45 protein-coding genes and 1 tRNA gene (1 of these 46 running past the window's edge) are annotated in these 57,671 nt (G+C 39.4%); 26 read left to right on the top strand and 20 right to left on the bottom strand.

The window, feature by feature from the left end:
- Positions 1-360: the beginning of an NAD(P)/FAD-dependent oxidoreductase gene (locus AN486_RS04900; protein WP_053538558.1), read on the bottom strand. The gene continues 1,683 nt to the left of window position 1, outside the view; 360 of the gene's 2,043 nt are visible here — the first part of the coding sequence; the start codon lies at positions 358-360; its stop codon lies beyond the left edge, outside the window.
- Between the two features lie 809 nt (positions 361-1,169).
- On the opposite strand from AN486_RS04900, the gene AN486_RS04895 reads away from it, so the two are divergent.
- The 3 genes from AN486_RS04895 to AN486_RS04885 all read left to right on the top strand — a co-directional run bounded on the left by AN486_RS04895 (position 1,170) and on the right by AN486_RS04885 (position 10,191).
- Entirely contained in the window at positions 1,170-1,403 is a 234-nt protein-coding gene (locus AN486_RS04895; RefSeq protein ID WP_039200269.1) for a hypothetical protein, read from the top strand.
- 713 nt (positions 1,404-2,116) lie between these two features.
- Positions 2,117-9,388 (top strand): choice-of-anchor I family protein, encoded by a 7,272-nt coding sequence (locus AN486_RS04890; protein WP_290599473.1) that lies wholly within the window; start codon positions 2,117-2,119, stop codon positions 9,386-9,388.
- Positions 9,389-9,780: 392 nt separating this feature from the next.
- Complete coding sequence (locus AN486_RS04885) at positions 9,781-10,191, top strand: hypothetical protein (RefSeq protein ID WP_053538561.1); 411 nt, start codon at positions 9,781-9,783, stop codon at positions 10,189-10,191.
- A gap of 258 nt (positions 10,192-10,449) precedes the next feature.
- Here the strand turns inward: AN486_RS04885 and rsmI are convergent, their stop codons facing one another.
- Positions 10,450-11,304 carry a 16S rRNA (cytidine(1402)-2'-O)-methyltransferase gene (gene rsmI / locus AN486_RS04880; protein WP_053538562.1) on the bottom strand — a complete coding sequence of 285 codons (855 nt, stop codon included), beginning with the start codon at positions 11,302-11,304 and terminating at the stop codon, positions 10,450-10,452.
- A 372-nt stretch (positions 11,305-11,676) separates the two neighbouring features.
- On the opposite strand from rsmI, the gene AN486_RS04875 reads away from it, so the two are divergent.
- The 3 genes from AN486_RS04875 to rpsU all read left to right on the top strand — a co-directional run bounded on the left by AN486_RS04875 (position 11,677) and on the right by rpsU (position 14,835).
- Positions 11,677-12,525 (top strand): sugar kinase, encoded by an 849-nt coding sequence (locus tag AN486_RS04875; protein ID WP_290599472.1) that lies wholly within the window; start codon positions 11,677-11,679, stop codon positions 12,523-12,525.
- 720 nt (positions 12,526-13,245) lie between these two features.
- On the top strand, positions 13,246-14,097 hold the full coding sequence (locus AN486_RS04870; RefSeq protein WP_053538564.1) for an inositol monophosphatase family protein: 852 nt from the start codon (positions 13,246-13,248) through the stop codon (positions 14,095-14,097).
- Between the two features lie 540 nt (positions 14,098-14,637).
- Positions 14,638-14,835 (top strand): 30S ribosomal protein S21, encoded by a 198-nt coding sequence (gene rpsU, locus AN486_RS04865; RefSeq protein WP_015078697.1) that lies wholly within the window; start codon positions 14,638-14,640, stop codon positions 14,833-14,835.
- 665 nt (positions 14,836-15,500) lie between these two features.
- On the opposite strand, the gene AN486_RS04860 is transcribed toward rpsU, so the two are convergent.
- The gene (locus AN486_RS04860) at positions 15,501-18,188 is read right to left on the bottom strand and encodes a DNA methyltransferase (RefSeq protein ID WP_290599471.1); all 2,688 of its coding nucleotides are present in this window, start codon (positions 18,186-18,188) and stop codon (positions 15,501-15,503) included.
- A gap of 380 nt (positions 18,189-18,568) precedes the next feature.
- Between AN486_RS04860 and AN486_RS04855 the strand changes: the two genes are divergently transcribed.
- Positions 18,569-19,309: an SIMPL domain-containing protein gene (locus AN486_RS04855; RefSeq protein ID WP_053538565.1), complete on the top strand. Its 741-nt coding sequence runs from the start codon at positions 18,569-18,571 to the stop codon at positions 19,307-19,309.
- 146 nt (positions 19,310-19,455) lie between these two features.
- Here AN486_RS04855 and AN486_RS04850 read toward each other — a convergent pair whose 3' ends face one another.
- On the bottom strand, positions 19,456-19,818 hold the full coding sequence (locus tag AN486_RS04850; protein ID WP_039200306.1) for a single-stranded DNA-binding protein: 363 nt from the start codon (positions 19,816-19,818) through the stop codon (positions 19,456-19,458).
- Positions 19,819-20,280: 462 nt separating this feature from the next.
- Between AN486_RS04850 and AN486_RS04845 the strand changes: the two genes are divergently transcribed.
- Complete coding sequence (locus AN486_RS04845; protein WP_027402272.1) at positions 20,281-21,288, top strand: rod shape-determining protein; 1,008 nt, start codon at positions 20,281-20,283, stop codon at positions 21,286-21,288.
- Between the two features lie 494 nt (positions 21,289-21,782).
- Here AN486_RS04845 and AN486_RS04840 read toward each other — a convergent pair whose 3' ends face one another.
- Positions 21,783-21,938 carry a hypothetical protein gene (locus tag AN486_RS04840; RefSeq protein ID WP_168634844.1) on the bottom strand — a complete coding sequence of 52 codons (156 nt, stop codon included), beginning with the start codon at positions 21,936-21,938 and terminating at the stop codon, positions 21,783-21,785.
- A gap of 10 nt (positions 21,939-21,948) precedes the next feature.
- On the opposite strand from AN486_RS04840, the gene mreC reads away from it, so the two are divergent.
- From mreC to AN486_RS04825, 3 genes are all read left to right on the top strand, one after another.
- On the top strand, positions 21,949-22,737 hold the full coding sequence (gene mreC, locus AN486_RS04835) for a rod shape-determining protein MreC (protein ID WP_053538566.1): 789 nt from the start codon (positions 21,949-21,951) through the stop codon (positions 22,735-22,737).
- A gap of 832 nt (positions 22,738-23,569) precedes the next feature.
- Positions 23,570-24,091: an NYN domain-containing protein gene (locus tag AN486_RS04830; protein ID WP_027402274.1), complete on the top strand. Its 522-nt coding sequence runs from the start codon at positions 23,570-23,572 to the stop codon at positions 24,089-24,091.
- 212 nt (positions 24,092-24,303) lie between these two features.
- Entirely contained in the window at positions 24,304-25,896 is a 1,593-nt protein-coding gene (locus tag AN486_RS04825; RefSeq protein WP_027402275.1) for a 2-isopropylmalate synthase, read from the top strand.
- A gap of 233 nt (positions 25,897-26,129) precedes the next feature.
- On the opposite strand, the gene AN486_RS04820 is transcribed toward AN486_RS04825, so the two are convergent.
- The gene (locus tag AN486_RS04820) at positions 26,130-26,552 is read right to left on the bottom strand and encodes a DUF29 family protein (RefSeq protein WP_027402276.1); all 423 of its coding nucleotides are present in this window, start codon (positions 26,550-26,552) and stop codon (positions 26,130-26,132) included.
- 174 nt (positions 26,553-26,726) lie between these two features.
- Here AN486_RS04820 and AN486_RS04815 point away from each other — a divergent pair, with 174 nt between their 5' ends.
- Positions 26,727-28,139, top strand: a complete 1,413-nt coding sequence (locus AN486_RS04815; RefSeq protein ID WP_290599470.1) for a cation:proton antiporter — start codon at positions 26,727-26,729, stop codon at positions 28,137-28,139.
- Between the two features lie 239 nt (positions 28,140-28,378).
- On the opposite strand, the gene AN486_RS04810 is transcribed toward AN486_RS04815, so the two are convergent.
- Complete coding sequence (locus AN486_RS04810) at positions 28,379-28,525, bottom strand: hypothetical protein (protein WP_199924399.1); 147 nt, start codon at positions 28,523-28,525, stop codon at positions 28,379-28,381.
- A gap of 34 nt (positions 28,526-28,559) precedes the next feature.
- Between AN486_RS04810 and AN486_RS04805 the strand changes: the two genes are divergently transcribed.
- From AN486_RS04805 to murI, 3 genes are all read left to right on the top strand, one after another.
- Positions 28,560-30,398, top strand: a complete 1,839-nt coding sequence (locus AN486_RS04805) for an N-acetylmuramoyl-L-alanine amidase (protein ID WP_290599469.1) — start codon at positions 28,560-28,562, stop codon at positions 30,396-30,398.
- Between the two features lie 241 nt (positions 30,399-30,639).
- Positions 30,640-32,505, top strand: coding sequence for an N-acetylmuramoyl-L-alanine amidase (locus AN486_RS04800; RefSeq protein WP_053538568.1), 1,866 nt, complete (start codon positions 30,640-30,642; stop codon positions 32,503-32,505).
- A 396-nt stretch (positions 32,506-32,901) separates the two neighbouring features.
- Positions 32,902-33,747, top strand: a complete 846-nt coding sequence (gene murI / locus AN486_RS04795; protein ID WP_053538569.1) for a glutamate racemase — start codon at positions 32,902-32,904, stop codon at positions 33,745-33,747.
- 357 nt (positions 33,748-34,104) lie between these two features.
- On the opposite strand, the gene AN486_RS04790 is transcribed toward murI, so the two are convergent.
- Positions 34,105-34,302 carry a hypothetical protein gene (locus AN486_RS04790; RefSeq protein ID WP_053538570.1) on the bottom strand — a complete coding sequence of 66 codons (198 nt, stop codon included), beginning with the start codon at positions 34,300-34,302 and terminating at the stop codon, positions 34,105-34,107.
- Between the two features lie 834 nt (positions 34,303-35,136).
- Here AN486_RS04790 and sds point away from each other — a divergent pair.
- Complete coding sequence (gene sds / locus AN486_RS04785; RefSeq protein WP_053538571.1) at positions 35,137-36,108, top strand: solanesyl diphosphate synthase; 972 nt, start codon at positions 35,137-35,139, stop codon at positions 36,106-36,108.
- Positions 36,109-36,294: 186 nt separating this feature from the next.
- Here the strand turns inward: sds and AN486_RS04780 are convergent, their stop codons facing one another.
- Positions 36,295-36,768 carry a hypothetical protein gene (locus tag AN486_RS04780; protein WP_053538572.1) on the bottom strand — a complete coding sequence of 158 codons (474 nt, stop codon included), beginning with the start codon at positions 36,766-36,768 and terminating at the stop codon, positions 36,295-36,297.
- A gap of 213 nt (positions 36,769-36,981) precedes the next feature.
- Here AN486_RS04780 and hetZ point away from each other — a divergent pair, with 213 nt between their 5' ends.
- The 5 genes from hetZ to gmk all read left to right on the top strand — a co-directional run bounded on the left by hetZ (position 36,982) and on the right by gmk (position 43,478).
- A complete protein-coding gene (hetZ, locus tag AN486_RS04775; RefSeq protein ID WP_053538573.1) occupies positions 36,982-38,169 on the top strand; it encodes a heterocyst differentiation protein HetZ in 1,188 nt (395 codons plus the stop codon).
- Positions 38,170-38,363: 194 nt separating this feature from the next.
- Positions 38,364-39,140 carry a PatU gene (locus AN486_RS04770; protein WP_234413338.1) on the top strand — a complete coding sequence of 259 codons (777 nt, stop codon included), beginning with the start codon at positions 38,364-38,366 and terminating at the stop codon, positions 39,138-39,140.
- A 345-nt stretch (positions 39,141-39,485) separates the two neighbouring features.
- Positions 39,486-41,807, top strand: a complete 2,322-nt coding sequence (locus AN486_RS04765; protein WP_199924400.1) for a DUF3488 and DUF4129 domain-containing transglutaminase family protein — start codon at positions 39,486-39,488, stop codon at positions 41,805-41,807.
- Between the two features lie 542 nt (positions 41,808-42,349).
- The gene (gene remA / locus AN486_RS04760; RefSeq protein WP_015080662.1) at positions 42,350-42,616 is read left to right on the top strand and encodes an extracellular matrix/biofilm regulator RemA; all 267 of its coding nucleotides are present in this window, start codon (positions 42,350-42,352) and stop codon (positions 42,614-42,616) included.
- 265 nt (positions 42,617-42,881) lie between these two features.
- Entirely contained in the window at positions 42,882-43,478 is a 597-nt protein-coding gene (gmk, locus tag AN486_RS04755; protein WP_053538575.1) for a guanylate kinase, read from the top strand.
- Between the two features lie 138 nt (positions 43,479-43,616).
- Here gmk and AN486_RS04750 read toward each other — a convergent pair whose 3' ends face one another.
- The 3 genes from AN486_RS04750 to AN486_RS04740 form a co-directional block, all read right to left on the bottom strand.
- A complete protein-coding gene (locus AN486_RS04750; RefSeq protein WP_039203683.1) occupies positions 43,617-44,081 on the bottom strand; it encodes a photosystem I reaction center subunit XI in 465 nt (154 codons plus the stop codon).
- A 166-nt stretch (positions 44,082-44,247) separates the two neighbouring features.
- A complete protein-coding gene (gene psaJ / locus AN486_RS04745; protein ID WP_039203682.1) occupies positions 44,248-44,394 on the bottom strand; it encodes a photosystem I reaction center subunit IX in 147 nt (48 codons plus the stop codon).
- Between the two features lie 39 nt (positions 44,395-44,433).
- On the bottom strand, positions 44,434-44,928 hold the full coding sequence (locus tag AN486_RS04740) for a Photosystem I reaction center subunit III (protein WP_053538576.1): 495 nt from the start codon (positions 44,926-44,928) through the stop codon (positions 44,434-44,436).
- Positions 44,929-45,361: 433 nt separating this feature from the next.
- On the opposite strand from AN486_RS04740, the gene tsaD reads away from it, so the two are divergent.
- Positions 45,362-46,405 carry a tRNA (adenosine(37)-N6)-threonylcarbamoyltransferase complex transferase subunit TsaD gene (gene tsaD, locus AN486_RS04735; RefSeq protein WP_053538577.1) on the top strand — a complete coding sequence of 348 codons (1,044 nt, stop codon included), beginning with the start codon at positions 45,362-45,364 and terminating at the stop codon, positions 46,403-46,405.
- Between the two features lie 62 nt (positions 46,406-46,467).
- Here tsaD and AN486_RS04730 read toward each other — a convergent pair whose 3' ends face one another.
- Both AN486_RS04730 and AN486_RS04725 read right to left on the bottom strand, forming a co-directional pair.
- A complete protein-coding gene (locus AN486_RS04730) occupies positions 46,468-47,358 on the bottom strand; it encodes an alpha/beta hydrolase (protein ID WP_039203158.1) in 891 nt (296 codons plus the stop codon).
- 199 nt (positions 47,359-47,557) lie between these two features.
- Positions 47,558-48,277 (bottom strand): hypothetical protein, encoded by a 720-nt coding sequence (locus AN486_RS04725; protein ID WP_027402292.1) that lies wholly within the window; start codon positions 48,275-48,277, stop codon positions 47,558-47,560.
- Between the two features lie 385 nt (positions 48,278-48,662).
- Between AN486_RS04725 and AN486_RS04720 the strand changes: the two genes are divergently transcribed.
- The 3 genes from AN486_RS04720 (at position 48,663) to AN486_RS04710 (ending at position 50,500) form a co-directional block, all read left to right on the top strand.
- On the top strand, positions 48,663-49,190 hold the full coding sequence (locus tag AN486_RS04720) for a GNAT family N-acetyltransferase (protein WP_039203157.1): 528 nt from the start codon (positions 48,663-48,665) through the stop codon (positions 49,188-49,190).
- 164 nt (positions 49,191-49,354) lie between these two features.
- A tRNA-Pro gene (locus tag AN486_RS04715) sits at positions 49,355-49,428 on the top strand.
- A gap of 622 nt (positions 49,429-50,050) precedes the next feature.
- Positions 50,051-50,500 carry a thioesterase family protein gene (locus AN486_RS04710; RefSeq protein WP_168634842.1) on the top strand — a complete coding sequence of 150 codons (450 nt, stop codon included), beginning with the start codon at positions 50,051-50,053 and terminating at the stop codon, positions 50,498-50,500.
- A gap of 7 nt (positions 50,501-50,507) precedes the next feature.
- Here AN486_RS04710 and AN486_RS04705 read toward each other — a convergent pair whose 3' ends face one another.
- The 3 genes from AN486_RS04705 to menA form a co-directional block, all read right to left on the bottom strand.
- On the bottom strand, positions 50,508-51,833 hold the full coding sequence (locus tag AN486_RS04705) for a 2-succinylbenzoate--CoA ligase (RefSeq protein ID WP_168634841.1): 1,326 nt from the start codon (positions 51,831-51,833) through the stop codon (positions 50,508-50,510).
- Positions 51,818-52,762: an o-succinylbenzoate synthase gene (locus tag AN486_RS04700; RefSeq protein WP_168634840.1), complete on the bottom strand. Its 945-nt coding sequence runs from the start codon at positions 52,760-52,762 to the stop codon at positions 51,818-51,820. The genes AN486_RS04705 and AN486_RS04700 overlap by 16 nt, the downstream gene beginning before the upstream one ends.
- An 84-nt stretch (positions 52,763-52,846) precedes the next feature.
- Positions 52,847-53,746 (bottom strand): 2-carboxy-1,4-naphthoquinone phytyltransferase, encoded by a 900-nt coding sequence (menA, locus tag AN486_RS04695; protein WP_290599468.1) that lies wholly within the window; start codon positions 53,744-53,746, stop codon positions 52,847-52,849.
- Positions 53,747-54,070: 324 nt separating this feature from the next.
- On the opposite strand from menA, the gene AN486_RS04690 reads away from it, so the two are divergent.
- Complete coding sequence (locus AN486_RS04690) at positions 54,071-55,486, top strand: isochorismate synthase MenF (RefSeq protein WP_053538583.1); 1,416 nt, start codon at positions 54,071-54,073, stop codon at positions 55,484-55,486.
- Between the two features lie 123 nt (positions 55,487-55,609).
- Here AN486_RS04690 and AN486_RS04685 read toward each other — a convergent pair whose 3' ends face one another.
- The 3 genes from AN486_RS04685 to AN486_RS04675 form a co-directional block, all read right to left on the bottom strand.
- On the bottom strand, positions 55,610-56,938 hold the full coding sequence (locus AN486_RS04685; RefSeq protein ID WP_053538584.1) for a glutamate-5-semialdehyde dehydrogenase: 1,329 nt from the start codon (positions 56,936-56,938) through the stop codon (positions 55,610-55,612).
- A 100-nt stretch (positions 56,939-57,038) separates the two neighbouring features.
- The gene (locus tag AN486_RS04680) at positions 57,039-57,305 is read right to left on the bottom strand and encodes a hypothetical protein (protein WP_015080750.1); all 267 of its coding nucleotides are present in this window, start codon (positions 57,303-57,305) and stop codon (positions 57,039-57,041) included.
- 137 nt (positions 57,306-57,442) lie between these two features.
- A partial coding sequence (locus tag AN486_RS04675) for a hypothetical protein (protein ID WP_290599467.1) occupies positions 57,443-57,671 on the bottom strand: 229 nt, incomplete at its 5' end.

Below are 57,671 nucleotides of genomic sequence, written 5' to 3'. Positions count from 1 at the left end.
ATAATAAGGTTCTAGCTCTGCGAAAATTGAATTTTGGGCATCAATGACAGGTAGTTCCGGGTAGCAATTAGGAAAGCGACCTCTAATTTCCTGTGTCAGAGATTGGAGAATACCTCTCTCCCCTGGAAAAGGTTCATCTCCCCAACGGAATACCTTGAGATAAGTTGTTCGCTGCACCGACCACACAAATATAGACAGTTCTACATCACCAGAAGTGGTACTTTGAACCGCGCCTCTCAACCGCAAACCATCTGGGGTAATTAATTTTTGCCCATTTTCAACAACAAAATCTGTTTGTAGCCATTTGCTAACGGATACTGTATCGGGCGTAGGAATTTCTAAATAAAGAAGTTCTTGCATATTTTTCTGATATCTCCTATCAATCTACTCAGTTAGACAGATTAAAAAAAGGCAGAAACTAGGTTAGAATCTGCGCTGATTAACTTCATAAAGATCCCATAAAGAATTTTAGTCAGTAACCCAGCCCTAAAGGGACTGGGCTTGTAAGAGAAATCAAGCAAGCCGTACTGACCAGACCACCCTGAGTTTACTCTCATGGTAGCCGTTATTTGAGTCACGACACCCACCGAATGCGTTGCCCCTTCGGGGTTCAGCAGTCGCTCATGGGGGAAACCCCCAAGACCGCGCTGCTTCACTAGTTCCCTGCTCTGTCATTTGCAATTAAACAGTTTTAAGGTCACTGAAACAGTGTTGCAAGTCTAAAAAGCTCTTATAACAGGTCGTTCGCGCCAGCGTGCCGGAGGCATCTAGCTAACATTACCCCAGAAATGGGAGTTGGTTTCCAGATTCCAATCAAAAATCTGGTTTCAATTTTAATATCCACAGCGGTTAAAATCGCTCGTGTCGCTTCCCTCTCAGCCCTAAAAGGACTGAGTTTCCCACTTACCGCGAGATCTTATAATTTATCAAGTATAAGGACTCAGGATACATAAGGTTTGAGATGGAAGGAAACAGGGAACAGGGAACAGGGGAGAAATTCCATTCTCTATTCTTCAATTTCTTTCTCCTAAACTCCTGATAGCGTGGCGTGGCGTTAGCCATACTCCTGACTCCTGACTGGGCGCAAGCCCTGCGCCCCTACATCCTGACTCCTGACCCCTGAATTCTTATGTTTATTGTTCATATTGTAAATTTCCTAAACCCACGCCATGAATTATCCTATCCCAGACAGTCCCCAAGAAATATCTGCACTCAGAAAACAGCCAGTTGATGAAGAACTAGTTGCTGCGGTAATTGCTGGTGTAGTTAGAGTTGTTCGCGCCCAGGGTCAGTCCTTAGATCAATTAACGACCCAAGTATTAGCGGATGATCAAATGTTAGATAGACAACAAAGACGCTGGTTAAGTCAGTTGGTTACTCAAGCATGGGAAAACTTTCCTTAATACCTACAATATATACTTGAGAAGGTCATAACTAATTGGTTGCTTGCTCCAGTATTAATACTTATTTTTTAGCGCTTTCTACAGAATGCTACGCAAACAAGTTACGTAAAGGTAAGCTATCGTTCCACCTTCAGATATGATCTATTGTGGGAATCAATACCTTGTCCATTTCCTGCTTTGTTGGGTTAAGCGACAGCGCAACCCAACGCATTTGTTGGGTTTTATGCTAATTGCTCCGCGAACGTTTACGTTCCACAACCCAACCTACAAATCAAGGCTTTTTCTAATTTGGACAAGGTATTAGGGAATAAGACCAAATTGATAGAACAAAAATTACTGAAAGTTAGAAAACACGGCTCTTGCGTCTCTTTTATGGTGATTGAGGATTGATGATAACAAAACCCTTACGGGACAAGGGTTATAAACAATTATTTCCATATTTTCAATGAAATGCCTACACAATAGGGCTTTCAATGATTTTGAACCAGGGTTTCCATAAAAATAACCGAAGAACCGAAAACACAGGGTTAACACATAAGCTGTTATTCTAGTTTTTTAAATTTTCCTTAACCTTTAATTATTTATTCCTTAAATAAATTGGGATAGATTCTCTTTATAGTCAAAAACTTACCCATTTTTTTAGAGATCAAAAAGACTAAAATCTCCGTTGCAGACTAAGTAACAACAAACCTCTAATTGTCAATACAAAAATTATGAATTCAATTCAACTTAACCATATCGGTACTATTAAATTAAGCGGCGCAGAAATTTCTGATTTTGACCCCATATCTCAACGCCTGTTTGTGACTGGAGAATCTGCGAATAAACCTGTTCTCCAAGTAGTGGATGTTTCTGATGCAAATAACCCCACTCAAGTTACTAACATTGATCTTTCTAGCTTAGGTGCAGGAATTCAAAGTGTAGCCGTCAGAAAAGGCATAGGAACTGGAAATAGCATTGTGGCGATCGCTATTTCTGCAAATATAAGTACCGACCCTGGTAAAATTGCTTTTTATGACGCTGTAACTCTCACTAAAATTTCCGAAGTAACAGTAGGTGCTTTACCTGACATGATCACTTTCACTGCGGATGGTAGCAAATTACTTGTCACCAACGAAGGAGAACCCAGTGAAAATTATGCCATTGATCCAGAAGGTTCAATTAGTATTATTGATGTTTCTGGAAACATTGCCAGTTTAGATAACAGTAAAGTTACAACTGCAAATTTCACGGCATTTAATGGGCAAAAAGAAACTTTAACAGCCGCCAGAGTCAGACTTTTTGGGCTTAATGCCACCGTTGCTCAAGATTTAGAACCAGAGTATATTGCAGTTTCTCCCGATGGCAAAACTGCATTTGTTACCCTACAAGAAAATAATGCCTTTGCAGTTCTAGACATTGCTACTGCTAGTATTACTAAAATTGTTCCATTAGGTTTTAAAGATCATAATTTACCAGGAAATGGTCTTGATGCTAGTGATAGAGATGTTAATGGTACTTCTAGTGGTGGAGGTAAAATTAATATTCAAAATTGGCCAATTTTCGGGATGTATCAACCCGATGCAATTAGCTCTTTTCAAATTGCTGATAAGACCTATTATATCACAGCCAATGAAGGAGATGCGCGGATTCGTCCTACAGCAAATGGTACTTTTGGTAATGAAGGATCACTATTTAATGAAGAAGCAAGAGTTTCTAGTTTAAATCTTGATCCTACAGCTTTTCCTAATGCTACTGAGTTGAAAAAACCGGAAAATTTAGGACGTTTAACCGTTACCAATAAACTAGGAGATACCGACGGAGACGGAGACTTTGATAAACTCTATGCTTACGGCACTCGTTCCTTCTCAATTTGGGATGATCAAGGTAAATTAGTATATGACAGTGGCGACCAAATTGAACAAATTCTCAAACAACAAACGCCTACATTCTTTAATGCTAATAATGGTTCAGCCACTGAATTTGATACTCGTTCCGATAATAAAGGACCTGAACCAGAAAGTGCAATTGTTGGCGTAATTAATGGTATTCTTTATGGATTCGTTGGCTTAGAACGGGCTGGCGGTGGGGTGATGGTATATAATCTTAGCAACCCCACTGCACCTCAATTTGTTCAGTATATTAGAACCGAAGGTGATGTCTCTCCTGAAGGCTTAAAATTTATCTCTGCCGAAAATAGTCCCAATTTTCGTCCCATGCTGGCAGTTTCTAATGAAGTTAGTAATACCGTTAGCTTTTATGAAATAGCTTCCCAACCAAAGTTAACGACTTATGAATTTCAAAATCTACCCAAATTAGGCACAACTTCCACCGGACAAGATATACTTTTGGGCGGTTTTTCTGGATTGTATTTCCAAGGTGTAGCAGATAATGGCAATCTCAAATTTGTTACTAATACAGATCGTGGTCCCAATGGTGAACCCACTGGTCAAAATAGACCGTTTTTATTACCCAATTTTCAACCAGAAATAGTCAGTTTTGAACTCAATCAAACGACTAATCAAATCACAATTACCAAAAGAACTGGGTTATTTCGTGAAGATGGTACAACTCCATTAACTGGACTTCCCAATGTCCAAGCTGGGGCTGGTGGAACAGCTTACACTGATGAAATTGGCGTTGATTTAAATGGTCAAATCTTACCTAATGATACTTTAGGGGCTGATGTCGAAGGTATCGTGATTGCACCAAATGGCAACTATTGGCTGGTGGATGAATATCGTCCCGGAATTTACCATTTTGATGTCAATGGGAAGTTACTTGATCGTTTTGTTCCCCAAGGAACAGCAGCAGCCACAGAACCAGATCAACCCGCAGGAACTTTTGGAACTGAGGTATTACCAGCAGTTTATGCCCAAAGACGGGCAAATCGCGGCTTTGAAGCAATAGCACTAGAAGGTAACAAACTATATGCTTTTATTCAAAGTCCAATTGATAATCCCGATAATGGCACTGATACAACCTCCAGAAATTCCCGTAATTTGCGAATTTTGGAATTTGACATAGTTTCTAAACAGGTAACTGGTGAATATCTCTATCTCTTGGATGATATTACAGGCAGTGGTAATGCCAAAACTGATAAAATCGGTGATGCTGTTGCCTTGGGTAATGGTAAATTTGCCGTTGTAGAAAGAGATGATAGAAGTGATAATACTTCCAATAAACTTATCTATCAAATAGATTTAACAACAGCGACTAATATCAATAATCCTGCTAACTTTACTTTGCCAAGTGCTAAGACTATTGAACAATTAAGCCCGGCTGAATTAACTACCGCTGGAATTATTGCTGCTAACAAAACTTTAATTGTTAATGCAGCACAAGTAGGTTACACCGGAGTTGAAAAATTAGAAGGTTTGGCATTAGTTGCCCCCAATATTCTGGCTTTGATTAATGATAATGATTTTAATGTTGCTGGCACAACAATTCCTGAAAAATTAGGCATTATTGAACTAGCAAATAATCTACCTGTTACTATTAGTGGTACTTCTGGAAACGATGTATTATTAGCATCTGCCAGCGGTTATACTCTCCTGGGTTTAGCAGGTAATGACTCCATTGATGGTGTCACAGGAACAGGTGACAATATCCTAGATGGTGGTGAAGGTGATGATGAAATCTTTGCTAAGGAAAATGATACGGCTTTAGGTGGTTCAGGCAATGATCAAATATTCTCCGATGGTCAAGGTAATAATATTTTATCAGGTGGTGAAGGCAATGATCAAATATTCCCTGATCGCAATGACAAAGTATTTGGTGATACTGGTAATGATATCATCTTCTCTGGTCTTGGTGGTAACACCTTAACAGGTGGTGATGGTCAAGATACCTTTTGGTTAGCTAATGCTGCATATCTGCAAAGTCCCAACATAATTACCGATTTTAATTCAGCACAAGATTTATTAAACGTTAATGTTGATGGGTTTAAGGACATAAATCAACTTACACTTTCACCCCAGGGAGATTACACCTTAATTAGTGCGAATAGTAATCCCTTAGCTATTCTGAAGAATTATGAATTACCACAGTTTGCTATCACCTCAGCTTCAGCAACAGAAGGAAATATCATAATTTTCACTGTCACTCGGACAGGAAATAATTCATCTTCACAAAGTGTAACTGTAACTACCTCTATTGCTACAGGTGATACAGCCAGTGATACTGACTTGACTGCAAAAACAGCAACTTTGACTTTTGCACCGGGAGAGACTACTACAACCTTTGCTGTCCAAACAACTCCAGATGTCCTGTTTGAAGGAAATGAGACATTTACTGTCAGTTTAAGCAATCCTACAAATGTATCAATCATTAGTTCTACAAACGCCACAGCCCAGGGAACTATTACTAATGATGACGCTGCACCCATATTTAGCATTGCTACCGCTGAGGCATCAGAAGGAAATGCTATTAACTTTACTGTAACTCGGACAGGAGATGCCCAGGCTCAACAAAGTGTGACTGTAGTTACCTCTATTGCTACAGGTGATACAGCCAGTGATACGGACTTGACTGCAAAAACGGAAACTCTGACTTTTGCACAGGGAGAAACTACTAAAATCTTTGCTGTCCAAACAACTCCAGATGTCCTATTTGAAGACCAAGAAACTTTTACTGCTAGTTTAAGCAATGCTACCAATGGTGCAATCATTAGTTCCACAAATGCCACAGCCAAAGGAACAATTAATAATGATGATGCTGCACCCATATTTAGTATTGCTGCTGCTCAGGCATTAGAAGGAAGTGCAATTAATTTCACTTTGACCCGCACTGGAGATGCTCAAGCTAACCAAACTGTTACCGTATCTACCTCTATTGAGGCACAAAATACAGCAACTGCCAGTGACTTTAGTGGAAATACTCAAACTCTCACATTTGCACAGGGAGAAACGACTAAAACCTTCACAGTTGCCACAATTCAAGATTCCCTTGTGGAAGACAATGAGACTTTCACTGTTAGTTTAAGCAGTCCTACCAATGGTGCAATTATTAGTTCTACAAATGGAATAGCTTTGGGAACTATTACTGACGATGATACACCAGCGGAATTTAGAATTTCGGCGGCTGAAGCGTTGGAAGGAAATGCCATCAATTTCACTGTGACTCGTTCGAGAGATAATCTGATTGCTCAAAGTGTAACTGTAGCCACTTCTATTGCGACAGATGATACAGCTAGTGCAAATGACTTAACTGCAAAAACGGAAACTCTGACATTTGCCACAGGAGAAACCAGCAAAACTTTCACTGTTCAAACAACTCAAGATAGCCTATTTGAAGGCAATGAGACTTTTACTGTGAGTTTGAGTAATCCTAATAATGGTGCGGTTGTTAGTTCCACAAATGGCACAGCGAAGGGAACAATTAATAATGATGACGCTGCACCCATATTTAGTATTGCTGCTGCTTCAGCAACAGAAGGAAGTGCAGTTAATTTCACTGTCACCCGCACAGGAGATGCTCAATCTAACCAAAGTGTCACTGTAGCCACTTCTATTGCGACAGATGATACAGCTAGTGCAAATGACTTAACTGCAAAAACGGAAACTCTGACATTTGCCACAGGAGAAACTAGCAAAACTTTCACTGTCCAAACAACTCAAGATAGCCTATTTGAAGGCAATGAGACTTTTACTGTTAGTTTAAGCAATCCTAATAATGGTGCGGTTGTCAGTTCTACCAACGCTACAGCGAAGGGAACAATTAATAATGATGACGCTGCACCCATATTTAGTATTGCTGCTGCTTCAGCAACAGAAGGAAGTGCAGTTAATTTCACTGTTACCCGCACAGGAGATGCTCAGGCTAACCAAAGTGTCACTGTAGCTACTTCTATTGCGACAGATGATACAGCTAGTGCCAGTGATTTGACTGCAAATACTCAAACAGAAACTCTCACATTTGCCACAGGTGAAACTAGCAAAACCTTTACTGTTCAAACAACTCAAGATAGCCTATTTGAAGGCAATGAGACTTTTACTGTTAGTTTGAGTAATCCTACAAATAGTGCAGTTATCAGTCCTAATAATGGTACAGCGAAAGGGACTATTAATAATGATGATGCTGCACCTATAAACCAAGCTCCCACAAATATTACTCTACAAAATCCAATTACAACCCTTTCTGAAGGGACAAGTACCACAACTAGGCTCAAAGTAGCTGATATTGTTATTACGGATGATGGACTAGGAAGCAATACTATCTCTTTAACAGGTGTAGATGCTGCTAGTTTTGAGGTAGAAGGAACAGTTCTTTACATCAAAAAAGACACAAAGTTGGACTATGAAACCAAGAACAGTTATGGTGTAACAGTCAATGTTGATGATACCACCGTAGGTAATACTCCTGATGTTTTTACCAACTTCACTCTCACGGTAACAGATGTAAATTATGCTCCCGAAGTCAAACCAAATCAAATCTTTAGCTACACTGAAAACAAAACAGCAAATTTCCAAGTAGGAACTGTTTTGGCTACGGATGACATAGCTGTAACAGGTTTTGCGATCGCCAGTGGAAATGATTCTGGTTTCTTTAACATTAATAATCAAGGTATAATCACCCTGACGGACAAGGGAGTGACCAGTGCAGCCAATGACTTTGAACGCAGTCCTAATAGTTTTACATTAGGGATTATTGCTAAAGATGCAGCAGAGGCTACTTCCCAGGTTACGAATGTGACTATTAATGTTACCAATGACCCAACGGATGATAACAAAAAACCAAATCTGCAAAGCTTCACCCAAAGTGGACAAGAAGATCAAATAATAAGTTTTGGTATTGGAGACTTCAAAGACAAGGGTAAATACGGAGACGAAGACAATAATGATTTAATGGCAATTAAGGTAGTAAGTTTACCAACCGCTGGAAGCCTAACCTTTGTGAACGGTCAACAAGTGACTAAAAATCAAGAGATATTAGTTAATGACCTAGCTAATCTGCGATATAATCCCGTTGTTAATGCTAATGGTAATGTTGCCACATTGACAGTAGCAGCGATTGATAATGGTACTCCAAAAGTAGAATCTGATCCTGCTACAATCACAATCAATCTGACTCCGGTAAATGATCCTCCCGTTGCAAAAAATGATCAATTATCTGTCAGTCAAGGAAGTGCGGGAACTATCAACCCTTTAAACAATGATAGTGACCCTGAAGGAGATAGTTTAAAGCTCACCGGCAAAACCGACGGTAAATATGGCAAAGTAGATATCAATGGCAATAATTTGACCTATACGCTGTTAGATGGCAATTATTTGGGCAATGATGTCTTTAGTTACACTGTCTCTGATGGTAGTCTTTCCGCAAGTGCTGATGTTAGGGTGACGGTTACGGGTAAAGCTACAACTGCCACAGTAGCACCAACTCAGCTAATCTCAATTGCTCCTGTTGATAAACTGATTCCCAAGGAAGCAGGTACATTAACTGGTATTGTTGATAAATTGGGCTACGAATTTCCTAATAACTACAACCCATCCCTTGTCAAAAACTCCCTGCAAAATGCCCTAAATCAGACCACCGCAGCTTTTAATAATCTGTTCGGTCTCTATGAGGTGGATGATGTAACGGGGTCTGTAAATGGCATTAAACCCGGGGAAATCGGTTATGCGAAAGCCGCTTTGAGTAAGGTAGTAGATAACTTTATTGTGCGGGTAGGGGGTTCAAGTAGTGGTGCTGCGAGTGATGTCATTGTCAATGGTGGTAAAATCTATTCTCCCTTTGTAATTGCCAATGGTGGTAACTTCTCCGGTAATCTCCAAGCAGCAATTAATGCTTTCTTTGCTGCGAACCCTAATAATAGCCCAGCTAATGCCCAAAATTACACGACTTTACCTGTAGCCTATTTTAGCTTTGGGGTAGCTAACCCGGACGGTGCGGCTCATTTAAGAAGTTTTGGGAATAATACCTTTGGTTTTGAAGATTTACCTGCGGGTGTGGGGGTAAGTGACTACGATTTTAATGATGCGGTTTTCTCCTTTGGAGCGATAGCGTAAGCACTATTTGATTCTCCGGGTAGGGGTAAGAGACTTCCAATTAAAAAAATATCCCAAAATTTCTTGTGGTGCGGGCATACTTCGACAAGCTCAGTACGAGTCTTGCCCGCTAATCATCAAGGATGGGCAAGAGGCAAGAGTGAAGAGGGTTTGGGCGATTTTACGTTTCTTTACGCAGTTTGGTTTTATTGTGTTCACCTAATTATTCGCATATTCACAATTATTGTCTTTTGTCAAGCAGCACAACAATACCATTTTCTACAACCTTTATCTTGTCTGTTTTTCAGCCATGTTAAGTAAAGATGTGGGTAATGGATAGGTGGAGAGGGGGTAAAATAGTAAAATGACAGGTGTTGCTGTTATTGTCCATAAAACAACTATCACCAAAATATATGACAACCAACCCACCAATTCTCACTTATACTCTGGAAGAAATATTATCTCGTTTGGATCAAAAGATAGAGAAGCAATTTACCGAAGTTAACCAAAAAATGGATCGGCAATTTGCTGAAGTCAATCAAAAAATGGAGAAGCAATTTGCTGAAGTCAATCAAAAACTAGAAATTATTGATGGTAGACTAAATAAACTGGAAATTGGACAGGCAGAATTATCAGGGGAAATTAAAACCCTAGATGGAAAACTATCAGGGGAAATTAAAACCCTAGAAGAAAAAGTTATTGGTATTGATAAAAGACTAGATAACCAAGAATTTATTAATCGTGGAGTTCTAGTAGCAGTGATTATAGCCTTAATCAGTGGAGTAGTCAAACTATTCGGTTTCTTCCCCACTGGTAAAATCTGAAAACCTTAACGGAATAAAATAGTTCCCTGGGAGGTTAGTGTAGCTTTTATTACAAAAAGCCAGTAAAAAGGTGACAGCCAAATATTAGGGTGTGTTAGCGACTAGTAACGCACCATTGGTAAAGACTTTGGGTGTAGTATAGCGATCGCTATATAATATAGTAACGCACCATTTTAAATCATTATCCTGTACATCCTTTCATCCTGGATATCCTGATTCAGTTTGTCCTATTCTAGATCCTGATCATCGTTTCTGTACTTAGCTGCTAAGTTCAATTGTCAAAGCTAGTTGATAGAGATAGCGACGAGATAAACCCGTATCCTTTGCTATCTCACGACTAGCTTGAGAACGAGAAATACCCTGTTTAATCATTGATAATAGTTCGTTTTTTAATTCGGTTTCTGTGAGTTGAGGCTTACTAGGTGGATTTCCAGCTACTAAAAGAGTATATTCTCCCTGGGGTTCTTTGTCTTGGTAATGGGTAATCCCCTCGGCAATTGTTCCCCGCCAAAATTCTTCGTATAATTTCGTCAGTTCTCGTGCTATAACTAGAGAGCGATCGCTTCCCAAGATTGCCCCCAAATCTACTAAAGTATCCCGCAACCGGTGAGGTGATTCATAAAAAACCAAAGTTCGAGATTCACCTTGCAAAGATTCCAAATATTTCTGGCGTTGTTGACTTTTAGCTGGTAAAAAACCATCAAAAATAAACCTATCTGTGGGTAATCCAGCCGCACTCAAAGCCGTAATTACAGCACTTGCACCGGGGATAGGAACAACAGTAATCCCCTCATCAATACAAGCCTTAATTAACTCATATCCTGGGTCAGAAATTCCTGGCATTCCCGCATCACTTACCAAAGCGATCGCTTTTCCAAATTGTAACTGTTCTAATAATTCGGGAATACGAGTATTACTATTATGTTCATGGTAACTAACTTGGGGAGTTTTCACTTGAAAATGTTGTAATAATCTGCCTGTGTGGCGTGTATCTTCCGCCGCAATTATATCCACTGCTTGTAAAATTCTCACCGCTCTAAAAGTCATATCTTCTAGATTACCAATGGGTGTAGCGACAATATAAAGTGTTCCTGGTTTTGGTTCAGTTTGCATATTAATTTTGAACACGGATTCAACGGATTAAGGGATTTCACAGATTAGATAATCTTGCATATAATTTAACTTGTTGGTGAATTTTCTTCACTTTTCCAAAAGTATTATTTAACAAGATCTCTAAATTTTCTGGTCAAGGTTCAGTTTGCATATTAATTTTGAACACGGATTCAACGGATTAAGGGATTTCACAGATTAGATAATCTTGCATATAATTTAACTTGTTGGTGAATTTTCTTCACTTTTCCAAAAGTATTATTTAACAAAATCTCTAAACTTTCTGGTCAAGGATCAATATCAGGAAAATTAACATTATATACATCTTTAATTATACATGATATCATCTAGTGAAAATTCAAATGCAAATTAGCAATGAGCAAATCTGGCTTATTTGTCGGTTTAATTACCTTAGATTTCATTTATCTCGCGGATTCTCCCCCCCAAAATAATCAAAAATTAGTTGCCACTGACTATACTATAGCAGCAGGGGGACCCGCAACAAACGCCGCCGTCACCTTCAGTCATTTAAACAACCAATCTACAGTTTTAGGTGTATTGGGTTCGCACCAGATCACACAGCTAATTTGTAGCGATTTAGAGAATTACCAAATTGCAATTATTGACTTAGACCCCTACAGGAAAACACCGCCACCTGTCTCTTCAATTATTGTTACCCAAGGTACAGGTGAAAGAGCGGTAATTTCTATTAATGCCGTTAAAACTCAGGCAAATATTACTTCTATCCCTGCCAATATTTTACAAGATATTGATATTGTATTAATTGACGGACATCAAATGGAGGTCAGCAAAATTATTGCCCAAACTGCTAATATTCAGAATATTCCAGTTGTTATTGATGGTGGTAGCTGGAAACCAGGATTTGCAGAAATATTACCCTTTGTCAATTATGCTATTTGTTCTGCTAATTTCTATCCACCTAACTGCAAAAATCAGGAAGACGTTTTTGCCTATTTGCAAAATTTTAACATTCCTTATATTGCCATTACTCAAGGGGAAAACCCCATTCAATACTTAACTCGTGATCAGTCTGGTGTAGTTAATGTGCCAAAAATACAGTCCGTTGATACACTGGGCGCAGGAGACATTTTTCACGGTGCTTTCTGTCACTACATCCTGGAAACGAATTTTATAGAAGCATTAGCACTAGCTGGAAATACTGCTGCGGAGGCGTGTAAACATTTTGGTACGCGAACTTGGTGAAATTTAAACGTCTAAGTCTAATGCTTAGAGGATGTTTGAAAAGTCTTTAATGTAAATAAACCCCTCTGGTAAACCTCTCCCCGATGCGGGGAGAGGCTTTGAAACCCCCATTCCCTCCTAGGGACTTCCAAATAAAAAAATACTCAACCACCTAACGCAAAAATCTCTCAAACCCTTATTCCTCTGTGTCCTCTGCGCCTCTGTGGTTCGTTAATCAGGATAATTTATTTCTTGGAAGTCCCCTAGAGAAGGGGGGTTAGGTTTCTGGAGATTATCGGTTTCATCTAATACTTTTCAAACAACCTCTTAGAGGGTGTTTGAAAAGTCATGATTGCTGTATCAAATGTTTTACCCCTCCCTAACCCTCCTCTTATAAAGGCTATCGTGTACACACAAGTTAAATTACCCCCCTTAATCCCCCCTTATCAAGGGGGGAAACCGGAATCTTGTCCCCTCCCCAAAGCATCGGGGAGGGTTAGGGTGGGGTAATTTGAGGAATAATAGACATCTCCGAAAATTAAATGTGCGTCGTTTGAAACCCTTGTAGAGACGTTCCATGGAACGTCTCTACAATCTTTACCGGAGAAGTCTAATGGTGATTCGATAACTTGTGTGTACACCGTAGCCTTATAACTGGTATAACTGATGGATATAGACTGAAACTCTCTATAGAATCTCCGGTCTAAAGACCCGGAGAGTGTTAACCAAATTTGTCCCCAAATGAAAGACTTATCTGAAATATTAACAATTGCACGGAAGGTAGGTTGGGGTGCGGCCAGTCTCCTGAGTTCTTATTATCACGGTACTGCTGACGCACCAAATTTAGATATCCAGTATAAAGACAGCGAACCCGTTACAGTGGCAGACTTAGCCGTTAGTGAATATATCTTGTCACAGTTACAAGCTGCTTTAGGTAATGAAGACTTTGGATATATCAGCGAAGAAACTCATAAATCACAACAGGGAAAAAATCCTGCTGAGTGGGTATGGATTATTGATCCATTAGATGGAACAAGAGATTTTATCAACAAAACCGGAGAATATGCAATTCATATTGCCTTAATTCAAGGAACACAGACAATGTTAGCCGTCGTGGCAGTTCCAGAGGCACAAAAGTTATATTATGCTACTAGAGGTAGTGGAACTTTTATCGAAACTGCAACAGGTTCTTTGCCTGTGCGACTGAACTCCCGTAAAAATATCCAGGATCTAATTTTGGTGGTTAGTCGCTCACACCGCAACGATAGGTTAGAATATCTATTACAGCACCTGCCCTATCAAAATCAAAAAGCAATTGGTAGCGTCGGTTGCAAAATTGCCGCGATACTTGAACAGCAAGCAGATGTTTACATTTCCCTTTCCGGTAAATCCGCACCTAAAGACTGGGATATGGCTGCTCCTGAACTAATCTTGACAGAAGCAGGTGGTAATTTTACCCACTTTGACTGCACGCCATTAGAATATAACACTGGCGACATTCATCAATGGGGGGAATTACTAGCGAGTAATTATCAAAATCATGAGGTACTGTGTCAAGAAGCGCAAAGCATTCTCACACGGTTTACAAAATGAACGCGGTAGCGTTGGGAGCTTCGCGTCTTCAGACCGAAGGGGAAAACGCACAGGGGCTAATTGATTGCCTTCAATATTAGTGATATACTCAAAACGGCTAGAAGCCGGACTTTTTTATCATACAAAGAACAAGTTCAAAGCCTCTCCAGTATTAAATATTATTCCTTTTCCCTCTCCTCTTAGGAGAGTGTCAACGAAACAGTATTTGTCGTGGAGAATTTCCTGACAATGCTGGTGGTTTTGTTGGGAAAATTTGTTCGTTATGGGTTAATATTCTCATGTAGTGCTATACTTGGGGATATCAAAGATTATTTTCGGTTGAGTAAGTCGTTTGAAGATTTTTTTAAATACGTCTCTCCGAATCTAACTCTCTACACTCTCTGGTTTGGGAGTAGTAGTAGCGGCGATCGCTACTAAGTCCAGTAAAAAAAAATTAAAATCTAGAGTATCCAGCAGATACAGTCTCCCGCTAAGCGCTGCTGGAGTATTTTATTTTGACTTTAGTTCTCAAATATTGAATTAAACTACGGAGGAACAGGAATGACACAAGTGGTCTTAGGTGAAAATGAAGGGATTGAATCAGCACTACGAAGATTCAAGCGGGAAGTTTCCAAAGCAGGAATTTTCCAAGATATGCGGAAAAAGCGTCACTTTGAGACACCTTTAGAAAAAGAAAAGCGCAAAGCCATAGCCAGACACAAGCAACGTCGCCAACAACGTTCTCGCTTCAAGCGCTAAATTTTTAGTCATATTGGCTGAAACTGGGAAATCCTGACAGGATTTCCTTTTAGAGAACTCCACAAAAAGTCTCACTACTTAATTGGACAAAAATATTTAGGCGTTGCTGATTTTAGGGATAAAAATAATTTTGCATACGTTCAAGACTCTTGTAGAGACGTTCCATGGAACGTCTCTACCTCCAAAAATCATACGCCAATTCAGCAACGCCAATATTTACAGTCATTGCGAGGGAAGGGAAGCAATCACAACCCTTACGAACTGCTTGCAGCAGCGCTTCGCTATCGCTTCATTTCACTTCGTTCGATATGGCTAACGCCACGCTTTGTCCCACTACTTAATTGGACAAAAATATTTAGGCGTTGCTGATTTTAGGGATAAAAATAATTTTGCATACGTTCAAGACTCTTGTAGAGACGTTCCATGGAACGTCTCTACCTCCAAAAATCATACGCCAATTCAGCAACGCCAATATTTACAGTCATTGCGAGGGAAGGGAAGCAATCACAACCCTTGCGAACTGCTTGCAGCAGCGCTTCGCTATCGCTTCATTTCACTTCGTTCGATATGGCTAACGCCACGCTTCGCTAACGCAATGACATTGTGTAATTAATTCTGTCTCACTACTTATTTGCCCTTCATTTACCTAAAATGTGCTTTGTATTCTAATTTGGTGAACCCGGTCCAATAATTTTGATTCCCTGTTTTTCTTTTTCGGCTAATTCTAAATTTAATATCAGCAGTTTTTCTAAAATATCATCATTGGCTTGAAAGTTATAAGCTGACATTACCAGTTTATCTAATTGTTGATGCAGTTTATAAAGTTGGCTGCTGGGTTCGTGGAAGAATTTATTATATAATGTGGTGATTCCCCATTGTTTTGTTTCCATTTGTTGAGTGCGATATTGATGTAGTTCTTCTGTTTTGGTGCGGATTTGTTGGACTATTTTTATATCTGCTGTTTGCGGAAATGGGAAGGTTTCAAAACAAGTGTTGTGAGTATAACGTGTTGTCTCTCCAAGAGTTGAACTTTGCGCTTTTACCCAAAGACGATGTACGTTAGATGTGAGAATTCCTAATATATAAAAGTCATCTGATGCTACAACTTTGGTAGAGTTATTAGGTAGCCAGTTTGACAATGAAGGTACAAAAATAAACCATTTTGAGTGAGCAGGAACAGCGAAATAAATTTTTAGAGAAATCAATGCTTGTCTCATTGCTGCATGAGTACGTTTAAACCTCCACCACTTTTCTCTTAAAACAGCTTCACGGTTATTTTCTCTTTCTGGTTTTACAGTAACTCTAACGTGTTCAAAAGGTAGAATATAATCACTAGCTTCCTCTAAACTCATATTTTCAAAGTCAATAACCCACCTACTGGGTTTTCCATTTGGAGCTTTAGTTAAGTCTCCTGCATCTAAAAATAGCTTAATTACTAATTCGTTTTTAGAATTAGATTTTATCCAGCATTGAGCTTGATTTTCTGTGATTATAAATCCCTTTGCATTCGGCTTAACTCCTTCAAAACATCGATCAAGGTTTGATTTTAATTTAACAGCTATTGAAACATCAACGGTTGAGCTTAGAGAGGAACTAATTTGTTTAACTACCTGATTATTTAAATGAAATTTAGATGGTTTTTCATAACACCAATTCACAATACTAACATAAACTTGTGCTTCTCCAGACCAATTTTGAGTTGGAATTGCTTCATGAATATAACCACCGTTTCTAGTGATATAGTCTAAAGAAGCATATCTACTATTTCCCTGACTAATAGAATTAGTACCAACTAAACCTGCTCTACCTTTTCCATTAAGAAATTCATGAGCTAAACGAAACCAATAACCACAAAAATCTACCTGTGATTTAACTTCTGAAAACTTGCTAAAAATACGTTCCGCATATTCATCTCCTAAATCTAAACGAATTCGATTACCACCTAAAAATGGCGGATTTCCAATAATAGCATCAGCTTTTACCCATTCACTAAACAAAGCATCTTGACAAACAATATTATTATCCAAAGTATCCAAAGGTAAAGCAGGTTCAGTTAATTGTAAATTATCAATCGCAATCTTCCGCGCAATCATCAAAGTCACCCGCGCTAATTCCACCGCAAAGGGATTTGTATCCATTCCATAAAATTGTAAAGGTGTCACCAAACCCATTTGCAATTGTTTATCTGGAGATTTACGCAAAGATTGAATTTTCTCTAATAGCAAGATTTCAATTCTCTTCAATTCCTGATATGCGATATAAAGAAAATTACCCGAACCACAAGCAGGATCTAAAACTCGATAACTTTGTAATTCTATTTGTAGTTTGGAAAGTTCCTTAATTGTCGTTCCTTCCTCAATTCTCTCTTCCCAATAACGGCTAATTGTGGGACGGACAATTTTCATAATATCCACTTCAGAAGTATAATGGATTCCCCTCGCGTGACGTTCTTCCTTATATATACTCCCTTCAAATAAATTCCCAAAAATAGCCGGACGGACTTTACTCCAATTTTCTCGCGCAGACACATCTAAAAAATTTAATTCTTCCCTCGTTAATTCAATTGCATCAATTCGAGAAAATAAACCCCCGTTAAAATAATCTACTCCTTGATAACGTCCCGCTGGTGTTTTTCCCGGTTGATTCATTTCCCGAAATAAACCACCCAAAACATCATAGGAACTTCCCCCTTTCATACAATCTTGGACACAAGAAACAAACATATCACGGGGTAACAGTTGTCTATCTTCCGCAAACATCGCTAAAACACATTGCAAAATAAACCGCTGTGCTGTTAACTTTTCAATTCCCCTATTTTCTAATTCTAATAATAATTCACCCATGCGACGGGCAGCTTTAACAGTAACTTCTACTTGGTTATTTTGGAATACAGGGGTTTTTTGCCCTAATTCCATAAATGTCAATGCTCCTGACCGTTCTGGCAGTTGTTCGAGGGTAATTTTATCTACAGGTGTATCTAATTGAATATCAAAATCAAAGATCCAAAATTCATCAAAATTACATAAAATCACATATTTAGGACGATTTGGGACTAACCTAGTCCAATAATCAAAAGCTTGGGAATAATGTTTATTTAAATCTTCTCCGCGCTTTTTCATTTCTATTAAAACGCGAGGTTTCCAAACTAAATCAGCAAAGCCAGTTTTTCCGGTTTTACTACTTTTTTTAATTGCTTCTTCGTAAGTCGCACCCGCTTCTAATGCACCTTCATGTCCAAAGGCTCGAAAAAATCGGTCGAGAAATGTTTGTGCTTCTTTGCGTTCTTGTCCGGTGATATGTTGGTGACAAAATTGCACGAATTTAGATAGGGTTTCTGGTGTTGATGATGTCATGGTTGTTTCTGAACAATAATAAATAATAAGATCCATAAGATCCCCGACTTCTTAAAGAAGTCGGGGATCTCAACTTCTCGATATTTACAAAAATATCACTCAATTGAGTCGCGCAAAAAAGAAGATGTGGGGGTTGACAATTGATTTTAAATTTGTTATCATAAATTTGATAAGGAAGAACTATCATAAAATAATTGCGGTTGGAAGGAAACCCAACACATAATTTTTACCGTTACAAAAAATGTAACCAGGTTCGATATAAGTTTAAGCAGTGTGAAACTATAAGTATGGAAATTACACCTTCGGTGTGAAAATATTTTGGTGGCTGTTAATAACAGTTACCCCAGAATTAATAGGTTTTTAGAGGAGTGTTAAGGAAGATGTCTATCACTGTTTTATCTAATTATCGGTTTCCAACCCGGAATTTTGGGAAAATATTATCTTTGAGTATATTTCTCAGTGCGATTTTTATGTTACCTGCATCAGCACAAGAAAAATTATGGCGAACTTTAACCGTGAGTGGAAGGGGAGTAGAAACAATTTCGACAACTTTATCTCAAGTTAGTTTGGGTGTAGAAGTTCAAGGAAAAACGGCGGAAGATGCCCAAAAAGAAGCGGCACGCAGATCATCGGCTGTGGTGGCTTTATTAAAAAAACGCAATGTTGAAAAATTGACAACTACAGGAATTCGCCTCAACCCAGTATATAGCTACAGTAATAATGTTCAACGCATTACTGGTTATGCTGCTAGTAATACAGTCAGCTTCCGCATTCCTACAGATAAAGCCGGAACTTTATTGGATGATGCGGTGAAAGTTGGAGCGACACAAATTAATGGTATAAGTTTTATTGCTAGTGATGAGGCGATCGCCAGCGCCCAAAAACAAGCCTTAAAAAAAGCTACCCAGGATGCACAAGAACAAGCGGAAACGGTTCTTAGCACCTTAAAATTAGAGCAAAAAGACATTATCAGTATTCAAATTAATGGTGCAACCCCACCACCGCCACCGATGCTATATCGGGCTGAAGCTGCTAAAGCCAATTTCGCAGATGCTTCTACTCCCATAGTTGCGGGGGAACAAGAAGTACAAGCATCAGTAACATTGCAAATTAGCTATTAGTCAATTTAAGCCCCGGCGACTAGAAGTCACGGCTACACAAACAAAGTCCGCCTGCGCGGACTAAGGAAAAATCAAGGATTTGAAACCCACGCACCATCTGGGTTTTGCCTGTGTAGACGCGGTTTCTAACCGCCCGTTTAATTAAATTAGAAATTATCTGGGGACATATCAGACATCCCACCTTCACCATCACGCTTAGAACCTAATAATTCTAGTTGTTCAACATTAATAACTGGACTAGAACGCGCAACTCCACTTTGGCGATCGCTCCAAGTATCAAATCGCAAAGAACCTTTAACCCCAATCAAACCACCTTTACGGACGTAATTACCCGCAACTTCCGCAGTTTTTCCCCAAAGTTCTAGATTAAACCAGTCTGGTTTATCATTGTTGCGTGATCTTCTATTTACAGCTAGAGTCAATCTACATTTAACTGTACCTGACTCAAAATATTTCATATCTGGATCACCACCGACACGACCAACAAGAGTGACAACATTAATGCTCATGGTTTTTATTTCCTAGTATTTTTGTATTCTATTACTCCGGATTCTATAATAACTAATTGTGAAATGATTAAAAATATGTTAGAATCGCCACAGTCAACCCCAAAAAAAATCAAAAAATACCTTATAGCTAAAAAAAATTATACGGTTATACTGAGTAACCTTGAGAAGATAGAAGTTAAGATTCATGAAACTAAACTCAAGATTGACAAAAACTAAATAAAAAAATAGTCTAGTCTACTGGAGTCAGGGAACCGAATATCATGGCATCATTATAGCAGTATGCACTTGAATGAAATACATCATAGCTTATTGCTCGCTTGCGAGGAGTGGGTCGGGGTTCTTGTATATCACCCAATCGAGAACCGCTATATTAACTCTTATGTTTGTAGTCAGAAGTAGTGTAAATAGGGGGCATAGAGAAGCGTGGGTCTTTTCAATTTAAATTTTCGTCCATCCTGGGATATGGGTATCGACCTCGGTACAGCCAATACCCTAGTTTATGTATCTGGTAAAGGGATTGTCCTGCAAGAACCTTCCGTCGTTGCCATTGATCAAAATCTGAAAGTGGCACTGGCAGTGGGGGAAGAGGCTAAAAAAATGCTCGGACGCACACCGGGGAACGTCGTTGCTCTGCGTCCCCTGCGCGACGGTGTGATCGCTGACTTTGATACGGCTGAGTTGATGTTAAAAAGCTTTATTCAGCGGGTAAATGAAGGGAGATCCCTGATGTTGCCCCGCATTGTCATTGGTATCCCCAGTGGTGTCACTGGAGTAGAAAGACGGGCTGTCATGGATGCAGCTACCCAAGCCGGCGCTAGAGAAGTATATTTGATTGATGAGCCAGTTGCAGCAGCAATTGGTGCAGGACTGCCAGTGGCAGAACCTACTGGTAACATGATTATTGACATCGGTGGGGGGACAACAGAAGTAGCGGTATTAAGTCTTCAAGGAACAGTAATCAGCGAATCAGTCCGCATTGCTGGAGATGAGTTAACTGAAGCCATTGCCCAGTATATGAAGAAGGTTCATAATCTGGTAATTGGTGAACGCACGGCAGAAGATATTAAGATTAAAATAGGTTCTGCTTATCCGACCGCAGACGATAGTGATAGTGTAATGGAAGTTCGAGGCTTACATTTACTGTCCGGTTTACCCAGAACTGTAACCATCAAAGGACCAGAAATTCGGGAAAGTATGGTAGAGCCTCTAGCGGTAATTATCGAAGCAGTTAGGCGAACACTAGAACGGACACCGCCAGAACTGGCAGCAGACATTATTGATCGTGGTATCATGTTGGCAGGGGGTGGTGCGTTGCTCAAAGGTCTGGATACATTGATTAGTCATGAGACTGGTCTTGTTACCCATATAGCCGCAGACCCTTTAAGCTGTGTAGTGCTGGGAACTGGTCGCGTATTAGAAAACTTCAAGCAATTGGAAAGAGTCTTTAGCGGGCGTTCTCGCAATATGTAGTAACTTAAGTTGCTAGTTATTTTGTTGAGGCTGGTAATTGGTAATAGGTAATTGGTAATAAAAGCTCTGGTTTCATCCTTTAATCCTGGATATCCTGATTCTGACAATTTACCTAACTGGCAACTTATATTAGTAGTAGTTATACTCAAAACCTTTGGGACATGGACTTTTGTAAAATCACGAAAAACCCTATATTTGTAGAGGTTTAGTAATGCTCATTGGTGTCAACTTAAGCTACAGATGGCTTATTTGTTTGGCTGACAGACCCACCCTGAAATGATAGCGTCTATCATTCCCCGGCAGGCTACGGGTTTTACGTTAAGTTGACACTATTAAGCTCTTGCTTTACCCCTCCCGGAGAATCAAATAATTAAGCCGTCTTGGGTATAGTAAGTTAGGAATATATGGGTTCTGTATTTATTCATACAGCAGAAGTCATAAGTCAGGATTAAAACTGGCTTTGTGCATAGGCCTTAATTGAGATTTTGTACCTCCTAACTACGCCGTCTGATGTAACTATAGAACCCATTATTTTCAACACAAGTACACAGGAGTTGATTTCCAGATTTGCGGATGGCGATCGCTATAGGCATCACTAAAAAGTTACCAAACCATGTCCCTACAACTCCTAAATAATTTATAAAATACATATAGGTTATTATGTTTACTTTAAAACGCTGGTGGGAATACAAAGGATTACAAATAGGATTATTAGCCTTAGTTGTAGGTAGTTCCTGGACACTCAGAGAGACAAAAGGAGCATTGTTACGGGAGATTTACCAAGGAATCACCAGCCCATTACAGATGCTACAGTCAGGAGCAATTCCTGAACAAAATATTAAAGATGCAAGATTTTTAGAATTACAAACTCGCATCGTTGATTTAGAAAGCCAAAATCAGAAATTAAAAAATTTACTGGGCTATGTAGAGAAACAAACCTTGCCTCAGAAACCAACTATAGCACGGGTGGTAGGACGCAGTGCAGATCATTGGTGGCAACAGGTGATTTTGAATCGGGGGACTGCATCAGGCATTCAAGAAGGTTCTATTGTCAAAGCCGATGGTGGATTGGTAGGTTTAGTAGATAGTGTGACAACTAATACTAGCAGTGTATTGTTAATAAGTGATTTAAAAAGTCAAGTAGGCGTAACTATCAACCGCACATCAGCTAAAGGAGTTTTACAAGGTGATGCTTCCACTGAAGGTGTGTTAGAGTTCTATGAAAAAGTCCCTAATGTTAAAATAGGAGACTTAGTATCTACCTCTACTTATAGTCAGAAGTTCCCGGCTGGTTTAGCCATAGGGAAAATTAAATCCTTAGATCTAAAGAAACTTCCAGCCTCAATCGCTAAAGTAGAGTTATTTCCGTCAATTAGGTACTTAGATTGGGTAACTGTTTATCCTCAGTCAGACAAACAATATTTAGAAACTCCGAATGTGACTAAGTAGGTGGGCGTTAAAAATTGTCGTTGGGGCAAGGGAACAGGGAACTCTTAACTGGGAACAGGAAGAGAGTTTTGAGTGATTTTACTTTTCTTCACATACCTTTAAATTTTTCTGTTCACCTACTTAAATGATGAATATGCAACCTACCTCTGTCATAACGTTGTCATAAAAATTTATAAGAAAATAGGCTAAAAACCCTTGGGGGCAAGTTTTGGAGCGTGGCGGAAAAACTTAACTAATTGGACAAAAATATTTACAGTCATTGCGAGCGAAGGGAAGCAATCACAACCCTTGGAATTGCTTCATTTCACTTCGTTCCATATGGCTAACGCCACGCAACGTTTACGCAATGACATTGTGTAATTAATTCTGTCCCACTACTTAACTGTTCTTCCCTCCCCTACCCCCCCTACCCTATTTAGGGTATCCTAGAGGCGTATCCTCAATGGTCTTCTCTTGAAGTATTGATAATTCTCTTAAATTATTCCTACAGTTGAGGGAAGAATCTATTGATGAAGATTTAACTACCCAAAATCCTATACTGTACCTCTTTAGGAGTAAAATTGGATATTATCTAGTTCAGAATCCTGTTACTAGGTCAATTTTATTGCTAAATTTTGATCAGATAACATATTTACAACTCTCAGAGGTGAAACCAGTTAAATAATTCGGTTCTCTACTTGGATATTTTGTCCAAATTTTGGCTTTAAAAGAGGTAAGATAATGGCTATACATAATTATGTACCTCAAAGATGTTAGCGAAATTACCAGTTGATAATTGCTATAATCTATTCTTCCCTCTAACATTCTTATCTATTATTAGGTGTAAATTTTTATGGGTTCTCCAATGAATCGTCTGTCTATTTTTGTAGACGGAAACAATATGTTCTATGCTCAACAAAAAAATGGTTGGTTTTTTGACCCCCGGCGCGTTTTAGAATATTTCAAATACGAACAGTCAGACACTACATTAATCAATGCCTTCTGGTACACTGGATTAAAAGACCCTCAAGACCAACGAGGTTTTCGAGATGCCCTTATCAGCTTGGGATATACAGTCCGCACGAAAATTCTCAAAGAGTATTATGATGACGCTTCGGGTCGTTACTCTCAAAAAGCGAATTTAGATATTGAAATTGTCGTTGATATGTTTAATACGGTAGATCAATATGACAGAGTTGTATTATTTAGCGGAGATGGTGATTTTGAAAGGGCTATCGAATTATTACGCTCCAAGAATACTCATATTACAGTAGTATCAACTGAGGGCATGATTGCCAGAGAATTACGTAATGCTACTGATAGATATATAGACTTGAATGATATTAGAGATAGAATAGAAAAAACTGACGGTTAACTTAACTTAGCTTAGTATTTATTCACAAGTCTCAAAGTTAAAAACTCTGATTTCAGAGTTCCAGTTATTTTATCAAGCAAGAATTTAGGAATTAGAAGTCGGTGATGATTATAAATTCTCTAGGACTGACAAATCAAACCACATTTGATTAATTCTAATTCCCTAATGTTCTTTTATTCAGCCCACTCTCAAAACTCACAGAGGTTAAGCTAATGAGCAAGCAAACCGATAGAATTATCATTTTTGACACCACATTGCGTGATGGAGAACAGTGTCCTGGAGCAACTCTCAACATAGACGAAAAGCTAGTTATTGCTAAACAATTAGCACGCTTAGGAGTAGATATTATTGAGGCTGGCTTTGCTTTTGCTAGTCCTGGAGATTTTGAAGCAGTGAGCAAAATTGCCCAAACTGTGGGGACAGAAAATGGTCCGGTAATTTGTAGTTTGGCTAGAGCCAAACATGATGATATCAAAGCGGCTGCGGAGGCTATCAAACCTGCTGCTAAAGGGAGAATTCACACTTTTATTGCTACTTCTGATATCCACCTGCAATATAAGTTAAAGAAGACTAGACCAGAAGTGGTGGCGATCGCTGAAGAAATGGTAGCCTATGCCAAAAGCTTCACCGATGATATCGAATTCTCTCCTGAAGATGCGGGACGCTCTGATCCAGAATTTTTGTATGAAGTTTTGGAAAGAGCGATCGCTGCTGGAGCCACAACTGTTAATATTCCTGATACCGTAGGATACACCACCCCCAGCGAATTTGGGGCAATCATTAAAGGCATTACTGAAAATGTCCCCAACATTGACAAAGCCATTATTTCCGTTCACGGACACAATGATTTAGGTTTAGCTGTTGCTAACTTTTTAGAAGCTGTCAAAAATGGCGCTCGTCAACTAGAATGTACCATCAATGGCATTGGTGAAAGAGCCGGCAATGCAGCTTTAGAAGAGTTGGTAATGGCTTTGCACGTCCGGAGACAATATTTTAATCCCTTTTTGGGACGGGCTGAAAATTCCGAAGCATCACTCACCAATATTGACACCAAACAAATCTATAAAACCTCGCGTTTGGTTTCCAATTTAACGGGAATGTTGGTGCAACCAAATAAAGCCATTGTCGGTGCAAACGCTTTTGCCCATGAATCTGGAATTCATCAAGATGGGGTATTGAAAAACAAACTCACTTATGAGATCATGGATGCTCAATTAATTGGTTTATCAGACAACCAAATAGTATTGGGTAAACATTCTGGTAGAAATGCTTTTCGTACCCGCTTGAAAGAATTGGGCTTTGAACCATCAGAAACAGAACTGAATAAAGCCTTCGTCAAATTCAAAGAAGTAGCAGACAAAAAGAAAGAAATCTCTGATTGGGATTTGGAAGCGATTGTCAACGACGAAATCCAACAAGCACCAGAGTTATTCCGGGTAGAGTTGGTACAGGTTTCCTGTGGTAGTAATACTCAACCCACTGCTACAGTAACACTCCGCACTCCCGACGGAGAAGAATTAACTGATGCAGCCATTGGTACTGGTCCTGTAGATGCGGTGTACAAAGCCATCAATCGGGTAGTGAATGTACCGAATGAATTGATTGAGTTTTCCGTACAATCTGTCACCGGAGGAATTGACGCTTTAGGAGAAGTAACAATTCGCCTCCGCCATGAATCCCGTGTATTTTCTGGTCATGCAGCCAACACAGATATTATTGTAGCATCGGCTCAAGCTTACGTAAATGCACTAAATAGATTGTTTTCAGCATTACAACAGGAAGTGAAGGAAGAAGTCACAGCATAGGCACATATATATCTAGATCCCCGACTTCTTTGAGAAGTCGGGGTTCTTTTTAGGAACTACGGTCAGAAACGGTAAGTTCTACCGAGATTGCCTGTGGAGCGGGCAAACAAGATTGGAAGTCATTCTAAGACCGCGATGAAGCAGGAAATAAACACTAAGATTATCGCTGTCCAGATGTGTCTAGACTTTGGTAATTTTGGGTAAGTTTTATAGAACGGATCTGTGAATCTTGACTACTTTTGAATTAATTCCAGCGACTGAGATAAAACTTCTTGTTCATTGACCATAGCTGCTAATTCTTCTGTTTCATAACGTCCCTCATAAGCTTCTAGCGCCGCTCTTTTTAGTGCTACTTGATATCCTTGTTGGAGAATTTCCATTAATTCTCTTTGATTCAAGTAAACACCACCAGATTTGCGGCGCTTGTTAATTTTATTGATTTCCCGCACTGCATTTTCTATGGAAAGTTCCCAAGAACGGGTAGAACGTTTTTCGGCTTTTTGTTTGATTAGATGAATCAGTAGAATTACGCCATAACTATCAATTTTATTGATTTTATCACTGAGGCTCATTTCTTCTAATTCATCCACTAATAGTAAAGCTTCATTGATTTTTCCTTGTTCTAGGAGTTGTCTAATTTCTAAGAGTTCTTCCATATTAGATTTTTCGCTGTATATGAATCATTTATTTCTGTTTTAGCTGATCTTCTTCGCTAGTACCCTCTAAATTCTAAACTTAAGACCATCTAAAAGAAAAACCCCTACATTAGTTAATTAGAAATTCCTGCCAGAAAAAGGGTAAAAATAAAGAAATTGTTATTCACATAACCAATGCAGCTTATCAGTGCAACTGTTCCCATATTAGCCACAGCCACAGAAACCGCAGACAGTTCTATGGTATTAGCCGCTGTGCTATTAAGCTTAGTCGTAATTTACTTTGCCAGCAAAGTTGGGGGAGAATTAGCCAACAAAGTCGGTTTACCCGCAGTTTTAGGTGAACTTGTCGGGGGTGTAATTATCGGTGTCTCCGTACTTCATCTGTTAGTATTCCCAGAAGGTGGTACAGACGCTTCTAATTCCTTAATCATGACCTTCTTGCAACTCACCGCTGGGTTAACCCCAGAAGCCACACCCCAGGTGTTTGCAGCGCAATCCGAGGTGGTTTCGGTTTTATCAGAATTGGGTGTAATTATCCTTCTGTTTGAAATTGGCTTAGAATCCAACCTCAAAGACCTCATGGCTGTTGGTGTTCAAGCCTTCGTAGTGGCTACAGTTGGGGTAATAGTCCCCTTTGCGGCGGGTACAGTGGGATTAATGACCATATTTGGTATCACCGCTATTCCCGCAATTTTCGCCGGTGCAGCTTTGACAGCAACTAGTATTGGAATTACGTCCAAAGTGCTTTCCGAATTAGGACGGTTGAACTCCAAAGAAGGGCAAATTATTCTTGGTGCAGCCGTTATTGATGATGTCTTGGGAATTATCGTCCTGGCGGTAGTTGCCAGTTTAGCCAAAGATGGTGTAGTTGATGTCGGTAACGTCGTTTATTTGATTATTAGTGCGAGCGCTTTTTTAATTGGGGCAATAGTTTTTGGTAATGTCTTTAATAAATCATTTGTAGCGATCGCCGATCAACTCAAAACCAGAGGCGAATTAGTCATCCCCGCCTTCATTTTTGCCATAATCATGGCTTACTTCGCCTCTGTCATCCATTTAGAAGCCATTCTTGGGGCTTTTGCCGCCGGGTTAGTTCTCGAAGAAACCGACAAACGCAAAGAACTCCAAAAGCAAGTTATCCCCATTGCTGATATGTTAGTTCCCGTCTCCTTCGTCACAGTCGGTGCAAAAACTGATTTAGGAGTCTTAAATCCAGCCATTCCCACCAATCAAGAAGCCTTAATCATGGCAACTTTCCTGATTACAGTCGCCATCATCGGTAAAGTAGTGACAGGCTTAACAGTATTTGGTCAACCGGGGATTAACCGCTTGGCTATTGGTGTGGGGATGATTCCCAGAGGTGAAGTCGGCTTAGTATTTGCTGGTGTCGGTGCAGCTAGTGGTGTCCTCTCAAAACCATTAGGAGCAGCAATTATTATGATGGTTATTATTACCACATTCATCGCTCCTCCCCTGTTGAGATTTGTATTTCCAGAATCAAACGCCGCCACAAATTTAGACAGCAATTCTGGCAAAACATTAGCAGTAGAAATACCACCATCTCTCATCACCACAAAAGATGATTAGTAATTTGAATTTCACCTCAAATTCTGCTGTAAATCCCACAGAAGATAGTTGAAAATTTTCTCTGCTGTGGTTTCCACATTTACTATATAAGGAGGTTGGAAGAAACTTCTCTCATCCAATCTCCGTCTTCTGTAATCTTGAAACACTCTAATTTTAAAATGGTTATTATTTCTACCTTTAATTAAATTTACTTTTGGTTTACTTTTGGTTTTATAAAACTTTCCTTGTTTCCCATTCTATTAGCCTTGATAATGTTCTGTATTCCTATTTTTTTTCAGACCAGTTTTTACAGATTGAAGATTTTTGTAGTAATTATAGAGAATACCCCGCCAAACTATGTCATTAATTGACAGTGGTGGGTGTTTTTTGTATGTGTCTATATTCATTATTAATTATTAATTCAGCTAAGGAGAAAAAACCGTGAAAATACAATGGTTAATACCTACTACCTTTGGTACTGTACTGATGCTATCATCGCCAACTTTAGCCGCAAAATTAGAATCTTGGCGATTTGATCGTCATCAAAATCTATTAGAAATTAATACAAATGGTGCTGTCAAACCACAAGCACAATTAGTTTTTAATCCCACTCGCTTAGTCATTGATTTACCAGGTGTTAAATTTGGACGTTCCCAATTAACTCAACAAATAGGCGGAGGAATTCGGGAAATTCGCATTGGTCAATTTGATGAAAAAACAACAAGAATAGTTTTAGAAATAAATCCTGGTTATACTCTAGATCCTCAACAAGTAAAATTTGTCGGTAAAAGTGCTAATCGCTGGACAGTGAAATTACCAAAATTAGAACTTGATGCTAACTCAACAGCTAATAATACTAATAATAATTACAATCTAGTCGGCATAGACTCCCAGACGAAACCTGAATTTTCACCAATTACTAGAACTGCCAGCAGTAATAAAGGTACAATTCAACTCGAAAATTTGCAAATTACTGGTGATGGCTTTTTTATCCGCACTAATGGCGGTAATCCTCAAACTAAAATCATGAGAAGCCGTGATAAAAACACAGTATTTATTGACATTCTTAGTGCAACTTTATCACCCAATTTAACACAAGGAAATTTGGCAGTTAATAAACACGGTGTGGACAATATTGGATTTACCCAATTGCAAACAACACCAACATCTGTCCGCATGACGTTAAAAGTAGATGTAAATAGTCCTGACTGGCAAGTAACCTCCAGTAGCAGCGGTTTAATCATCCTTCCCTCCAGGGGAATGATAAATGCACCTGAAAATGAGAATTTTCCCCCTACCAGAAACAATAACGGCTCAATTTCGACAATTGAATCTATAGAACTTACTGACAATGGCACACAATTATTAATTAAAGCCAACCAAGTTATATCCGCTACCACAGGTTGGGATAAAAGTTCTGGTTTGTTCCGTATCACCATTCCCAATGCCAAATTAGCCACCGAAGTCAAAGGCCCTACTTTTGATGCTAATAGTCCTATTATCAAGCTCCGTCTGCAACCACAACCGCCAAATACTGTAGTTATCTTGATTCAACCTGCATCAGGTGTTACACTAGGTGTACCCAATCAAGTGGGAGATAAACTTCTGGTTCTAAAACTGCAACGATATCGTCAGATTAGACCACCCATGAATTTGCCCCCTTTATTACCACCCAGACAACAACTACCTGACCTCAAACCCAGACAACCACGAATTACCCAAAGGCGCGACCTTCGTAAAGGCAAAATAGTAGTTATAATTGACCCCGGACATGGTGGTAAAGACTCAGGGGCAATTGGTATCGGTGGAGTCCAGGAAAAAAATGTTATTTTACCAATTGGGAAAAGGATTGCAGAAGTTTTGGAACGAAACGGTATCCAAGTAATTATGACGCGAGACTCTGACTATTTTGTAACTCTACCAGGACGAGTGACAATGGCACAACAGGCTAATGCTGATGTATTTGTCAGTATCCACGCTAATTCAGCCGGTGAGAGTCGTCCAGAAGTGAGTGGCTTAGAGACTTATCATTACGATAGTGGTTTAACACTCGCTCAAATTGTCCACAGTAAAATTCTGCAAAGTCTTAATGTCAGAGACAGGAAAGTGCGGAAAGCTAGATTTTATGTTCTTCGCAAAACTTCTATGCCCTCAATTTTAGTAGAAACCGGTTTCTTAACTGGTAGAGACGATGCTGCCAAACTGAGAACTTCAGCTTATCAAAATCAAATGGCCGATGCGATCGCCCAAGGCATACTTCAGTATTTAAAATCAAGATAAATAGTCACTCTTATCACCTGTTATCTGATTTATTACCAATGCTAGAGAAATGAACTTGTTGACTAAATGGTAATACTAAACCGATTGTATGCTACAATCCTACGCCATTAGCCGTGTCTTACTACCAACACCAAAATCTTTTACTTGCACAAAGTTAAATTTGCAGCGGTGATGGTCTGAAGATTACCCCATAAGTCGAGATATTGACAAATCCCATCAATAGGAATCAGGAGAAAGGATTGTGAAACTACATTGGTTAATACCTAGCACTTTTGGAACGGTCTTCATCCTATCTTCGCCCGCTTTTGCCGCGAAATTAGAATCTTGGCGGTTTGATACTAATCAAAACCACTTAGAAATCAACACATCTAGCCCAGTCCAACCCCAAGCCCAACTCATTTTTAACCCCACACGCTTAGTAATTGACTTACCAGGAACAGAACTTGGTCGTCCGTCCGTAACCCAACAAATTGGCAGCAAAATCCGCACTATTCGCGTCGGTCAATTTGATGACCAAACAACACGCTTAGTGATCGAACTAGCCCCTGGTTACACCTTCAACCCCAAGCAAGTTAAATTTGTTCCCACCAATGGCAAACGTTGGATAGTAGAATTACCACAACCAGAAATTGCTTCTGGGCAAACTGGAGAACCATCATTACCCCCAACATCCGATAAATCATCTGAACCAACAATAGACCCCAGAAGTATTTACAACGTAGTCACTACCAACCGAATTACTCCATCTAATCGAGAAACCATCCCAGGGGTAGTGCAAATTGATAAATTGCGAGTTACAAGAGATGGGTTTTTTATTAGTACCAGTGGTGGAAATCCTCAACTGCAAATCAATCGCAGTCAAGATAATCGCTCTGTTAATATTGATATCATTGGCGCAGCCCTATCACCAAATATGGGACAACGGAATCTAGTGATTAATCACTATGGAGTCCGTCGTGTCCAATTTAGCCAACTGTCCAGCAGTCCATCTGCTGTTCGCATGACCTTACAGTTAGATAGTGCCAGTCCCAATTGGCAAGCATTAGCTAGTGGTGACAGTGGTTTTGTCGTCATCCCAGATCGTTTAGCTAAATTACCTGAGAATAACCAATCATCCGCACCATCACCGAGTGATTCCCCCGCAATTATTCAATCTGTAGAACTCGGTGGCAATGGCACACAATTATTAATTAGAGCAGACCAAGCCATATCTGCCACCACCGGCTGGGATAGAAGCTCAGGTCTATTTCGCATTACCATTACCAATGCTAAATTAGCTAATCAGGTCCAAGGTCCGGATTTTACTAACAATAGCCCGATTCTTAAAGTCCGTCTCCAACCCCAGTCTGACAATACCGTAATTGTTCTTGTTCAACCTGCATCTGGCGTTAGCTTTGGCGCACTAAGTCAAGTTACGTCTCAATTATTGGCGCTACAATTACAAACTAATCTCCGCGCTCAACGTCCTCCAATTATACCACCTGGATTTCCTGGATCACAAGATCCTCCAGGTTCTAGTACACCACCTCCGCAAACAAGACCTCAGCCCCGTCTACCAGTTCCTAATGGCAAAGTTTTAGTAGTTATTGATCCTGGACATGGTGGTAAAGATTCTGGCGCTCCTGGACTGGGTGGTTTACTAGAAAAGGATGTTGTTCTACCCATTAGTACCAAACTGGCAACAATTTTAGAACAAAATGGTATCCAAGTTGTCCTCACGCGAGATGCTGACTTTTTTGTGGAACTGCAAGGAAGGGTGGATATAGCCAAGCGTGTTAATGCAACTTTATTTGTCAGTATTCATGCTAATTCTGTGGATAATCGGTCTGATGTTAATGGTTTAGAAGTCTATTATTACGACAGTGGTTATGCTTTAGCTGATACTGTGCGACAAGCCATTCTCCAAAATATTAGTACCCTCAAGAATCGAGGCACTCGTAAAGCTAGATTTTATGTGCTGAGAAAAAATACTATGCCTGCTATTTTAGTAGAAACAGGCTATATGACTGGTCGGGAAGATAATCCCCGTTTAGGATCACCAGAATACCAAAGTCGTATGGCTGAGGGCATAGCTAGTGGTATTCTGAATTATTTAAAACAAAGATAATTATCGTCAGTTGTTCTTTGTCAGTTGTTCTTTGTTTTTTCTTGACTACTGACCACTGACCACTGACTACTAACCACAAGAGGAACGCGGTAGCGTTGGGAGCTTCGGGTCTTCAGTCCGAAGGGGAAAACGCACACGGGCGAATTGATTGCCTTCAATATTCGTGATACAATTAAATTGTCACTAAAGACATAAAAAGCTACCGCGGGACTCTCGGAAAGTTACGCTTGTCAGATATGATTTCGCCCGCCAGGGCAAACGAAATCAGGGCAAGAACCCAAATATTTAAGGAACCCTGCCTGAAACTGGGATAACTGAGGGATATAGACTGAAACTCTCTATAGAATCTCCGCGTCTTTAGACCGGAGAGTGTCAAAATCAAAATTAATATTTGCTGTGTATTCATCTTCTATTTTTGATACTTTTTCCCCCCAAGAACCTCAACGCGCTCCGATTGGGGTATTTGACAGTGGAGTTGGTGGACTAACCGTATTGCGACAAATTTATCAACAACTTCCCAATGAATCAATTATTTATGTAGGGGACACAGCCCGTCTTCCTTATGGTATTCGTTCCCAAGCAGAAATACTACAATTTGTCCGAGAAATCCTCCATTGGATGCAGCAGCAACGGGTGAAAATGGCAATTATGGCTTGTAACACCAGTTCGGCTCTGGCATTAGATATAGTCCGTCAAGAGTTTAATTTCCCGATTTTAGGGGTGATTCTACCAGGTGCAAAGGCAGCAGTCCAACAAGGACAACGGATTGGTGTCATTGCTACTCCAGCTACGGCTCAAAGCAACGCCTATCGTCAAGCCATTTTAGAAATTCAATCTAATGTCCAAGTCTGGCAAGTCAGTTGCCCAGAATTTGTCCCACTCATTGAACAAAATCGTATTCACGACCCCTATACCATTGAAATAGCCAAAACTTATCTAGAACCTTTGATTCAGAAAGAAATAGATACTTTAGTTTATGGTTGTACCCATTATCCCCATTTGTCGCCCATCTTGCGATCGCTCCTTCCCCAGCAAGTCAAGCTAATTGACCCAGCAGTTCATGTCGCCGCCGCTTGCTCTCAAGAATTAGATATACTAGGGATCAAGAATACTCATCCACCAATGCCTACCCGCTTCGCTGTCAGCGGTTGTTCCCAGCAATTTACCCAATCTAGCTTACAATGGTTAGGCTATACTCCAATGGTAGAACAAGTATGTTTTGCTGATACCGTCCTCTCTTAAAGCCCAGAAGTAGGGCCTGCGCCCAAAAACTATTAGTCTGTCAACCCGAAAATGACGGGTGAAGGCAAGCAGGGGGAGAAGAGAGGTAGGGGAGGTAGGGGGGGTAGGGGAGGTAGGGGAGGTAGGGGAGGTAGGGGAGGGAAGAACAGAAGTTTTTTCCGATCATTACCCGTCAAAATAAATTTGACAGACCACTAGTCAGAAGCAAACAAAGATATTTATCTCCTCTTTACCCTACTACAACACGGCGTAAACAAACCATTCTAAATCATCAAAAAGCCTATGCTGTCTTCGTTTTGACTTTTGACTTTTGACTTTTGACTTCCGCCTTGCGGTACTGCTCCCTACAAGTTGCTTTCATTGACTATTGACAGCTTGAGTTACATTTGTAGTTAATTCCCGTTGCTGCTTATATTTATCCTGTCCAGAATCAGATCCGCTTTGAGAAACATTTCTTTTGCTTGCTCGCTTTGCTAAAGCCAATAACAAATATACACTAAACAAATAGCCAGCAGCTAAAGTAAATATCATCATAGGCATATTTCTGTAAATCATTGTTCCACCATCTTTAATTACTAGGGAATATAAAATTGCATACAGAACCAGCAGAACTCAATTAATCAAGCACACCTTGATAAATGTAGTTAGCTATACAAAACATTCCAGGCGAAAACTAATTTTCTCTGGTCAATCAATTTATTTTCTTTAATATCAACTTTCCCAGGCTATACATCCGACAGCAGCAATTTTGCTCGGCAGCAAACTCTAACCGCGCTTATCAGCAGTCTACCCAGCCTGTGTTATTGACCTCACACCAATTTAAATAAATGTACGCTAAGACTCAACGTGCGTTGAATACGTTGAGTTAGTTCCATAACTGGAAAAGCACAATTCAACTCAAAAGGCATGGTTATTGCCTAGAATTTAGGGATTATTCCTATTTTCTCTTTGGCGACGAGTTATTTTATACTCACAACGCTATCACGTAAAATCACTGAATGATGGTTTTACGCTGGAAGTGAATAATCTGAAAAACTTAATATCTCTAGGTATTAGCCTAACACAGCCAACCTGAATTTGAAGCTAATTTCTGGACTAAATTTAAAAATTTTTCATTGCTAACCGTCAACTTGAAGTTACCGTCAATGTGTGTTATTTTATTGACATCAAAGTTTTCGTTACTACGCAATTTATTAATTAACAAATTTAGCAAGAACTATTTAACCTTAAGATAGCCTCCGATTATAACACATTCATAATCTAATGTGTGAATAACGCAATAGATATTAAAAATCATCTTGCTGAAGGAAAACTTTGCGCTGACACTGGGTTATCTTAAAATTAAAGAATATGTAAACTTTCGTAACCTAAGTCAGAGTCCGCCCATCCATGACCCCAGCCACCTCCCTGTTTACCCCTGTGGAAGCAGACCTGCAAATACTAGCAGATAACCTTAAACAGCTAGTTGGAAATCGCCACCCCATTCTCTATGCCGCAGCCGAACATTTATTCGGTGCTGGGGGGAAGCGAATCAGACCTGCAATAGTGCTACTTATATCGCGGGCAACCATGCTCGAAGAAGATATTACCCCGCGTCACCGACGACTGGCAGAAATTACAGAAATGATTCACACAGCCAGTCTAGTCCATGATGATGTAGTAGATGAATCAAATGTTCGTCGCGGTGTACCGACTGTACATAGTTTGTTTGGTAATCGCATTGCTGTGCTTGCAGGGGATTTTCTCTTTGCACAATCGTCTTGGTATTTAGCAAATCTAAATAATTTGGATGTTGTTAAACTGCTTTCTGAAGTAATTATGGACTTAGCCGCTGGAGAAATCCAACAAGGGTTAAATCGTTTTGATGCTAGTCTTTCTACAGAAACGTACCTGCAAAAAAGCTATTACAAAACAGCCTCATTAATTGCCAACAGTTCTAAGGCTGCTGGATTAATTAGTGAAACATCCCTAGAAACTGCCGAACACTTGTACAGTTATGGTCGCCATCTAGGTCTTTCCTTTCAAATAGTAGATGATATTCTTGATTTCACCAGTTCAACAGACACCCTGGGTAAACCAGCGGGTTCTGACCTCAAAAGTGGCAACCTGACAGCACCAGTTTTATTTGCTTTAGAAGAAAAACCCTACTTAGAAGTCCTGATTGAACGAGAGTTTGCCCAGGCAGGGGATTTAGAGCAAGCACTGGCACTAGTCCATGATAGTAGAGGTATCCAAAGGGCGAGAGAATTAGCTGCTCACCATGCTAGGTTAGCCACCGAGTCTATTGGTGTTTTAGAACCATCAGCATCACGTGAAGCACTGATGAATTTGACCGACTATGTACTAAGTCGGCTCTACTAAAAAAAAGTTAAGGCGATTTAAGCAGGACTTACGCAACTGGAACATTGGTAGGGTGCGTCAGATATCAACAATCTGTTTATTTGCAGGATTTATACAGTCTGACGCACCCTACAACTACTAAGCAAAATTGAGGGCGATTTAAGATTTGGGATTGTGGATATTAAATTTCCTAAATCCCAAATTTAGTTAGGCAATATTGGGAGGAACTGTTTTTTGGGCTTTAAATTGCTGTAATTGTTGCTGGATCAGCTTTTCTAGCTCAGAACGCCGCACTTCTACAGTATTGGTTAAATTTCCTGGTGTTTCTATAAAAACTATGCTGTGTACTGGTTTCAAAGCTACCAATTGGAATAAAATTTGAGTAACATCCATGAGGGTTGGCAGCAAGTGAGGGTCACGCCCAGCATCTGAGATTAGGGAAACATCTTGTATGGTAGGGAAAGCGTAAATAACTTGCTTTTCTATTCCTGGATTTGCGCGATTGCTCAATGTAGTTAAAACCCAATCTTGCTCAGAATTTTGGAGAATAAAGTATTGGTAGTGGTTTAACTTTTGGGCAATGGCGACTAATACAGGGGCGATTGATACCATAATCTTTGGTGTCACGCCATCCTGGGGTGCATTGTCTATCAGCAATTGAATTTGTGCTTCTAAATCCATCATGATTTGTAAATGACTTTTGGATAATGGCTAAAACATGAGCAAGAAAATATCCCACTAAATTGGGATTTGTCAAGTTCAATCTGCTTATGCCACATATCCTCACTGTAAATTGGTTTGCGTTTGACTTGTACACAACAACCATGAAACTATTATCCAAAGTCTAACAAGTCGTGTCCAAAGTATGTTAGGGTCTTTTTGAGAACTGGGACTATGAATTCAACAGCAATCGCAACTAATCAGGGGAAAATTTCTATCAGCGTGGAGGTCATCTTTCAATTCCTATTTAGGGAACTTCAACAGTCAACTAAGGCTTCGGAGCAAAATTGTCACGATGTGTCGGTGAGAATTACTAACGAAGTTCTGCGAATTTGCAATGAAAGTAAACGCATTCAAACTTCCGGGTCTGTAGAAAGTTCAGCCATGAGCCTAGCTAAACATCGGTTACAACAGTGTATTCGATACTATCAGTTAGGTTCAAGTCGTGGAAGGATAGAATTACACAGCACACTGAGTGCTATTGTTTATCGTTATATTAATCCCCCTCACAAGCAATTAAGCTATCAAGGGCGGTTGACTATCATTGAAGATTTTCTCCAGAGTTTTTATTTGGAGGCTTTAAATGCTTTTAGAAGGGAAAACCAATTAGCTCCGACCTATCGCCCCCAGACTCTTTTAGAATTGGGAGAATACATGGCATTTACCGAACGATATGGTAAACGTCGGATTCCACTCCCCGGAAGGCAGCAACAGCTAATTATTTTGCGGGCGCAAACTTTTTCCAAGCAACAGCCTTTAGAAACAAGTGTAGATATAGAACAGGCATCAGAGGGTGGTAGTGGTGAGTTTGACGGTTCTTGGGAAGAACCAGCTATCCATCAATTGCGCTCGGCTATGGCTATGCAGCCCGAACCAGAAGAAGATACCCTGCGCTCGGTTGTGATTACTGAATTAATAGATTATTTAGAAGAAAAAGAACAATCTGACTGTGCTGATTACTTTGCTTTGCGTCTTCAAGATTTATCAGCACCAGAGATTGAGTCAATTTTAGGTTTAACATCTCGGCAGCGTGATTACTTACAGCAACGGTTTAAATATCATTTAATTCGGTTTGCTCTTTTACATCGTTGGGAATTGGTTCATGAGTGGTTGGAAGTTTCTTTACCCACTAATTTGGGTTTAACTCCGATTCAATGGAAAACTTATCTGGCACAACTAGATGATAAACAAAAGTCTATCTTAGATTTGAAGCAGCAAGGAAAACCTGACGAGCAAATATCTAAGATATTAGGCCTGTCAATGGCACAATTACAGAAACGTTGGTTGAAGATTTTAGAACAAGCTTGGGAAATTCGGAATTCTTTAGTGTCCGGATCTAGTGCATCTACCCATGAATGGTGACTTGTGAATCTTCACAAAATGATCAACTTGCTTGGGTATTGAAAAATCATAACTTCAACACTTACGGGTATAGCTTGTTATAATGTGAGGAAATTGACGGGGTAGATATTCATTTCAAGATGGTAGCCAAATTATTGGTGAACTCAGATTGATAAGAAAAGCCCCAAACCTTTCAATTGGGAGAAATTCCTACTGTGCAAGAACGTTTTCAAGCTATTCTTAAACGTCGTTTACAAGACCAAGTAGAAAAAAATCCGCCGTTGTTCCCTTGGGAAACACAATCAATGGAGTATCCCGACTGTGTAGAAGAACAATCTCTGGGTTTAGTTCCTGTTTGGGGGTGGACTGTCCACCAATCTAAGCTAAATTTGCCTATTCCTTTGCCTGAAAAAGTTTTTTGGCAATTGCTAGAAAAATGTCAGGTGTTATTGACATCTTCTTTACCTCTGGGAGCTAAGTTAGTTCAGGTGGTAGAAAGTATGTTCCCTACAGATGCTCAAGCTATTAATGATTTGGCTGGGTTAGTCCTGAGAAGCTCTTATCGTTCTGCTGATACTTTGACAGCTACGGCTGATGTTGAGAGTGATTATTTTGATTTATTGCCACGTCAACAAATGGCTTTGTCTTTAATGGCAGCCAAGCAGTTGTTGGAAAATTTAACTTTGCCAATTTCATTGACTCAGCCACTGGTAGAGAAACAATGGCTCACTACGGTGGGGACTTTGAGTATTCGAGTAGAATTACGGAATTTAGGTAAATTCATCAAGTTGACGGTTCAGGGTGAATTACCTACGCCGGGGATTTTACAACTCCAGGGTAATGATACTCAAGAATTTGTGAAATCTGAGACTTCAGAAATACCAGTTGTAGAGTTACAAATTGATAGAAATCAGCCAATTTATACTTTGGCAGTGGAGTTCCCTGAATTAGATCAACAGCCTTTGTTGTTGGCTATTCAGGTGAAAATCTAAGGTAATATTGCCTATCTAGGAGTTAGATGGGAGCAATAGACATCTCTAAAAAAGATGCTAGAGACATTCTATGGAACGTCTCTACAAGGGTTTCAGGTCAAGCATCTTTAATTTCTGGAGATGTCTAATGGCAACTAATGGATCATAATCTTGCTGAATTTCCTGGTTTTAAAACTTAGTTCTCTTTGCAATCAACAAGATCAATTCAATATTTAGCTATGAGCGGGATACTTGTACTCTCAGGGAGTCTGAAGCTAGGATAGGGGGGAAGTTGAAAACGAGATGATAGTTTTCTACCTAGTATAGTATCCGCAGCGTCTACATCATAGCTTTGCTTATTTGAAAATGTTTAATTTGTCTAGGATTAATCGGTTTTGGCGTTTACCGTTAGGTAAGCAGTGGCAACCAACTAGAGGAAAATCGCCAGTCAAAGAAGTGGAAGATTCGATTCCTTTGCGAGCGCTAGTGATGGTACTGGTAATTTTGGGGATTGTGGCTACGGATATTGCTGGTGAGACTCAATTTAGTCTGTGGACTGTTCCACTGACTGTGGTGGGAACGTGGTGGAGTTATTACCGTCGTCGTGATTCTAATATTCCGATCCAGTTTTGTATTGCGATTGGAATGTTGTTGGCTTTGGGGGCTTTTTTTGGGCGGTTTATTGGTAATTGGAATGATACTCGGCTAAGTTTGGCGGAGTTATTGATTCAATTGCAAGTATTACATAGCTTTGATACGCCTCGGCGGAAGGATTTGGGCTATTCGATTGTAATTGGGTTGATTTTGGTGGGTGTGGCGGCGACTTTGAGCCAAACTATGGCTTTTGCGCCTGTGTTGCTGTTGTTTTTAGCGATCGCTCTCCCCACTTTAGTGCTGGATTACCGATCTCGTCTAGGGTTCAAGCCATCAACTTCGGAAAAATCTGCCAAAAAGAATAATCCTAATTTCAATTTTAAGGTTCTAATTTTAAATTTTTTGGTGATTGTGGCTTTGGGACTGGGGATTTTTGCTATTTTGCCTCGGTTTCCTGGTTATCAACTGAGGTCTTTTCCTGTAAGTGCGCCGCTGAAAGTCCCAGATAATTTTACAGGCAGGAGTATTATTAATCCCGGTTATGTCCGTGAAGGTAAGGGTAATGGTCAAGGTAGTGGTAATGATAGTGGTAGAGGCTCAGGAATGGCTGGTGAACCAGGAAAATTAGATAATAATTTTTATTACGGTTTTAATAGCGAGATGAACCAAAATCTGCGGGGAGAGATGAAACCCAAGGTGGTGATGCGGGTGCGATCGCAAGCTGAAGGTTTTTGGCGCGTTCTAGCCTTTGACAATTACACAGGCAAAGGTTGGAATATTTCCCGTAATGATCAAGTTACCACTCTCAGACAATCACCTTGGACTGCCCGGATTTCTATTGATCCTCCACCATTCACGACTCTCACCAAAGAGGTGGTGCAAACTTACAATTTGGTGTCGGAATTGCCTAACCTGATTCCAGCGATGTCCTATCCCAAAGGCTTGTATTTTCCCACTCCAGCCATAGCCATTGATCAGGAAGATGGTTTACGTGCGCCAGTGCAGTTGTCAGAAGGGCTAACATATACAGTTGTTTCAGATGTCCCTTACCGCGATCGCTCTTTATTGGTTAAAGCCTCAACTAAATACCCAACTAATATTAAACAGTATTATCTGCAAATCCCACCAAAAATTGCCGATAAAGTCCGAAAACGAACCGAAGAAGCACTGGCTAGTTATGATCAACAAAGGGTTTCCCGTTCTCCAGGGACTAAAAGCCTAGATTCGGCTTACGAAAAAGCTCTTTATTTAGCCCAGTATGTCAAACAAAATTACACCCTACCCACCAATCCCTTGGACTTGCCTTATTTGGATGAAAAGGATGATTTAGTAGAAAGCTTTTTATTCAAAAATAAAGGTGGTTATCCCGACCATTTTTCCACTGTATTAACGATTATGCTACGTTCTGTAGGTATTCCATCACGGCTAGTGGCGGGATTTGCCCCAGGAGAATTTAATCCGTTTACGGGGATGTATGTTGTCCGCAATACAGATGCCTATGCGATGACAGAAGTTTATTTCCCCAAGTATGGCTGGTTTACCTTTGATCCAATTCCTGGACATCCTTTGATTCCCCCTTCTATCGAAGAAGATCAAACTTTTAGTGTGCTGCGTCAATTTTGGAATTGGATAGCTGGTTGGTTACCTTCACCAATTACAGCTATTTTAAATACTGTGTTTGGGACGATATTTAGCTGGTTATTCCAAGGGGTAGCTTGGTTCTTAAGTTTATTTACTAAAGGTTGGTTAGGAATATTAACCGGCTTAATCGTGGGGACAATCGCCGCTTTCTTCGCTTGGCTGGGTTGGGGACAATGGCGGAAGTGGCTTAACTTGCGTTGGTTAAAGAAATTACCGCCTATGGAAAGACTGTACCAACAAATGCTACAATGGACTGCCAACAAGGGTTTAGGTAAGCATCCTAGTCAAACACCCCTAGAATATGCCCAGCTTGCATACCAACACCATTCTCCAGAAATAGCTGAGGTGATAGATGAAATCTGTCATGCTTATGTGAGTTGGCGTTATGGTGGACATACTCCCAACTACCAGCAATTACAACAAAAATGGCAAGCATTAAAGACTTCCAAATAAAAAAATAAATAAGTTGGCGTTAAACAATGAATATATGTAACGAAATGTAAATTCAACAAATACCCTATAAATATGTTATTTCAGGGTTTTTACCCACATTTAGTATAAGTAAATATACTCAAAGTATTTTTAAGGGCAGGTTATTTTGTCTCCGATATGATTTTTGGCGTTGCTGAATTGAGGTATGAAATTGAAAAATCAAAAAAAATGAAACTCTTACTCTCTGCGACTGGAGCGCCTCTGCGTGTTCGCGCAGCGTGCCGTAGGCATAATAAAATCATACTCTTAATCAGCAACGCCTGATTTTTTATCTTAAAATACCTGCTGAATGAGGAGTGCATAGGTTCTGTCCCTACAATTCTGCATATATCATAGGGAATATTTTTAGGAGATTTAGCGGATAATACAGCTAAAAAAAGCATTAATTATGAAAAAACTCTGGCTAACGTGGTTTAAATCGTTGTAACTACCATTCTTTAGCGATAACATGGGAATAAGTTTACTACGAGCTTTTCATTTTTCGTTTAGCTGAAATCTTTTTTATGGAAATTCAATTAATCAATATCGGTTTTGGTAATATCGTCTCTGCCAACAGAGTCGTTGCCATCGTTAGTCCAGAATCTGCTCCCATTAAACGGATTATTACCGATGCTAGGGATAGAGGTCAATTAGTTGATGCTACCTATGGAAGACGGACTAGGGCAGTGATTATTACTGATTCTAGTCATGTTATTCTCTCCGCGATTCAGCCAGAAACAGTAGCCAATCGGTTTGTCATTTCTCGTGATCATCATGTTGTAGATAATTAATCATCGGCATAATTATCAACCCAATTCTATTTGTACCATATCGGCTGTAGGATATGAATAGACTGGATTTCTGTCACCAGTGCTACAAATTCTTTAGTCTTGATGCTATTTTGAAGAGTGAGGATGAGAAATACTGGCGCAAAAGCTTATACCACAGGTATTTAACCATCTCAAGTCCCAAGTTCAAAATGGTATTAGTTATTTTAGTCGCTAACACAAGACTAAGGAATCATTTGTATTTATTAATTCACTCTTTTCACGGATAATGCAAGTCTTACCTACCCATAATGGTGCAAATACGAAAGAATGTCTGCCTCTGGGCAAACTAATTGTTTTAACCGGTCCGAGTGGAGTCGGCAAAGGTACATTAATGAATGAAATTCTCCGGCGTTATCCAGAATTGCATTATTCAGTATCTGCAACGACTCGTTCTCCCCGTCCGGGAGAAATCAATGGTAAAAACTATCACTTTATTAGTCGGAGTCAGTTTGAACAGTTAGTTACTCAAGGCGAATTTTTAGAATGGGCAGAATTTGCTGGTAACTGTTATGGTACACCCCGTGAGGCTGTGCTGAATCACGTTCAAGCTGGTAAGTTGGTGGTGCTAGAAATTGAGTTAGCAGGAGCAAGACAAATTCGTCATACCTTTCCTAGCGCTCTCAGTATCTTTATTTTACCACCTTCATTTGCAGAATTAGAAAAGCGGATACGCGGGCGCGGACAAGATGCGGAAGAGGCTATTTCTCTTCGTTTGCAACGTGCTGAAGAGGAAATTGTCGCTGCTAACGAATTTGATATAAAAATTATCAATGATGATTTTGAGCAAGCTGTAAAGGAAATAGAGAAGGCGATTTTTGAATAAATATCTGGTAATGGGTAATGGGTAATGGGTGATTGGTAAACAAATTCTCCCTCTTGCCTGTTCCCTCTTGCCTCTTGCCTCTTCCCTAAATGGGTAATAGCCCAAATTAGCAACTATTACCCATTACCAGTCATCAAATTAACCCAATAAACCTTGGATTAATCCAGAATTACCTGTCAAGAAGAACGCAACTACTGCGCCACCGATACCACCAATTAAGAAAGCGCTGGCAAAATTATTCCAGCTTTCCTTAGAGTTGAAAGCATCAACAGGAGGATTGGGTACAGCAACACTAGCAAGAGCTTTATCAGGATTGCTATTAGCGTATAAAGATAGACAAGCAGTTAAAATTACAACCAAGCCAATACTGCCCAGTAAACCAGCTAAGTTAGCATTAGGGGCATTGCGTAAGGGACCTAACTTATCGAAAGGTCCAAATAACAAATAACCATGAGCCATACCAACTTCTAAACCACGTCTAAAAGGATTTAGACCGGGGCGATAAGCTGGTAAATTGCTAATAAACCACTTCACCAAAGGGGCGGAATTGATGGGGGTTTCTAGGTCGCCTTTTTGTGGGTCACGTCCTGCTGCTATTGCCATAACTATTGTTCGATTCCTTGAATCACTGTTGTTAGTTTTTTAAGGCATGAAACCCGTAAATTATAGTTAAGATTACGAGTTTCATACATTATTTAAGATTGTTTATTGCTAAACAATCCAGAAGAGAAAGCTAATTTACTTAGCTTTTCCTAACCGTGTTTTCAACCTATAGGGGGTGGAAAAGTAGGTCGGGGAAGAAGCGGTTAAATTCAATCAAAATCCCGGCTGTGATTGTTAGCCAGATTGTAGCCGCAACGGGGGCAGTAGAGATGAATGTCAGCAAGTAGTTGGTTTCGTCGCCTTTTTCAGCCATGAATTTAGTCTCCAGAATGAATAAGTGAAAACAAATGAATTAACGTGGCGAAACGGTAATTTCTGAATCCTTCGCTGTTAATTCGCCGGAGAGCAATTCTTTGATTGCTGCTGCTGGCCAAGCAAAACCGGAGGTGATGATAGGTAGGGCAAGACCCAAATCAATTTGGATTTCTTTTTGCTCCGCATTTGATTCTTTTTGGATTGCTTGGAGATAAGCACGGCCTACCCAACCAATCCAACCAGCAATGTAGAGGAAGAGAATACTAGGGATTAAAAAATCACCAGCATGATCAAGACGGCCATCTACAATCAAGTGGGGATAACCTTCTGGTCCACAGAGTGCCTGAGAATAACGTTCAAACCGCTTTTTACCTGATTCGGGGTCAGGGGTGGTGTTACGGGCATTTAGTGCTAGCTCTTGAAAGGCGGGAGAGTCTTTACAAGGAACAAGATTTGCGCCTAGTGCTTTAGCTTCAGGAGCAAAATTGAACCAAAGAGTCATCACCAAAAGCAAAGCAAACAATCGTCTCATGGAGTTGTTTCCTTTTATTACAAAACGAGAAGTTTCTTGTACAAAACGAAGCGGCTTGTACAGTCTTTATTTTAGATAACTAGGAAGTCATCATACTCTTGGCTGGGGACTGAGTAAAGTTGAAGTCAATAAAAGTTAAAGCTTCTCAATCAAAAGATAGGGAAAAGGGCAGGGGGCAGGGGGCAGGGGGCAGGGAGTAGGGAGTAGGGGAGTAGGGGAGTAGGGGAGTAGGGGAGATATGAGAGAATGTATATATTCCCTTGCCTTTTGCCTTTTGCCTCTTGCCTCTTGCCCCTTGCCTCTTGCCTCTTGCCCCTTGCCTCTTGCCTCTTGCCTCTTGCCTCTTGCCTCTTGCCTCTTGCCTCTTGCCTCTTGCCTCTTGCCTCTTGCCCCCCTTGCCTGTTCCCTGTTCCCTATTCCCTATTAATCTACTATGACAACCGTTTTGGCTATTGAAACCAGTTGTGATGAAACTGCTGTGGCAATTATTAAGAATCGTGAAGTATGTAGCAGTATTGTTGCTTCACAAATTCCTGTTCATCAACAATATGGTGGGGTAGTGCCAGAGGTGGCTTCACGTCAGCATTTAGAAACGCTGAATTATGAAATAGAGCAAGCGATCGCATCTAGTCACTTAGATTGGAGTCAGATTGATGGAATAGCTGCCACCTGTGCGCCTGGACTGGTAGGAGCGTTGCTGGTAGGATTAACGGCTGCTAAAACTCTGGCAATTGTCCATGATTTGCCTTTTTTAGGGGTGCATCACCTGGAAGGTCATATTTACGCGACTTACTTGAGTGAGCCAAGTTTAAATCCTCCCTTTCTTAGCTTACTTGTTTCTGGAGGTCATACAAGCTTGATTTATGTGAAAGATTATGGTATCTACGAAACCTTGGGAGAAACCCGTGATGATGCGGCGGGTGAGGCTTTTGATAAAGTGGCGCGGTTGTTAAAACTGGGTTATCCCGGTGGACCAATAATTGATAAACTGGCACAAACTGGCAATCCCCAAGCTTTTACATTACCGGAAGGAAAAATTTCTTTACCTGGTGGGGGTTATCATCCTTATGATTGTAGTTTTAGCGGATTGAAGACAGCAGTATTACGTTTAGTGCAGCAGTTAGAGAAAGAGGGCAAAGAAGTACCAATAGCGGATGTAGTGGCTAGTTTTCAGGATACTGTAGCGCGATCGCTCACCAAAAGGGCGATCGCCTGCGCTCGTAACTATAGACTAGATACCATTACCGTAGGTGGTGGTGTAGCTGCTAATAGTGGACTGAGAAAGCATTTACAAGCAGCAGCCAACAAACATAACATCCGGGTTTTATTCCCCCCCTTAAAATTTTGTACCGACAACGCCGCCATGATTGGCTGTGCCGCCGCCGAACATCTATCGCTTGGGAGAACATCACCCCTCACATTAGGAGTGCATTCCCGGCTCTCACTGAACCAAGTCATGCAATTATACGAAAATTAGTTCAGGAGGTAGGGGCGCAGGGCCTGCGCCCATTCAGGAGTTCAGGAGAAAGAAGAATTTTCTTAATGACCAATGACCAATGACCGAATATGTTCAGCTACGGCTTCTGGTTGCTCCAACATAGCCAGATGACCACAATCGGGAATTTCAATCACATTATCGCCCACGTATTGAAAAAGCCAATGAAAACTTGCTAAATGGCGGACATACTTAGGTTCCATCACCTTATCGTCAGCACCAGCTAAAAAATAGACTGGCTGTTTTAATTTGGATACTAATTGGGGTAGACAGTTAATTTCTTCTTCCGTAGTAGAGTCGAGAAGAGTTCCCAAAGCAGCTTCAGGGTCAGCAATAATAAAATCAATCAGTCGTTGACGCGCCCAATATCGGTCTAGAGGACGCAACACACTAGCTTTAGTAAACAACAAATCAATCCAAGGCATTTGTGAAAGCCAACGGGGACGAACCTGTAAAAATTTTTGCCCAGTGGCGCGAAATTGCTCAAAAGCTTCCTTCAGATAAATCCCACCACCGGCATTAATACAAATCACACCTTGAACACAATCAGGTAGTTGAGCCGCCGTCCATAGAGCAATAGTACCACCTAAGGAATGACCAACTAACCAAGCACTAGAAATATTCAGGTGTTGGAGAAGCACAGCCAAATCCTGAGCATAAGCATATGGAGAGTGCATAGAATCCAAAGACAAACTAACCATACTAGAGTCTGTAGCAGCCAGTTCTATATCTGATGTCACCTGAGACTGCGATTCGCCAAAACCTCGTAAATCATAAGATAAACACTGCAAATCTACCGATAAACGAGAAATCACAGGTTGCCAATATACGCTACTATTTAGCCAACCGTGGATAAATACTAAAGTATGGGGGCATGATGTGGGAGCAGTTAGCTCATAAGTATGTGGAACGCCTAAGATTTCTATTGTTGCCATAATTAAATATCGTACCCTCAAGGGTGGGTGCGACTCAATACAACTCAACACGAACAGAGAACCAAAAATTCAAAAATTAAAATTTTGAATTAAGCAGATAGACGTTAAATAAACAAAATGTGTAAATAAAAGTACAATTACCTAAAACCTCTTGCCTTGTCATAACAACAATTTTTAACGCCAACCTACTGAGCTAATTTTATTGATTAAGTAATCTATGTTTCACTCCTTCCGCGATTTTGTGACCTAAATATTCAGGAATGAGACTTTCATTCGGACCTAACAAATAAAGAATTAGTCGAGTCCGTCCGCGCCAAACTAGTAAATTGGCGTTAACCACCAGCAGGTCTTCTTGCCAGATAGCGTACATCACTTTATAGAATAATCCAGGTTGATTATCAGCTTCAATTACTAAAGCCGGAAGATGAAAAACAGGATCAACATAGAAATCAGTTTGTACCTGTTCCAAACCAGCATCAAGATTAAATTCTACAGCCAGCATTTCTTCTACCTCAAATGTGCCTGCTAACGCCTCACGAATGGCACGACAAACATTTTCAGCAGTTTTTTCAGTCAGTGCTTTATTGCCACGAGATACCAGTAATTTAATAAAAACCAGCATTGGTGGTCGAATTTGACCATATAAACTTAGACCGTGAATAGTTAAACCATAAGCTGCTAGGACACCAAAAATATCGCTCAAGAGGAAAGATTGATTGCGGTAGGCAAAATGAAGGGCGCTTTTGCTCCCTTCTGGCTTCATCTCAATAACAGCCCGTTTAGTTTTATAAAGACGGTATGCTAGGCGTAAATTTTGAAGTTGAATCTCACTGCTAACAAATTGCTCATAGAATTGGGGAAACGCCCGATTAAAGCGTTTCAGGAGTTCTAGAGTTGAAGATTTTAAACCAGAAGCCATTTTTGCGGGTAGGACTTGCTTGTTTTGTACAAACTGGGACAGGGGAGCAGGGGGGCAGGGGAGGGAAGAACAGAAGTTTTTTCCGATCATTACCCGTCAAAATAAATTTGACAGACCACTAGTCACGAAAATGAGAAAGATACTTGAATTTCGGAAAATTTTTGCCTTTGGTTCAGTTTTATGGAGTAGTGTCAAAACAAAATGCTAGAGTTGAGAGTGATTGGGAAGAAACACTTGATAACTAGCTGTGAGTATTGCAAATCGCTAAACCGCGTAGAATGTTTCTAGTGAATTAGCCGGCAATAATCATAGTGATGTTAAATGTGAATCAACACTTTTTAAAAGTGGAAACCAATTTTAGTCATACTACCCGAACTGCATTGGCATGGGTTTTTGGAAAACTTGGTTTAGCACTCCTGAATCTTTAGCGACAAATAAAAACACTGCTGTTAATGAGCATACAGCGGAAGTTGATGGTAATTCTAGTGTAGGTAAGGATCAAATCGTTTTCAGTACGGAAAGAGATATTGACCTTTATGAACTTGAAGAACTCTGTGATGCAGTTGGCTGGTCACGTCGCCCTCTTAGAAAAGTAAAAAAAGCTATTGAGCATAGTTTTCTCGTAGCCTCTATGTGGCAAGTGCGAGGAAACAAAAAGCGTTTGATTGGTTTTGCCCGTGCTACATCAGATCATGCTTTTAATGCCACTATTTGGGATGTAGTCGTTCATCCTGATTTTCAAAGTAGAGGACTAGGTAAGGCATTAATGAAATATGTCCTCAAAAAACTCAGGAGTGAAGAAATTAGTAATGTCACTCTTTTTGCCGACCCTCATGTTGTAGATTTCTATAAGACGATGGGCTTTATGTCAGATCCTGAAGGTATAAAAGGAATGTTTTGGTATCCTCAGTGATCAAGGTGGCTGGGGTGTGGGGATTAGGGAATTGAGGATATTTCCCTAAATCTGATTTTTCTGGATCATTTGGGTTTGCATTTATTATTTTTTGTGATATGATAGTCGAGATGAACCAAAAATACATGATTCGGTTCGTGTGGAGTTTGGTTTTGATGGCTTTACGGGATGTAGCGCAGCTTGGTAGCGCGCCTGCTTTGGGAGCAGGATGCCGCAGGTTCGAATCCTGTCATCCCGATTTATGCGTAGTTATACTTGGTAATAACATTCCTATGATACTACTACACTGCGTCTTAAGGGACTTCCAATTAAAAAAATACCCAAAAATTTCTTGTGGTGCGGGCATCTTGCCTGCTAATCATCAAGGACAGGCAGGATGCCCATCCCACAAAATTGGGTAATTTATTTTTTGGTGTTCCCTAAGTGAATAAACCATTTTCAAGCCTTGTAATCAATCAAATTTTCGGAGCTTTTAATAGTCATATTATTTACACCAGGCTGTACTAGTAGATTCTGACCATGAAAAATTCAGAAAGTAGGGGCGCAGGGTCTGCGCCCAGAAACGATTCATCAATAACAGCATGAAATTTATTTACCTCAACCCGTAATAGCTAAGCTGTTACGCAGCTAAATTTAATATTTTGCAGCCTAGAGTCCTTGTAGTAAGGCTTTTAGGCAAAAAAAGCAAATGCGTAACAGCTTATTAAGAATGGTTACTTTATTTGCGCCATGCTGTACTAGGACTTACGCATTGACAAAAAACATTATCTATCGGTTCTGAGATCATGGGATTTTTATTAAAAGTTAATATGAAGTAAAATGATATGTAATAGCAGATTTTAATTCAGGACATCTTTGTAATGGCTTTTACGTATTACCACACTGTAAGATTTCAAGATACTGATGCGGCTGGAGTCGTTTATTTTGCTAACATTTTGAGAATTTGTCATGAAGCTTATGAGGTTTCATTAGCAGCTTCTGGTATTAATCTTAAATCATTTTTTACTAATCCATCTGTAGCTTTTCCTATTGTTCATGCAAATGTAGATTTTTTTCGTCCTATGTATTGTGGTGACAATTTAGTAATTAGTTTGTTACCGGAAAAAATAGGTTCGGATAAGTTTGAAATTACCTATGAAATGACAGGAGATGAAGCAATGGTTGCTAAGGCAATTACTAGGCACGTTTGTATTGATGCTAGCAGTAAAATTAAGCAGGAATTACCAGATTATATGAATCATTGGTTAGAAACGAACCACAGAGACGCAGAGGGCGCAGAGAGAAGAAGGTCGAGGGAGGAGGTTATGTAATTTTCCATTAGTTAGTTTTTATAAATTCTGCGGCGATTTGTTGGAGTTGTTGACGGTTGATTTTACCTTGGGTGTTACGGGGTAGGTTTGGTAGGGAAATCCAATGTTTGGGAATTTTGAATTTACTCAGTTGATTTTTTATTTGGGTTTGAATTTCTCTGGGGGAGATATTTCTATCTTTGGGAATATAAATGGCTGTTAATGCTTGTCCCCAATGTTTATCAGTTATACCAATTACACAGACATCTATTACCATGTTTGTTTTTCTAATCGCTGATTCAATTTCTGTGGGGTAAACATTTTCTCCACCTGTAATGATTTTGTCGCTATTCCGTCCAATAATATGTAAGTAGCCTTGATTGTCTAAAAAACCAATATCATCAACTACAAAGTTATCTCTATTTTCCCACATTTGGGGATAATAACCTAATGCTAAAGATTGACTTTGAATATTTATATTTCCTGGTTGATTATCAATGATGATTTTAGCATGGGGGAGAATTTTCCCACTATTAAATTTACCTTGTAAAAATTCATCAGGTTTAAGAGTTGCTATTTGAGAAGCGGTTTCTGTCATGCCATAGGTAGGTGCTAATCTAATCTGATGATATCTTGCTTTTTCTAATAATTCATCCCAAGGTGGCGCACCTCCTAACAGAACTGTAGAAAATTTGGATAGCCATTGGGTTAATTCGGGATTTTGGAGAAGTTTTTGTAATTGGGTGGGAACTAAAGATATAAAAAAATCGGCTGGGTTAATATTTGGTAGTTGAGAAGTTTCTAATTTTTTAGATGAGGTAATTACTAATTTACCTCCTGTTGTGAAGGAACGCATAAATTGCATTAATCCACTCACATGATATAATGGTAATACACAAAATGAATTAACTGAATTGATTTGAAAATATTCTGTAAATCCTTGCACTGAAGTAGTTAATGTTTGCCATGTATGAATAGCAAATTTAATCTTTCCTGATGAACCACCTGTAGGAATCATGATAGTATTAGTAATTGGTAATTCATAATTGATAATTGGTGATTTTGAAAAATTATGATCTATTCCTAAAACTATATCTGGTTGCACTAAATTAAAGACTTGTTCCCATTCCGCTTGACTCCAATCTGGGTTACAGAGAAAAACCGGACATTTAGCCGCACAAGCTGCAATAAAACTGGCTAAAAATCTCACTGGTGATCTTTCTGCAATAATAATTTTTGGGGTTGATAACTGAGTTAATTTTAAATATAATTCTGTGGCTATTTGTGGTAATTCTTGGCTATGATCACAAATTAGCCAATCATAATTTTGTATATTATCTAAAAGGTTTTCCATAGACTTTCTAGCCAGTTTGATTCTTGTGGTTGAAAAAAGTGGTTAATTCCAAAACCAACAGCGCGGTTATTACCAGATAATTCTGCTGCTAATTGTAATGCAGCTTGTCTCCCAATTTCGGTTTCAAATACCGATGAAAATACAACATCAATTTGATGTTTTTTACAAAACTCTTTTAACCGAAATGGTGAACCGAATATCCCCGGTTTAATCACGAAAATTCCCCGCCAACCTTGTTGAAAACATAATTCTAATTGGTGAAGATTGGCGATAGATTCATCTAAGGCTATTGTTGTAAAATATGAATTACTTAATTCTTGCATTTCTCTAAATTTATCTACAGGTAAAGGTTGTTCGATAAATTCAATTTTGGATGAGAATTGATCACACTTCTTTAACCATAATTCAGCTTCTTGATAAGTAAGTCCCCCATTAGCATCTAAACGCAATTTTGCTGAAGTTGGTAAACTGGAAATTAGTAAATCAAATATTTCTAATTCTTGATTTATCTCATCAACACCAATTTTCCATTTAAAGGTTTTATATCCTTGTTCCCATAAATTACCCCATTGATTTAAAGCTAATTTTCCCGCTGATAATAAGCCGCTGTAGGTGAGATTAAAATTAGTAGCTTTTTCCATAACCAAAGCAGATTCAAAAGCAAATTGACAGGCTGGTAAATTATCTGGAATCGCTAAAATTATCTCTTGAGTAATTGCTTTTGGAAGTTGATAACAAAAATCTAAAGCTTGTTTGATAGTTTCTGAACCAAACCAAGAAATGGGAGAAATCTCCCCCCAACTAACATTATTTTTTGCATCAATCAAGCGAATAATGATACATTCGCGGGTTTCCCAAACCCCATGATTAGTAATAATGGGATTTGTGAATTTTTGACTAAAGTAACGGAAGGAAAATTGATAAACCATGAAGGACTTCCAAATAAAAAACATTCAAACTCTCATTCCTCTGTGTCCTCTGTGCCTCTGTGGTTCGTTTATTCTTAATGTGCCTTAACCAAGAATAAATCCTAAACCCAAAAATAAGCAACTCACAAACTGAACTCTGATAGCGATGAATTTAGAATTGCTGACTTTATCTGGTTGGTTGTGATTTTCTAAAACATGACGACATAATTTCACCGCAAAAGGTAAACTCAGAAAACTAAGTAATGTCCAAATTGGGAAAATATTCAAAATCACAAATAACAAAATTAGAGGATAAATACTCGCAGTAAAACCCACTAAAACCTTTGCACCAGTGTGAGTTCCTAGACGCACAATAGGAGATTTCTTTCCTGCGGCTATGTCATCTGCAACTTGATGAAAATGCGAACAAAATAACACTAAACTGGTAACAATGCCCAAAATTACCGAAGCTGCTAAATTGGTCATAGACCAGGTTTGAGTTTGACTATAATAAGCCGCACTCATACCCAATGGACCAAAGGCAAAAAAGCAGAGAATTTCCCCTAAACCTTGGTATCCTAGACGGAAAGGGGGACCTTGGTACATATAGCCCAAACCGCAGCATAAGAGGATTATAGCAATAACTGTGGGGTCTTTTTGCAAAATAGCGATCGCTATTATTCCCAACAAACCCAAACCTAAACACAGGTTTCCTATCCAAAACATTAAGGTTTTATTACCAGTTAAATTCACCAATGAATGATGTTTATTCTGATCAATTCCTGTTTCGGCATCAAAGACATCATTACTAATATTTTCCCAAGCTAAAATCAAAATTGCCGCAGCAATAAACAAGGAGAATATTATGGGATTAAAAATCTTTATTTCCCTAAATGCTACCGCCGAACCTACCCAAATCGGCATAATAGCAACACTGTACATTGGCGGTTTAATAGCCGCCATCCATAGTTTAGCTTGAGGTGGTGAAATCTGAGTTGAAGTCATCAGTTGTGATTAATTAAATTACCAGAACTTTAGTTATCAGTTAAATTTTATAATTTTGCATGATACTTGACTAGCTATTTTAGATTTAGGATTGTTGATCACTTATCGGTACAATCAATAAATTACCAAAAAATGCTAGTTTTATGATTATAGGCGAATATCCTGGCATAAAACCCGCTATCTTGCCGCCAAAACAGGATAAACCCCATAATCAAGCTAAGTTTATGCTGGTTAATGGTGACTGAATTATGTTACCTATAAAAATACCACCATGATTTATTACATTTTAGGAAGATAACTTAATAAAAATTAACTTATACATCCATGACAATTTCACCATGTCGCAGCCACACCTTTGTAGACTACAAATACCTTAATCAATTACTATTAGAGATTCAGGAAAATTGCCGTCGCCATAATTATAGTAAAATTGTGAGTATTCCCCTAGAAATTGGCTTAGTTGATCCTTTGCTAGTTTTCGATAAATTTAATCATAAAAATACCATAAACTTTTATTTTGAAAATAGAAGTAATGGTGAAGCAATGGCGGCAATTGGCACTTTAGATAAAATAGAAATTTCTGGTAAAGATAGGTTTACAAAATCGGAAGAATTTATCAAAAATTGTCTAAAAAACATAATTCCTATATCTCATCAAAATCAGACTTTTTCCCTACCTCAATTTTTTTGTACTTTCAGTTTTTTTGATCAGCATAAAAAAGCAGATTATCCATTTCCTGCGGCTACGGTTTTCTTACCTTGTTGGCAAATAACTTTAAAAAATAGTCGCTGCACATTAATAATGAATACAATTATTAATTCTAGGATTAATATTACCAAAATATTGGATAATTTACAATGCCATTTAGAAATTATTAAATCTTTGAATACCCATTCTCTAAATATTGATAAATTTCCCTTAAACTTATATAAAAAAATCACTAATAACGGTGAAAAATTTAAAACTTCTGTTTCCTCAGTTTTAGAAATAATTCATGCTAACCAGTTAAGAAAAATTGTTTTAGCTGATATCTTAGATGTCAGTGCTAATCATGATTTTAACTTATTACAATCTTTAAATAATCTCCGCCAAATACATCCTAATTGCAATGTATTTTCCACCAGTAATGGTCAAGGACAAAACTTTATTGGTGCTAGTCCAGAACGATTAATTAGTATTCACAAACGGCAGTTAATTACTGATGCTTTGGCAGGTTCTGCACCAAGGGGAAAAACACCCACAGAAGATGCTACAAATGCTAACAATTTAGTTAATAGTACCAAAGAAAAACACGAACATAAACTGGTTCTAGATTTTATTACTCAACATTTATCTCAACTGGGTTTATTCCCCCAAGTTTTAGCCCCCAGACTGCGACAATTATCTAATATCCAACATTTATGGACACCAATTAGTGCAGTAGTTCCCAATAATATTCACCCTTTACAAATCGTTGCTAAACTGCATCCTACTCCAGCAGTTGCCGGGGCAGCACGAGATATTGCTTGTGCAGAAATTCGCCGTTATGAAAGTTTTGAAAGGGGTTTATATGCAGCCCCTTTAGGTTGGGTAGACGGAGAAGGAAATTGTGAATTTATTGTGGGGATTCGTTCGGCTTTAATTGATGGTAATTATGCCAGACTGTATGCAGGTGCGGGTATTGTTGCTGGTTCAGATCCTCAAAAGGAATTTGCCGAAGTGCAACTTAAACTACAAGCTTTATTAAAAGCCTTAGTTTAACTTACCTTTGGGGGTTAAAGTCCCCTGCTTCTACAAGCAGCGGGTTTTGCGTCGGGGTAAAATCCCCGTTGCAAAACGTAATTCTAAATTCTAAATTCTAAATTCTGCATTCTTTTAATAATACTATTCTAAATCCTGATGACTAAATGATTTTGCATTTGCACCTGTGTAGGTTTTCACAATATGTCCATTCCCAGACATTTGATATTTATATGTGATTAAACCTTCTAACCCAACTGGTCCACGAGGTGGCATTTGTTGGGTACTAATTCCCACTTCAGCACCAAATCCATAACGGAAACCATCAGCAAAACGAGTAGAACAATTATGATAAACTCCTGCTGCATTGACTAAGCCTTGAAATGTTTCTGCGGCTGTGATATCTTCAGTAATAATTGCTTCTGTGTGGCGAGAACCATAATTTTCAATGTGGGATATGGCTTCATTTAAAGAATCAACTATTTTAATGGCTAAAATCAAATCACTGTATTCTGTTTGCCAGTCTATTTCTGTGGCTGGGGCAATATCTGGTAAAATTTCTAAAGTACGTTCATCACCTTTTAATTCTACATTTTGTGCTTGTAAAGCTGTGGCAACTTGGGGGAGAAATTCGGCAGCAATGCTACTATGAACTAGCAAAGTTTCAATGGCATTACAAGCAGCAGGATATTGAATTTTAGAATCTACAGTAATACTAATAGCTTTGGCAATATCAGCGGCTTGATCTACATAAAGATGACAAATGCCATCAGCATGACCTAATACGGGAATGCGGGTATTATCTTGGACAAATTTCACAAAAGCATTAGAACCTCTAGGAATAATTAAATCTACATATTTATCTAATTGCAAAAGTTCTAATATTTCTTCTCTGGTGGTTAATAATTGTACAGCATCAGGATTAACTGCTGTATGAGATAATCCTTGTTTAATGGCTTTAACTATGGCTGTACAAGAATGTAAAGCTTCTTTACCACCTTTGAGAATGACACCATTACCGGATTTAATTGCTAAGGAAACTATTTGAATTGCGGCTTCGGGACGGGCTTCAAAAATGATGCCTAAAACGCCTAAAGGACAGGTAATGCGTTTGAGAATTAAACCAGTGTCAATTTCTCGATGAATTTGGACTTTACCAATAGGATCTTCTAGTTTACCAACATCTCGCACACCAGCGATCGCATCCCTTAATTTATGTTCATCTAACTGCAACCGTTTATAAAGGGGTTTAGCGATTCCTGCCGCTGTTGCTGCGTGACAATCAGCTAGGTTTGCTTGCAGAATATCATCCTTTGCCAATTCTAAAGCTTGAGCGATCGCTTCAATAGTTTGATTTTTGGCCTCAGAGGAGAGAACTGCCAGCTTACTAGCAGCTTGACGGGTTTGTTGAGCGATAGCTTCGCTGGTAGTAGGCATCGCAGATAGAGGAGAAATAATTTTGAAATTAGTCATAAGAATACCTGGTAAGTGGGAAACCTTTGAGGAAAAAATTAGCTGAAACAGCTAATTTTTGACCCTATTTTTTGAAATTCACCAAATCGAGTCTAGACACTTAACCTTCTTGAACTCGACGTTCAAATTCTTCGGAAGTTTTGCCAATTACATCTAAGGCTGAGGGATAGATATCATTATGCTCCTGTTTCAGCCAGCCTAAGAGATTGGCAATCTGAGCATTCCGTAAATCTAAATCAGTCTGAAAAATGATTGAAGTCGCCATCGCTTCAGCATATTGACGTGGATGACCTTGCTGCACAAAAACATCCACCAAAGCGGCTAAAGCTGTCTGTGGAATATTAACAGGAGTCCCTTCTGTAGACATAATTTCTGAAAAAAATAAAATTCACAGGCCATTTTAATTTAAACCACGTTCAAGATGAAACCTGTAGTTTATAGGAACAGCCGGTAAGCGTAAAACTCAGCGGCTTTAGCCCTGAGATATAAGCGGCTCGTGTGACTTTAGTCACAGTCATCTTTCTTGATATTGCCATACATATTTCTACCCACTCTTTCAATTAACTCACTGACGCTGATCTCCAGTGAATTAGAAGCCTTGATTAAATTTTCCCAAGCAGTATTAGTCACCATTATATTTCGGTGCTTCTTCAGTTCTTCATAAAAGACTGGCTGATTTTTTGTTCTTTTAATTCCTTTACCTGTTGACTTCATTAGAATATATGTATATACT

The organism is Anabaena sp. AL93 (assembly GCF_001672085.1).
In the GTDB taxonomy this organism is placed as follows: Bacteria; Cyanobacteriota; Cyanobacteriia; order Cyanobacteriales; family Nostocaceae; genus Dolichospermum; species Dolichospermum heterosporum.
This window is presented reverse-complemented; position numbering and strand designations above follow the sequence as displayed.

Bases quoted from the DNA above. Each gene is read 5' to 3' on its own strand.
- AN486_RS04895 (WP_039200269.1), top strand. From the start codon at position 1,170: ATGAATTATCCTATCCCAGACAGTCCCCAAGAAATATCTGCACTCAGA.
- AN486_RS04690 (WP_053538583.1), top strand. From the start codon at position 54,071: ATGACAATTTCACCATGTCGCAGCCACACCTTTGTAGACTACAAATAC.
- AN486_RS04790 (WP_053538570.1), bottom strand. From the start codon at position 34,302: ATGATTTACAGAAATATGCCTATGATGATATTTACTTTAGCTGCTGGC.
- AN486_RS04705 (WP_168634841.1), bottom strand. From the start codon at position 51,833: ATGGAAAACCTTTTAGATAATATACAAAATTATGATTGGCTAATTTGT.
- hetZ (WP_053538573.1), top strand. From the start codon at position 36,982: ATGAATTCAACAGCAATCGCAACTAATCAGGGGAAAATTTCTATCAGC.
- AN486_RS04810 (WP_199924399.1), bottom strand. From the start codon at position 28,525: ATGAATATAGACACATACAAAAAACACCCACCACTGTCAATTAATGAC.
- sds (WP_053538571.1), top strand. From the start codon at position 35,137: ATGACCCCAGCCACCTCCCTGTTTACCCCTGTGGAAGCAGACCTGCAA.
- AN486_RS04730 (WP_039203158.1), bottom strand. From the start codon at position 47,358: ATGGCAACAATAGAAATCTTAGGCGTTCCACATACTTATGAGCTAACT.
- AN486_RS04850 (WP_039200306.1), bottom strand. From the start codon at position 19,818: ATGAGCATTAATGTTGTCACTCTTGTTGGTCGTGTCGGTGGTGATCCA.
- AN486_RS04825 (WP_027402275.1), top strand. From the start codon at position 24,304: ATGAGCAAGCAAACCGATAGAATTATCATTTTTGACACCACATTGCGT.
- AN486_RS04780 (WP_053538572.1), bottom strand. From the start codon at position 36,768: ATGGATTTAGAAGCACAAATTCAATTGCTGATAGACAATGCACCCCAG.
- remA (WP_015080662.1), top strand. From the start codon at position 42,350: ATGGAAATTCAATTAATCAATATCGGTTTTGGTAATATCGTCTCTGCC.
- AN486_RS04860 (WP_290599471.1), bottom strand. From the start codon at position 18,188: ATGACATCATCAACACCAGAAACCCTATCTAAATTCGTGCAATTTTGT.
- AN486_RS04815 (WP_290599470.1), top strand. From the start codon at position 26,727: ATGCAGCTTATCAGTGCAACTGTTCCCATATTAGCCACAGCCACAGAA.
- gmk (WP_053538575.1), top strand. From the start codon at position 42,882: ATGCAAGTCTTACCTACCCATAATGGTGCAAATACGAAAGAATGTCTG.
- AN486_RS04820 (WP_027402276.1), bottom strand. From the start codon at position 26,552: ATGGAAGAACTCTTAGAAATTAGACAACTCCTAGAACAAGGAAAAATC.
- AN486_RS04680 (WP_015080750.1), bottom strand. From the start codon at position 57,305: ATGTCTACAGAAGGGACTCCTGTTAATATTCCACAGACAGCTTTAGCC.
- AN486_RS04700 (WP_168634840.1), bottom strand. From the start codon at position 52,762: ATGGTTTATCAATTTTCCTTCCGTTACTTTAGTCAAAAATTCACAAAT.
- AN486_RS04885 (WP_053538561.1), top strand. From the start codon at position 9,781: ATGACAACCAACCCACCAATTCTCACTTATACTCTGGAAGAAATATTA.
- AN486_RS04875 (WP_290599472.1), top strand. From the start codon at position 11,677: ATGAGCAAATCTGGCTTATTTGTCGGTTTAATTACCTTAGATTTCATT.
- tsaD (WP_053538577.1), top strand. From the start codon at position 45,362: ATGACAACCGTTTTGGCTATTGAAACCAGTTGTGATGAAACTGCTGTG.
- AN486_RS04845 (WP_027402272.1), top strand. From the start codon at position 20,281: ATGGGTATCGACCTCGGTACAGCCAATACCCTAGTTTATGTATCTGGT.
- AN486_RS04765 (WP_199924400.1), top strand. From the start codon at position 39,486: ATGTTTAATTTGTCTAGGATTAATCGGTTTTGGCGTTTACCGTTAGGT.
- rsmI (WP_053538562.1), bottom strand. From the start codon at position 11,304: ATGCAAACTGAACCAAAACCAGGAACACTTTATATTGTCGCTACACCC.
- menA (WP_290599468.1), bottom strand. From the start codon at position 53,746: ATGACTTCAACTCAGATTTCACCACCTCAAGCTAAACTATGGATGGCG.
- AN486_RS04870 (WP_053538564.1), top strand. From the start codon at position 13,246: ATGAAAGACTTATCTGAAATATTAACAATTGCACGGAAGGTAGGTTGG.
- AN486_RS04750 (WP_039203683.1), bottom strand. From the start codon at position 44,081: ATGGCAATAGCAGCAGGACGTGACCCACAAAAAGGCGACCTAGAAACC.
- AN486_RS04855 (WP_053538565.1), top strand. From the start codon at position 18,569: ATGTCTATCACTGTTTTATCTAATTATCGGTTTCCAACCCGGAATTTT.
- psaJ (WP_039203682.1), bottom strand. From the start codon at position 44,394: ATGGCTGAAAAAGGCGACGAAACCAACTACTTGCTGACATTCATCTCT.
- AN486_RS04740 (WP_053538576.1), bottom strand. From the start codon at position 44,928: ATGAGACGATTGTTTGCTTTGCTTTTGGTGATGACTCTTTGGTTCAAT.
- AN486_RS04720 (WP_039203157.1), top strand. From the start codon at position 48,663: ATGGGTTTTTGGAAAACTTGGTTTAGCACTCCTGAATCTTTAGCGACA.
- rpsU (WP_015078697.1), top strand. From the start codon at position 14,638: ATGACACAAGTGGTCTTAGGTGAAAATGAAGGGATTGAATCAGCACTA.
- AN486_RS04725 (WP_027402292.1), bottom strand. From the start codon at position 48,277: ATGGCTTCTGGTTTAAAATCTTCAACTCTAGAACTCCTGAAACGCTTT.
- mreC (WP_053538566.1), top strand. From the start codon at position 21,949: ATGTTTACTTTAAAACGCTGGTGGGAATACAAAGGATTACAAATAGGA.
- AN486_RS04710 (WP_168634842.1), top strand. From the start codon at position 50,051: ATGGCTTTTACGTATTACCACACTGTAAGATTTCAAGATACTGATGCG.
- AN486_RS04890 (WP_290599473.1), top strand. From the start codon at position 2,117: ATGAATTCAATTCAACTTAACCATATCGGTACTATTAAATTAAGCGGC.
- AN486_RS04830 (WP_027402274.1), top strand. From the start codon at position 23,570: ATGGGTTCTCCAATGAATCGTCTGTCTATTTTTGTAGACGGAAACAAT.
- AN486_RS04840 (WP_168634844.1), bottom strand. From the start codon at position 21,938: ATGTATTTTATAAATTATTTAGGAGTTGTAGGGACATGGTTTGGTAAC.
- AN486_RS04685 (WP_053538584.1), bottom strand. From the start codon at position 56,938: ATGACTAATTTCAAAATTATTTCTCCTCTATCTGCGATGCCTACTACC.